The organism is Candidatus Paceibacterota bacterium, assembly GCA_026195275.1.
GTDB lineage: Bacteria > Patescibacteriota > Minisyncoccia > Phycocordibacterales > JABMNX01 > JABMNX01.
In genome coordinates this window covers 1-56,175 of record JAPHQU010000003.1, presented here as the reverse complement: position 1 = coordinate 56,175, position 56,175 = coordinate 1, and the positions used below count along the sequence as shown (strand labels likewise).

57 protein-coding genes and 8 tRNA genes (1 of these 65 only partly in view) are annotated in these 56,175 nt (G+C 49.0%); 24 read left to right on the top strand and 41 right to left on the bottom strand.

Features of this window, described 5'->3' with window-relative positions; genetic code table 11:
• Positions 1–186 carry the 5' end (the start) of a rhodanese-like domain-containing protein gene (locus OQJ98_01870; protein MCW9054706.1) on the bottom strand. It extends 417 nt beyond the left edge of the window, so the window shows 186 of its 603 coding nt (coding positions 1–186); the start codon lies at positions 184–186; its stop codon lies off the left edge, out of view.
• Between the two features lie 184 nt (positions 187–370).
• Here OQJ98_01870 and OQJ98_01865 point away from each other — a divergent pair, with 184 nt between their 5' ends.
• The gene (locus OQJ98_01865) at positions 371–976 is read left to right on the top strand and encodes a hypothetical protein (protein MCW9054705.1); all 606 of its coding nucleotides are present in this window, start codon (positions 371–373) and stop codon (positions 974–976) included.
• A 69-nt stretch (positions 977–1,045) separates the two neighbouring features.
• On the opposite strand, the gene OQJ98_01860 is transcribed toward OQJ98_01865, so the two are convergent.
• The 11 genes from OQJ98_01860 to OQJ98_01810 all read right to left on the bottom strand — a co-directional run bounded on the left by OQJ98_01860 (position 1,046) and on the right by OQJ98_01810 (position 11,467).
• Positions 1,046–1,888 carry an ROK family protein gene (locus tag OQJ98_01860; protein ID MCW9054704.1) on the bottom strand — a complete coding sequence of 281 codons (843 nt, stop codon included), beginning with the start codon at positions 1,886–1,888 and terminating at the stop codon, positions 1,046–1,048.
• Positions 1,889–1,890: 2 nt separating this feature from the next.
• Complete coding sequence (locus OQJ98_01855) at positions 1,891–2,820, bottom strand: hypothetical protein (GenBank protein ID MCW9054703.1); 930 nt, start codon at positions 2,818–2,820, stop codon at positions 1,891–1,893.
• A gap of 108 nt (positions 2,821–2,928) precedes the next feature.
• Positions 2,929–3,933: a beta-galactosidase gene (locus tag OQJ98_01850; protein ID MCW9054702.1), complete on the bottom strand. Its 1,005-nt coding sequence runs from the start codon at positions 3,931–3,933 to the stop codon at positions 2,929–2,931.
• Positions 3,934–3,945: 12 nt separating this feature from the next.
• A complete protein-coding gene (locus OQJ98_01845; protein ID MCW9054701.1) occupies positions 3,946–4,890 on the bottom strand; it encodes a hypothetical protein in 945 nt (314 codons plus the stop codon).
• A gap of 14 nt (positions 4,891–4,904) precedes the next feature.
• The gene (locus tag OQJ98_01840) at positions 4,905–6,164 is read right to left on the bottom strand and encodes a glycoside hydrolase family 1 protein (GenBank protein MCW9054700.1); all 1,260 of its coding nucleotides are present in this window, start codon (positions 6,162–6,164) and stop codon (positions 4,905–4,907) included.
• A 97-nt stretch (positions 6,165–6,261) separates the two neighbouring features.
• A complete protein-coding gene (locus OQJ98_01835) occupies positions 6,262–6,798 on the bottom strand; it encodes a disulfide bond formation protein B (protein ID MCW9054699.1) in 537 nt (178 codons plus the stop codon).
• A gap of 13 nt (positions 6,799–6,811) precedes the next feature.
• Complete coding sequence (locus tag OQJ98_01830) at positions 6,812–7,186, bottom strand: hypothetical protein (GenBank protein MCW9054698.1); 375 nt, start codon at positions 7,184–7,186, stop codon at positions 6,812–6,814.
• A gap of 27 nt (positions 7,187–7,213) precedes the next feature.
• Positions 7,214–7,669 (bottom strand): prepilin-type N-terminal cleavage/methylation domain-containing protein, encoded by a 456-nt coding sequence (locus tag OQJ98_01825; GenBank protein MCW9054697.1) that lies wholly within the window; start codon positions 7,667–7,669, stop codon positions 7,214–7,216.
• A 66-nt stretch (positions 7,670–7,735) separates the two neighbouring features.
• Entirely contained in the window at positions 7,736–9,376 is a 1,641-nt protein-coding gene (locus tag OQJ98_01820) for a cohesin domain-containing protein (protein MCW9054696.1), read from the bottom strand.
• A gap of 17 nt (positions 9,377–9,393) precedes the next feature.
• A complete protein-coding gene (locus OQJ98_01815) occupies positions 9,394–10,857 on the bottom strand; it encodes a hypothetical protein (protein MCW9054695.1) in 1,464 nt (487 codons plus the stop codon).
• A gap of 220 nt (positions 10,858–11,077) precedes the next feature.
• The gene (locus tag OQJ98_01810; protein MCW9054694.1) at positions 11,078–11,467 is read right to left on the bottom strand and encodes a cupin domain-containing protein; all 390 of its coding nucleotides are present in this window, start codon (positions 11,465–11,467) and stop codon (positions 11,078–11,080) included.
• A gap of 84 nt (positions 11,468–11,551) precedes the next feature.
• Between OQJ98_01810 and OQJ98_01805 the strand changes: the two genes are divergently transcribed.
• Together OQJ98_01805 and OQJ98_01800 are read left to right on the top strand one after the other, a co-directional pair.
• Positions 11,552–12,814: an NAD(P)/FAD-dependent oxidoreductase gene (locus tag OQJ98_01805; GenBank protein MCW9054693.1), complete on the top strand. Its 1,263-nt coding sequence runs from the start codon at positions 11,552–11,554 to the stop codon at positions 12,812–12,814.
• Between the two features lie 203 nt (positions 12,815–13,017).
• Positions 13,018–13,728 carry an alpha/beta hydrolase gene (locus tag OQJ98_01800; GenBank protein MCW9054692.1) on the top strand — a complete coding sequence of 237 codons (711 nt, stop codon included), beginning with the start codon at positions 13,018–13,020 and terminating at the stop codon, positions 13,726–13,728.
• Between the two features lie 71 nt (positions 13,729–13,799).
• Here OQJ98_01800 and OQJ98_01795 read toward each other — a convergent pair whose 3' ends face one another.
• From OQJ98_01795 to serS, 9 genes are all read right to left on the bottom strand, one after another.
• The gene (locus OQJ98_01795) at positions 13,800–14,318 is read right to left on the bottom strand and encodes a hypothetical protein (protein ID MCW9054691.1); all 519 of its coding nucleotides are present in this window, start codon (positions 14,316–14,318) and stop codon (positions 13,800–13,802) included.
• A gap of 67 nt (positions 14,319–14,385) precedes the next feature.
• Positions 14,386–14,727: a DUF3135 domain-containing protein gene (locus OQJ98_01790; protein ID MCW9054690.1), complete on the bottom strand. Its 342-nt coding sequence runs from the start codon at positions 14,725–14,727 to the stop codon at positions 14,386–14,388.
• Between the two features lie 298 nt (positions 14,728–15,025).
• Positions 15,026–15,096: transfer RNA gene (locus OQJ98_01785), tRNA-Gln, on the bottom strand.
• Between the two features lie 77 nt (positions 15,097–15,173).
• Positions 15,174–15,608, bottom strand: a complete 435-nt coding sequence (locus tag OQJ98_01780) for a hypothetical protein (GenBank protein MCW9054689.1) — start codon at positions 15,606–15,608, stop codon at positions 15,174–15,176.
• Positions 15,609–15,697: 89 nt separating this feature from the next.
• Positions 15,698–16,750 (bottom strand): DNA polymerase III subunit gamma/tau, encoded by a 1,053-nt coding sequence (gene dnaX, locus OQJ98_01775; GenBank protein MCW9054688.1) that lies wholly within the window; start codon positions 16,748–16,750, stop codon positions 15,698–15,700.
• A 101-nt stretch (positions 16,751–16,851) separates the two neighbouring features.
• Positions 16,852–17,073: a hypothetical protein gene (locus OQJ98_01770; GenBank protein MCW9054687.1), complete on the bottom strand. Its 222-nt coding sequence runs from the start codon at positions 17,071–17,073 to the stop codon at positions 16,852–16,854.
• Positions 17,074–17,133: 60 nt separating this feature from the next.
• Positions 17,134–18,105 carry a tRNA-dihydrouridine synthase gene (locus tag OQJ98_01765; protein ID MCW9054686.1) on the bottom strand — a complete coding sequence of 324 codons (972 nt, stop codon included), beginning with the start codon at positions 18,103–18,105 and terminating at the stop codon, positions 17,134–17,136.
• Positions 18,106–18,321: 216 nt separating this feature from the next.
• Entirely contained in the window at positions 18,322–19,143 is an 822-nt protein-coding gene (locus OQJ98_01760) for an FtsQ-type POTRA domain-containing protein (GenBank protein ID MCW9054685.1), read from the bottom strand.
• A gap of 4 nt (positions 19,144–19,147) precedes the next feature.
• Positions 19,148–20,410, bottom strand: coding sequence for a serine--tRNA ligase (serS, locus tag OQJ98_01755; protein ID MCW9054684.1), 1,263 nt, complete (start codon positions 20,408–20,410; stop codon positions 19,148–19,150).
• 38 nt (positions 20,411–20,448) lie between these two features.
• On the opposite strand from serS, the gene dprA reads away from it, so the two are divergent.
• On the top strand, positions 20,449–21,309 hold the full coding sequence (dprA, locus tag OQJ98_01750; GenBank protein ID MCW9054683.1) for a DNA-processing protein DprA: 861 nt from the start codon (positions 20,449–20,451) through the stop codon (positions 21,307–21,309).
• Between the two features lie 47 nt (positions 21,310–21,356).
• On the top strand, positions 21,357–23,750 hold the full coding sequence (gene topA / locus OQJ98_01745; protein ID MCW9054682.1) for a type I DNA topoisomerase: 2,394 nt from the start codon (positions 21,357–21,359) through the stop codon (positions 23,748–23,750).
• 68 nt (positions 23,751–23,818) lie between these two features.
• On the opposite strand, the gene OQJ98_01740 is transcribed toward topA, so the two are convergent.
• A complete protein-coding gene (locus tag OQJ98_01740; GenBank protein MCW9054681.1) occupies positions 23,819–24,049 on the bottom strand; it encodes a hypothetical protein in 231 nt (76 codons plus the stop codon).
• A gap of 63 nt (positions 24,050–24,112) precedes the next feature.
• On the opposite strand from OQJ98_01740, the gene OQJ98_01735 reads away from it, so the two are divergent.
• The gene (locus OQJ98_01735) at positions 24,113–25,633 is read left to right on the top strand and encodes an HD domain-containing protein (protein MCW9054680.1); all 1,521 of its coding nucleotides are present in this window, start codon (positions 24,113–24,115) and stop codon (positions 25,631–25,633) included.
• Positions 25,634–25,673: 40 nt separating this feature from the next.
• Here OQJ98_01735 and OQJ98_01730 read toward each other — a convergent pair whose 3' ends face one another.
• Entirely contained in the window at positions 25,674–26,735 is a 1,062-nt protein-coding gene (locus OQJ98_01730) for a ParB/RepB/Spo0J family partition protein (GenBank protein ID MCW9054679.1), read from the bottom strand.
• A gap of 142 nt (positions 26,736–26,877) precedes the next feature.
• Here OQJ98_01730 and OQJ98_01725 point away from each other — a divergent pair.
• Positions 26,878–26,962: transfer RNA gene (locus OQJ98_01725), tRNA-Leu, on the top strand.
• Positions 26,963–27,129: 167 nt separating this feature from the next.
• On the opposite strand, the gene OQJ98_01720 is transcribed toward OQJ98_01725, so the two are convergent.
• Entirely contained in the window at positions 27,130–27,666 is a 537-nt protein-coding gene (locus OQJ98_01720; GenBank protein ID MCW9054678.1) for a peroxiredoxin, read from the bottom strand.
• 55 nt (positions 27,667–27,721) lie between these two features.
• Between OQJ98_01720 and miaA the strand changes: the two genes are divergently transcribed.
• Positions 27,722–28,639 carry a tRNA (adenosine(37)-N6)-dimethylallyltransferase MiaA gene (gene miaA, locus OQJ98_01715; GenBank protein ID MCW9054677.1) on the top strand — a complete coding sequence of 306 codons (918 nt, stop codon included), beginning with the start codon at positions 27,722–27,724 and terminating at the stop codon, positions 28,637–28,639.
• Positions 28,640–28,859: 220 nt separating this feature from the next.
• Here the strand turns inward: miaA and OQJ98_01710 are convergent.
• From OQJ98_01710 to OQJ98_01700, 3 genes are all read right to left on the bottom strand, one after another.
• Positions 28,860–28,930, bottom strand: a tRNA-Trp gene (locus tag OQJ98_01710).
• Positions 28,931–29,025: 95 nt separating this feature from the next.
• Positions 29,026–29,184 (bottom strand): 50S ribosomal protein L33, encoded by a 159-nt coding sequence (gene rpmG / locus OQJ98_01705; GenBank protein MCW9054676.1) that lies wholly within the window; start codon positions 29,182–29,184, stop codon positions 29,026–29,028.
• A gap of 58 nt (positions 29,185–29,242) precedes the next feature.
• Complete coding sequence (locus OQJ98_01700; protein ID MCW9054675.1) at positions 29,243–30,079, bottom strand: pilin; 837 nt, start codon at positions 30,077–30,079, stop codon at positions 29,243–29,245.
• 102 nt (positions 30,080–30,181) lie between these two features.
• On the opposite strand from OQJ98_01700, the gene OQJ98_01695 reads away from it, so the two are divergent.
• Positions 30,182–30,265: transfer RNA gene (locus tag OQJ98_01695), tRNA-Tyr, on the top strand.
• A gap of 53 nt (positions 30,266–30,318) precedes the next feature.
• Here the strand turns inward: OQJ98_01695 and OQJ98_01690 are convergent.
• From OQJ98_01690 to OQJ98_01680, 3 genes are all read right to left on the bottom strand, one after another.
• Positions 30,319–33,009 (bottom strand): AAA family ATPase, encoded by a 2,691-nt coding sequence (locus tag OQJ98_01690; protein MCW9054674.1) that lies wholly within the window; start codon positions 33,007–33,009, stop codon positions 30,319–30,321.
• 49 nt (positions 33,010–33,058) lie between these two features.
• A complete protein-coding gene (locus OQJ98_01685) occupies positions 33,059–33,967 on the bottom strand; it encodes a serine protease (protein MCW9054673.1) in 909 nt (302 codons plus the stop codon).
• A gap of 93 nt (positions 33,968–34,060) precedes the next feature.
• Positions 34,061–35,260: a cysteine desulfurase gene (locus OQJ98_01680; GenBank protein MCW9054672.1), complete on the bottom strand. Its 1,200-nt coding sequence runs from the start codon at positions 35,258–35,260 to the stop codon at positions 34,061–34,063.
• Between the two features lie 94 nt (positions 35,261–35,354).
• Here OQJ98_01680 and OQJ98_01675 point away from each other — a divergent pair, with 94 nt between their 5' ends.
• The 7 genes from OQJ98_01675 to OQJ98_01645 all read left to right on the top strand — a co-directional run bounded on the left by OQJ98_01675 (position 35,355) and on the right by OQJ98_01645 (position 38,716).
• Positions 35,355–35,849, top strand: coding sequence for a DUF4446 family protein (locus OQJ98_01675; GenBank protein ID MCW9054671.1), 495 nt, complete (start codon positions 35,355–35,357; stop codon positions 35,847–35,849).
• A 25-nt stretch (positions 35,850–35,874) separates the two neighbouring features.
• Positions 35,875–37,386 (top strand): translation initiation factor IF-2, encoded by a 1,512-nt coding sequence (gene infB, locus OQJ98_01670; GenBank protein ID MCW9054670.1) that lies wholly within the window; start codon positions 35,875–35,877, stop codon positions 37,384–37,386.
• 6 nt (positions 37,387–37,392) lie between these two features.
• The gene (locus OQJ98_01665) at positions 37,393–37,716 is read left to right on the top strand and encodes a ribosome-binding factor A (GenBank protein ID MCW9054669.1); all 324 of its coding nucleotides are present in this window, start codon (positions 37,393–37,395) and stop codon (positions 37,714–37,716) included.
• Between the two features lie 219 nt (positions 37,717–37,935).
• Positions 37,936–38,007, top strand: a tRNA-Cys gene (locus OQJ98_01660).
• Between the two features lie 31 nt (positions 38,008–38,038).
• Positions 38,039–38,123: transfer RNA gene (locus OQJ98_01655), tRNA-Leu, on the top strand.
• A 258-nt stretch (positions 38,124–38,381) separates the two neighbouring features.
• Positions 38,382–38,454, top strand: a tRNA-Lys gene (locus tag OQJ98_01650).
• 180 nt (positions 38,455–38,634) lie between these two features.
• A tRNA-Leu gene (locus OQJ98_01645) sits at positions 38,635–38,716 on the top strand.
• Between the two features lie 222 nt (positions 38,717–38,938).
• Here OQJ98_01645 and OQJ98_01640 read toward each other — a convergent pair.
• The 9 genes from OQJ98_01640 to OQJ98_01600 form a co-directional block, all read right to left on the bottom strand.
• Positions 38,939–39,181, bottom strand: a complete 243-nt coding sequence (locus tag OQJ98_01640; protein MCW9054668.1) for a hypothetical protein — start codon at positions 39,179–39,181, stop codon at positions 38,939–38,941.
• A 21-nt stretch (positions 39,182–39,202) separates the two neighbouring features.
• Entirely contained in the window at positions 39,203–39,529 is a 327-nt protein-coding gene (locus OQJ98_01635) for a hypothetical protein (protein ID MCW9054667.1), read from the bottom strand.
• Between the two features lie 100 nt (positions 39,530–39,629).
• Positions 39,630–39,902, bottom strand: a complete 273-nt coding sequence (locus OQJ98_01630) for a hypothetical protein (protein MCW9054666.1) — start codon at positions 39,900–39,902, stop codon at positions 39,630–39,632.
• A gap of 14 nt (positions 39,903–39,916) precedes the next feature.
• Positions 39,917–40,252, bottom strand: a complete 336-nt coding sequence (locus tag OQJ98_01625; GenBank protein ID MCW9054665.1) for a hypothetical protein — start codon at positions 40,250–40,252, stop codon at positions 39,917–39,919.
• A 27-nt stretch (positions 40,253–40,279) separates the two neighbouring features.
• Complete coding sequence (locus tag OQJ98_01620; protein MCW9054664.1) at positions 40,280–41,584, bottom strand: extracellular solute-binding protein; 1,305 nt, start codon at positions 41,582–41,584, stop codon at positions 40,280–40,282.
• Entirely contained in the window at positions 41,581–42,114 is a 534-nt protein-coding gene (locus OQJ98_01615) for a methyltransferase domain-containing protein (GenBank protein ID MCW9054663.1), read from the bottom strand. The genes OQJ98_01620 and OQJ98_01615 overlap by 4 nt, the downstream gene beginning before the upstream one ends.
• Positions 42,115–42,252: 138 nt before the next feature.
• Complete coding sequence (gene gyrA, locus OQJ98_01610) at positions 42,253–44,712, bottom strand: DNA gyrase subunit A (GenBank protein MCW9054662.1); 2,460 nt, start codon at positions 44,710–44,712, stop codon at positions 42,253–42,255.
• 80 nt (positions 44,713–44,792) lie between these two features.
• Positions 44,793–45,191, bottom strand: a complete 399-nt coding sequence (locus OQJ98_01605) for a hypothetical protein (protein ID MCW9054661.1) — start codon at positions 45,189–45,191, stop codon at positions 44,793–44,795.
• A gap of 23 nt (positions 45,192–45,214) precedes the next feature.
• Positions 45,215–45,847 (bottom strand): MBL fold metallo-hydrolase, encoded by a 633-nt coding sequence (locus OQJ98_01600; GenBank protein MCW9054660.1) that lies wholly within the window; start codon positions 45,845–45,847, stop codon positions 45,215–45,217.
• A 378-nt stretch (positions 45,848–46,225) separates the two neighbouring features.
• Here OQJ98_01600 and OQJ98_01595 point away from each other — a divergent pair, with 378 nt between their 5' ends.
• Complete coding sequence (locus OQJ98_01595) at positions 46,226–47,350, top strand: S1 RNA-binding domain-containing protein (protein MCW9054659.1); 1,125 nt, start codon at positions 46,226–46,228, stop codon at positions 47,348–47,350.
• 100 nt (positions 47,351–47,450) lie between these two features.
• On the opposite strand, the gene pth is transcribed toward OQJ98_01595, so the two are convergent.
• Complete coding sequence (gene pth, locus OQJ98_01590) at positions 47,451–48,041, bottom strand: aminoacyl-tRNA hydrolase (protein MCW9054658.1); 591 nt, start codon at positions 48,039–48,041, stop codon at positions 47,451–47,453.
• A gap of 83 nt (positions 48,042–48,124) precedes the next feature.
• On the opposite strand from pth, the gene lepB reads away from it, so the two are divergent.
• The 7 genes from lepB (at position 48,125) to OQJ98_01555 (ending at position 54,611) form a co-directional block, all read left to right on the top strand.
• Positions 48,125–48,769, top strand: coding sequence for a signal peptidase I (gene lepB, locus OQJ98_01585; protein ID MCW9054657.1), 645 nt, complete (start codon positions 48,125–48,127; stop codon positions 48,767–48,769).
• Between the two features lie 11 nt (positions 48,770–48,780).
• Positions 48,781–49,959 carry an ATP phosphoribosyltransferase regulatory subunit gene (locus OQJ98_01580; GenBank protein ID MCW9054656.1) on the top strand — a complete coding sequence of 393 codons (1,179 nt, stop codon included), beginning with the start codon at positions 48,781–48,783 and terminating at the stop codon, positions 49,957–49,959.
• A 106-nt stretch (positions 49,960–50,065) separates the two neighbouring features.
• Entirely contained in the window at positions 50,066–50,311 is a 246-nt protein-coding gene (gene rpsU / locus OQJ98_01575; protein ID MCW9054655.1) for a 30S ribosomal protein S21, read from the top strand.
• A gap of 12 nt (positions 50,312–50,323) precedes the next feature.
• Positions 50,324–50,710, top strand: coding sequence for an rRNA maturation RNase YbeY (ybeY, locus tag OQJ98_01570; protein MCW9054654.1), 387 nt, complete (start codon positions 50,324–50,326; stop codon positions 50,708–50,710).
• Between the two features lie 84 nt (positions 50,711–50,794).
• Positions 50,795–51,967 (top strand): cell division protein FtsA, encoded by a 1,173-nt coding sequence (ftsA, locus tag OQJ98_01565; GenBank protein ID MCW9054653.1) that lies wholly within the window; start codon positions 50,795–50,797, stop codon positions 51,965–51,967.
• Between the two features lie 161 nt (positions 51,968–52,128).
• Positions 52,129–53,352 carry a cell division protein FtsZ gene (ftsZ, locus tag OQJ98_01560; GenBank protein ID MCW9054652.1) on the top strand — a complete coding sequence of 408 codons (1,224 nt, stop codon included), beginning with the start codon at positions 52,129–52,131 and terminating at the stop codon, positions 53,350–53,352.
• A 338-nt stretch (positions 53,353–53,690) separates the two neighbouring features.
• On the top strand, positions 53,691–54,611 hold the full coding sequence (locus OQJ98_01555) for an FAD-dependent oxidoreductase (protein MCW9054651.1): 921 nt from the start codon (positions 53,691–53,693) through the stop codon (positions 54,609–54,611).
• A gap of 164 nt (positions 54,612–54,775) precedes the next feature.
• Here OQJ98_01555 and OQJ98_01550 read toward each other — a convergent pair whose 3' ends face one another.
• Positions 54,776–55,960 (bottom strand): hypothetical protein, encoded by a 1,185-nt coding sequence (locus OQJ98_01550; GenBank protein ID MCW9054650.1) that lies wholly within the window; start codon positions 55,958–55,960, stop codon positions 54,776–54,778.
• Positions 55,961–56,175: the final 215 nt, after the last annotated feature.

Sequence of the window (56,175 nt, the reverse complement as noted above, 5' to 3'; positions counted from 1 at the left end):
GTCTCCTTTATCCATGTGTTTACGGAGACCATGTGGGCTCACATGCACTGCAACTTCGGCTGCATAAAAAGCCTTGATATGCGCGTCATCACTACTAATAAAACCGTTGCGAGAGACAATGGTCGCCGTAACCGCACTGACGACAACTGCCACAAGAACACTGATGGTAATAAGTTTGGTATCCATAGATCAAAGACTTACTGGTAAATTGTTACTATTAATAATTACTTACTATACCGCATGCACGTACGCTCAGCCATGTGTACACCACGCTTGACAATAGGCATATTTATGTGATACTGTAGACATAGAAAAACATTCCCATCCGAGCGATGGTAACCACAAAATTCGGCCAAGGAGGGCCCTGACTATGAAAAAATTGACCGCGGCTTTTGCCGTTCTCTTTCTCACTGGACTTTTCGTTATTGACGCAACACCGGCGTCTGCCGGTGTTGACATGGCAGTCGAAAAGCAAGATGGTGGGGTACTTCGAGTCGAAGTGACCCGGAGCGCGTGGGGTCCTTTCTGGGACCGCATCGACAGCGTTGTGTTCGAATGCACCCCTGGGTGCGCACCGGACGCGCAAACGTTCACACTGCCCGAAGACTTCTACGAACGTTCGTATATCGTCGGTGGTCGTGAAGTGCACGTCCTCCCCGATGGGAGTATGGTGCAGTTCTACGAAGTCGCCGGAGAAGAGGTTGATTCAGTTATCGACCATCTCTCCCGCATCGTTGCGATTCACTGCAACGATAACGGGTGTATTGGCATTGACCTTGGAGACGACGACCCAATTTACGCCAACAAGACGCGGATTGCGGCAGTCGCGATTGTTGTCGGTGTCCGTGTTGTGAAGCCCAAGTGGCTTCCCAAATGGATGACTGGACGCAGCTCCAATGGCTCCGGGTCTCAACCCCCGGTATCCAGCGTCATTCCCACGCCCGCACCGACGGGAATTCCTGGCGGGCTGAACTGACACAACATCCCCCGAGCGCACACGCGCTCGGGGTTTTTCTTTTTCCTTTCTTCAACTTTTAAACTCTCTCTAAGAACCCGACTGTTTAATGAGTATCATCCCGCCATAAAGTCCACCAAGGTCACTGAGTTCAGCCTTTTTTATCTCCGGTATCTCTGGGAATATCTTGAGAATCCCCTTGAGACACTCCTTAGTGTGATCAAGCGGTATTGCTGGGTCACCTACAATCATGGAGCCGCCGAGCACAATTGTCTTTGGAGACCAGAATACCGCAACATTATTAAGTCCATACGCAAGCCACTTTGCATATTCATCCCAAAATCCAAGATCGTCTATGTCATACGGTCTCTTTTTCATTCGCCGTTGTGTCGCCGCTCCGCCGATATAACTCTCGAGCGTACCGCTTTCACACTGCGAACAGAGTCCCTTCCCCGCATCAATAATCTGGTGTCCGGGCTCAAAACCAACTGAGGCCATGTCTATCTCTCCGTCAACAAAACGACAACCTCCGACACCGGTGCTTACTGTTAGGTATGCACTTATCCCTTCCATACCCCCCGCACCGAAGTGTATCTCCCCAAGCCCAACGAGCGCAGTGTCATTCGCTATTTTTACCGATACACCGAAATGCTCCGCGAGTCGCGTAGCGAGCGGTTTACCCACCCATCCTTTGAGATTTGGACCACCGAGAAGCATCCCGCGCCCCTGATCAACCGGTCCGGCGATTCCCCCGGCAATCCCTTCAATACTCTCTCCAGTTGCAAGAATTGAAATCTTATCAATAAGAACCCGTATCCCCTCTTCAAAATCCTCTGGAGTTTCTATGATAAGCGGGTCTCCCACAAACGCACTAAGATCGCGCGAGCCGGCAATGCGCATTTTAGTGCCACCAATGTCGAAAAGGATGTACATATTTACTCGACGATAGGACTAATATCCTGACCAAATAATTCTGATGCGTGTTTTGTATACGCAACTAGACTCTCGATGAAGTATGGGGGGTGTGCTTCCTGAATTTTTCCAATGATAAAGTACCCAAGTGCGAGCATGCCTGCATATCCAAGTGTGTCGGAAAGCGGCACAACAACCCTCTCTTTCTTCTCGGGAAACAACTCGCTCCCTTCACCAAGATGAATAAAGAGTTCTTTCTCGTACGGCACGACAGTCTTTGCGTGCTTCACCTCCTCAGTGGTGAATACGCGCCCCGTAACACGCCCACCAAAAAGCTCATCGAACTTGGTCTGAAACATATACCGCAACTCTGCATATTCACCTGGGATAGTCATAAGGAACGCTTCATACTCTCCGATATCGCTTGGTAGAACACGCGCCACTTCTGAGAAGTATTCAAGATCACAGGGGCACATCTCACTTGAGCCAGCGAGTATCATCCCGAGGTATGTTGAAGTGTTGTAGGTGTACGGTTCACGATTTTTTGGAAAGAGTATCACGCGTGCCGGGTCAATATGTCGCGCCGCAGGCGCCTGTTGGTTGTTTGTGAGGATCCAGACCGGGATATCCGAGCCAGCAAACTCTTCCGCTATCGAAACTGCATGTTTTCCACCGGAGGAAGAGATAATGACCACGCTATCGCGATCAGGGTAAATCTTGAGCTTCTTTCGATAATCACTCTCTTCAGCAAAAATTGCGGCAGTGTCTCGAAAGATAATCTTGCCGACCGCACATGCGTTCGCACTTCCAATAACCAGCGGTCGTGCGCCAACAGAAGCGGTGTTAAATTCTTGCGGTGGCGTCTCTTTAAAAAGCTCAAGCGCGCCTAACACCGCAGTATCAAGATTAGGGAGAGAGTATATATCAAAAGAATTGAGAATTTCGCGGTACATAATTTAGAGAATGAAAAATATTACCATGACACCAAACACAACGAGAAGTACGATTTCCTGGGGCACATGTTTCATTATCTTGATTATACCCCAAAGATACGCAGAGGTTTATTCCTCTTTGTACAGTTCTTGCGCACGACGCCAAAAGTCATCATCCCCTTGCTCCTTAAGCCAGTACCACCACTCAGCACCCCAGAGGTACTGCGTATCAAAACCGGTCTTTCGCGCAAACGCGATGATATTCTCAAATTTCTCCAGATTCATACGCTCACGCTGGGTCTCAATTGGTGTCTCAACGATTGGCTGCAGGAGCCACGGCTCAGCCGAAAGTTCGATGAGTAGCGCTGTCTTAGGACCATACCAAAGACGTGCAAGGTTGTACTTAAGACGGTAGTACGCGGGCGGTAAAACAGACTTAAATGGTCCAACATTTTCATTCCAGAAATAGACATACACACTGGTCCCGAATACGTCGCTGTTCTTGTACGCCCCCGCCCATGTGCCAAGGTTGCCACTGTCAGTTAAGAGAATCGGACGCCCCGGATCAAGCTCTTTGACTAATGCAATCTCTTCTTTAAGAAATACTTCATCAAACTCTCCACAATATTCTTTTCCAAAGACGGTGAGATACGGCTCATTCTCGACTTGCCAGTAGAGAATATTCTCGTTGTCCTTGTAGCGGTTCACCACCGTCTTAATCATCTCTCGTATCTCCACTTTCTGCTCTTCCCAAGAGAGGTCGGATGCCCAACGCGGAGTATGGCACTCTGGCCAACGCGGAAGTCGCCGCCCGACACCAACCACCATATCAACCCCGCGCGCTGACGCCTCATTGACCTGGTAGTCAATCTCACTAAAGTCGTAGAAATCTTTTCCCGGCTCGATCAAATCCCAGTGAGCAGCAAGTCGAAGGTGTCGAACACCAAGATCTTCGATGATGGCGTCGTATGTTTCTCTCCAGTCAAGCCCCAACTCCTCCGCATAGAGTGTATTGAACGACATCCCATATGTGATCCGCTCTGGCACAGGGCGATACGACAACAAGGAGAGCAGCAGCACGACAGTTAGAGCGATTACTCCGAGAATGATAATTATTTTGTGCCATTTCTTCATAATAACCGGTGCCTAGAGGAAGAGAACAAAGAATCCGGCGGTAATAATACTGACCGATATGATCTTCTGCCAGACGTCATACCTCGAGCATCTCTCTCCACACGCCTGCGGCAAACTCTTACCGCTGATAACCGCAAACATAAGAAGAAAGACAAACTGCAGCCCACCAAGCGCCTGCACAATACTCACCTCTCCAAGTTCAATACTCTTAAGTATCATAATACTCGCAATCCCAGCAAGGAGTTTATTTCCCAATATAATCGCAATAGCATTCTTGCGCGGCACCTCAGCGGACATTGCTTTCTTCTTTGGGTGGATCTGTATCCACGGAAGGACAAACACCAGGAGCGCCGGGATGACAATACCAACACGCGACCAAAAGAACGCATTATCAAAGTGTGTATAACCAAAGAGCACCTTGAGACACACGAAATGTGTCGCAAAAAGCAATCCAGAGACAATCGCGACGAGAAGAGTCTGCGCTTTTAAAAAACGAAAGAGTGAGATGAGTAGCGTACCGATGACCAGAAGCGCGAACCCCCAAAGAAAATTATGAGTGAGAGAGAACTCTAAAAAATAAAAACTCAAGACAAATGACCCAATCGCGGAGAACGCACCAACAACCGGGATAACGTCTGAAGTGTCTGCATCACGGAGCGCGGTAAAGAGCGCAACCAGAGAACCAAAGAATGCAAACCCGGCAATGACCGAGAGAAGCAGTATTTCAATGTTGGGAAAACCAACGTTCTCAATCGAAGGAATGGAAACGCCATCAAGCGGTATCTCAACCCAACTAAAGAAAAAGACAAATATCGCGAACACCGAGAGAATGCTCACGTAAAACGCATATGTAATCGGTTTGTGTACCACACGCGCGGTCACAATATATTTATCAATAACCGCAACAATTGCGTTCAGAAATTGAGCAACGACGACGAGAAGGATCCAGACAGACATGGTGTAATAGGTTTTTATAATTCTAACACGTTCGACTCGCAGACCTTCTTATACACCTGTGCAGAAGGGCGGACTTTTCGCTCCTGAGTTTTAAAATCAACCGCCACAAGTCCAAAGCGCGGCCAGAAGCCCTTGTCCCACTCGAAATTATCAAGGAGCGACCAGTGCAGGTACCCGCGCACATCAACCCCTTCTTCAATCGCATGGTGTAGATGTTTGAGTGATTCGGTAATGAACCACTCGCGGTGAGAGTCATCCGCATCCGCAAGCCCATGCTCGGTCACGTAGATCGGGAGTTTATATTTCTCGTGCATCTCACGTGCCATCTGCGCAAGCGACTCCGGGTGGAGCTCCCAGCCCATATCGGAGATACGCTCATTGTGATCTTCATTAAACCCGTAATTGATGCGGTTACGGTGGTAATGATTGAGCGTGATGACATCTTGATACCCTTTGGTCTCATTGAGGAACCAATCATTCCACCACCGATCTGCGACCCACTTGAGTGCCTTGTTGATGAACCCTCCAGCACTCTCGAAGTAGATGTTGTGCTTCGCGACGCACACCTTTGCTTCAGGGTGGGATTCCTTGATAACTGTGTACGCTGCCTTGTGCGCTCGGATCAGGTTTCTAATGACCCGGCGGTATGCACTATAGCTTTTCTTCTGTGGAGGCCAGCATCCCTTAAGGTATGCATGACCAGCAACCACCTCGGGTTCATTGAGTGTGATCCAGAACACAACATCTGCACCAAGTGCCGCAACAACCTTTTCTGTATAACGAGTGAAATGTGACACAAACTCCCGTGACTCAAGACCTCCTTTCTTCTCAAGCCACAGCGGGATCGGCCAGTGCCAAAGAGTTACAAACGGCTCCATACCCCGCGCACGAAGTGCTGCGATGACAGTGCGGTAATGTTCTATTTCTTTTTCGTCAAACTTCCCTTCTTCCGGCTCTATACGCGACCACTCGATCGAGAAGCGGTGCGCATTGTGCCCGAGCGATTTCGCGATATCAAAATCTTTCTCAAAGCGGTTGTAATGGTCAGCTGCTCTACCCGAAATATAGTTTGCTTCTTCAAGCATTTCTGGGAAGCGTCCTCGATCACGCGATTCCCAACTCTTCCACACATCGGTGCCCACGCCAGCACTCTCGGCTAGCCGTTTTGCGTTTTCCTTCTCCCACTCACTCCAGTCGTTGTGAGTACCTCCTTCAACCTGGTGTGCAGAGGTTGACGCACCCCAGAAAAAACCTTTTGGAAATTCTCGTCTCATTGGTACTTAGTATAGCAGAAACGCCAACCCAAGGTTGGCGTTTATTGTGGCTTACAGAAGACTCCGTTTAGCCAATACCACATGGATGTGGCTTGCCTTATGACGTCCGAACACGACGTGCCGCAAGCATAAATACAGTGATTGCAGCAAAAAGCGTGAACGCCATAAGCGGGAAGGTAATGTAACCAAACTCAAAGAGGATGCGCTGTGAGCAGTCCCCGCCTGATACTGGGCAACCAACAAGATCGCGCTCACCTACCTGCAAGAGGTGCTGATAAAGCGCAACAACCGCACCGAAAACCGAGAGTCCTATGAGATAATCCGCCACCATAGCGACTTGTTCTCGTTTTACCAAAGCAATCCCTACAACAACTACCTGTGAATACAAGAAGACTCGTTGAAGCCAACACAAACTACACGGGACAAAACCAAAAACCTCAGAGTACACAAGTGTCATGACTGCCCCCAACAGAGAGAGGGCAAACACGATTAAAAGTCCGTACTTGCGTATAAGCCTCAGAACAGGGTGTTTCTTCTTAAAGAGAAAAAGGAGGAAGACGAAACATGCAGACATTTGAAGCGCGATAATACCTAAAGAGAGGATGAGATTAAGTTGTTCAACAAATGATGTCATATCAATGATTTCATTACTGCTGTGGCAACGTGCAGCCAGTCTCCTCAGCAAGTGTTGAGAATTCCACTTCCCCGGTCAGACGACTTCCATCAGGGAACTCCCACGTGGGATATCCCATGACTCCCGCATCTTTACAGATCTGAAGCTGTGCTTGTCCATTCGGGGTTGAGCACTCGATGTACGGTAAGAATTTTTCTGATGAACCAAAAACCTTCTTTTGGTTTTGACAATGCGGACACCAGAATGTTCCGTAGAATTTTGTACCGCTATCAGTAATACATTGAGCAAACTCGTCATACTGACCAGCAGCAGTGCCCTCATTGTAGTAATACCACCCAAAGAGCAACGCAATTACTACAAGTACCCCTATAATCATTCTATTATTCATAAGCTGAACTGGTTATCTCTTACCTCTCTATGGGGTGATACAAAGTGCCGGGTCAGCGCAATCCAACCCTCCAATAACACCATCAACGTCTGAGACAAGCGCTTCTTGTTCTGTCTGCTCAAGGACACCCTTGAGCACGTAGCTGGTGCAGGCATTGCTATTGCAAGCAGTACCAGAGAAGTCAGTCGCTTGATACATATATGTGTACACTCCGGTATTAAGCGGGTCTACTGGGAGCTTCTTTAGATAACCGCCGTTCACTACGGAGTCGAGACTACTACCAGCCGGGTAGAGTGCGTTGTTGTCAGAACTGTAGAGCTCGAGCGCATTCTTGATCTGTGCGAGATCATCGAAACGACGACTATCACGCCCCTTCTCCCGCGCATCAGTGAGCATGAAAAGTGCAATCGAGGTCATGATACCAATGATTGCAACAACGACTAAGAGTTCGAGAATAGTAAACCCAGAAATACGTTTGTTCATATGGATTATATTACCACAAATCTGTTAGATATGAAGTTGACGTGCTACGTTGTAAGCCATCCACCATCACCGTCCCGTTGAAGCACGCTTCTCCTTTGTCGGCTTCTTTTCCTTGCTCTTTTCCTTCTGGGCAAAGAATCTTCGTAAGATTGCCTCTTTTCGTGATTCAGGTACAAACCCAGACACAAAGATGAGCAGTAGGGCGCCGGCAAGTACAATCTCGAGCAGACTAAAGTCGTGAGCGCCAATTGTGAATATCCATATCTCTTCTTTAACCACCAATGCTGTTGTAGTTGGGTAGCTTCGTGCACCGCGCTCATCTTCAGCGCTCACCTCGAGTGTGTACACACCATTAGGAAGTGCTGTGTCGAGATTCACCATCCAATGTCCCTCGCCGGTACTCTCTACGGTCTTTGAGAAGACTTCAAACCCTTCTTCGGAGACCAGCCGAAGCGTGACGAGCGTGTGCGCCATTCCGTACCCCCATACAAATTCACCACCAGCAAGGTGCGCAACCTCAGGCTTAAAAACAATCCTCGGAGTTTGGATTGGTAAGACATCAATCTCCATTCGCTCTTCAATACTATTTCCGGCAACATCAAACATCTCAACACCAATCACATGACGGCCCGGATTAACCGATGGGAGAACAAGGCGAGATGTTTCGAGATGTCCTTCTCTTGATGAGACAGTTTCTATCTTCTCTCCATCAATATAAATATCTGCATGGGAGATTCCCGAGAGCGCGTCGTGTCCGTGAAGTGTTATCTCTGCAGTCGGATCCTCCTCAGAGTCTCTCTCAATTTCCACTTCGAGTACAGTCGGTGGCGTCGTGTCTATCGCGATGCGATGGTGTGCGACCGCACCCCAGCCCACATTGTTCTTAAATTGAACATGGACGTACCAGACACCTTCATCAAGTGCGCCGAAATCCTTTCCGGTTGAGAGCTGGCTGGTAGAGGTCTGCGGCACTCCATTCGGATTATGGTTTAAGGCGGTTGCGATCTTTGTTACGTCATTTGGTAGTTTCCACAACACAATTGTGTCTCCGGTGTAGTTATGCCACAGAGTCTGATCAGAATAGAGGTTCACCCGAAGCTCCGGTGCTTCGGGCGTTGCTTCTCCAGGCACTGGCGTATGAACAACCTCAACTGGTTGCTCTTGTCCTGCTACGGGCTGCCGCGCGGTCGTCACGGTCTGGGCACCAATCCCACAACTCTCGATACAGAGATTCTCGATATTAAAGAGCACGTTAGTCCCTTTTCCGTCGTTCGCGCTTACTACCCCGTCCTCTATTTGCACATCGGCATCCCCAACGCCCTTCACGAGGAAATGAAGTCTGAGTATCTGTAGCGAATTACCGGAGACACCACGCGGCGTACCCCCGGCAAACGTCATAACGCCTTCCTTATTTGAGTACTCCGGCTCTTTGAGCCAGAAGTTGAAGATTGAACCAGTGCGCTCCACACTCACCAGTTCAAGAATATCATTTGAGAAGGAAACTTTTGCCTCAGCGGCATTAATATAGATACTCCCGGTATCAACCACAAGATTCACCGATATCTTCCCTCCGGGACCGGTATCAAACTCGCCATTCTGCAACAAGCGTAACGTTGCGGCATGCGCCATTGACGTAATGGTAAAGAATAAGAAAACACTCAGGAGTCCTCCATAGATTATCTGTTTGTATCGATACTGTGTGGTCATAACTATATAAATGAACATTAGAGGATGTCGGGTATTGTGATGGATTGCAGGAAGAGACTAAAGTCAGTGATATCAGTCTTTCCATCGCCATTAAGGTCTACTGAAGCGTGGAGTGACTTATCTTGGGACTGGAAGCGGTATAGGAAGATACTCCAATCAGTTATATTTACCTCATTATCAGCGTTAAAATCAGTCCGAATACAACACGTGCTCACGCGGAATGATCTGGGTGTGGAGTAATTACTCTCCTGGGTGTCTGATATCTGCCTCGCGACAACAGAGTAACTCCCCGCTGCAAGATTGTCTGTCGATAGCGACACTTCATAGAATCCGGTTGACGTTGCTGCAGTTGTCTCAAGCACACCAACCCCAGCTACATCTAATAGTACCGTATTCCCACCTGCGGCATAACCGACGATATACACATCTTCGCCTTTGAGGGCCGCCGACTTCCTGAAGCCGACTGTCGGCGGGAAGAAGATGTCTTCAACTCTTAGCGTGTCAGTGAAGAGAAGGTCGGCAACAAAGGAGAGTGCTCCTGAGGTTCGTCCGTCAACGTCATATGCACGCAGCGTAAAGACATAGTCACTGCTCAAAAGTCCGACGTATGTATTTGAAAACGATCCATCGGGATTCATGACGATAGTCGTTTCTGGAGTATTCCGGTAAACATCTTCAATGAAACTCCTCCTGAGAACCTCAACGGTGCTTGATGGGTAGGCCTGACCGGAGAAATAGACCTGCGTAGCAGGACCACCACCAACGTCCGATGGGTCACCCGTGCCAGAAGGAACAACCACCTCGGTCTCATCGATATTGACTAAGTCTTGCTTCTCGGTGGTCCCATATAGACCGAACTTGGTTTCAACTTGCGTACTCGTAAGATCATCGGGGGTAATAGATAATTTTATACCGAATGTACTTCCTGCAGGGATGGTACCAAACAAGCCCGATAGGTCAGTAACCAAATATTTTATATTCATTGTCATTGGAAATGAGTACGTGTCAACCGTCGAGATAACCGCACCATTAGCAGGATTAACTTCAACGAGCTTAATGTATCCCGTCCCATTAGTATCTTTGATTTTCAGATAGATATCATTTCCTGAGGCCTGTCCAGTGACCACTGTATCAGCAGCATATCCACCATTATCAAGATACGACATGATCAGGTCTTGCTCTGCGGTACTAGATATTGTGTAGTTTACCCTGTCTCTTTTCGGTTTGTCGCCAGAACAACTTGCACTCGCACTCGGTATCAACTGAGTCACGACATAGCCGGTAAATGTTACTTGAGCAGCACCATCCGCGCACGCAGTATCAAGCGATCCGTCAGCTAAGACGTTTGGAAATTGGTAGGCAGTTGTTGTCGCTTGCGCATCGTACACATTAGGGTGCAGGAATAGAAGAACAACCAGACCGGCACACATGATTGCAGCTGGCAATATCTTTAGATTAAAATCAAATGAAGTATTGCTCATTTACCATAAAGTATATCAGAGGCGTGGTATCCATAACACGGAGTTATCCTGATGTTGCGCAAAGGTGTCTACGCACCAAAGTGAGTACACACGAATATACCAAAAAGAAGTCTGTCGGCAGGGACGCTACCACCAGAAACAAGAAGATGTAATCCGTTCTTAACAACGACTGCTTAGTGAATTTCATCAGGATGATACCAGGGGCGTATGCGCTCTTGCTTTACTCAGTGGTTACTCCGTCAAAGTGCTCTTCTTTCTCGTCTTCCTTTGTTCTCTGCACGACACCATCCTTGTGCTCGGGCGGTGAGTAGACTGTGTAGAGTTTAAGCTCCGTATCGCCCGTGTTGATGACGTTGTGCCAGGTGCCCGCAGGGATCACAACCGCAAAATCGGCACTCACCTCGTGTTCGTCCTCGTTGTTGAGTATCACTTTTGCACTCCCCTGCTCAAAGCGGATAAACTGATCGAGTTCATGAAGCTCGTTGCCGATCTCTTCTCCCGGCTGAAGATTCATCAACACAAGCTGACTGTTCTTGCCCGTGTAAAGCACTCGACGATAGTCGGTGTTCTCAAGTGTATCCTTTTCAATATTGGTGATATATCCTTTCATGTCTTTTTTGTATTACGCTAATACCTTTTTCTACAGTATACGATATTGCTCCACTCCGCACACCACATGCTATACTTTCGCCATATGATGAAAGGAGGCAGCGGCAAGACAGAAGCATACGACGTCATGGTCATTGGTGGTGGACCTTCGGGAATGATGTCCGCCGGACGCGCCGCGGAGCGCGGTAAACGCGTACTCCTTATCGAGAAGAACAGAAGACTCGGAGAAAAGCTCAACATCACCGGAGGCGGGCGCTGCAACATCACCAACGCCGAGTTTGATACGCGCACACTTCTTTCGCACTACGGCGATGCGGAGCAGCCACTCTACTCCCCCTTCTCACAATACGGCGTAGAGGACACGTTTGCTTTCTTCGAGTCGCGCGGGTTACCGCTCGTTGTCGAAGCACGCAAGCGCGCGTTCCCAAAGACACAAAACGCAAAAGATGTCACTGCGGTCATGGAGCGCTATGTCAGAGAAAGCAACGTCGATGTGCAAACCGAATCCACCGTGACAAAGATTACAATTGAAAACGCTCACACTGTTCGTGTAGACACGAGAGATAGATCCTTTATCGGCAAAAATATCATCATCGCGCTCGGCGGTGTCTCCCACCCCGAGACAGGTACGACAGGTGACGGATTCCGATTCTTGAAACAGCTTGGTCATACAGTGAGAGAACCGAGTCCCGACATTGTCCCCCTTCGTGTTGAAGAGACTTGGGTCACTAACCTCTCGGGGACGTCGCTTTCGTTTATGAAGATAACCTTCTACCTCGACAATGTCCAAAAATTCTCTTTGGAAGGGAAGATCCTCTTTACACACTTCGGCATCTCTGGACCACTCATCTTGAACGCCGCACGAAAGGTAAAAGAGCTCTTACGCGCAGGCGTGGTTACCGCAACTATTGATTGCTACCCAGACACCGACTTCGCACAACTTGAGCGACGCATTATTGCGCTCTTCGATCAGCACAAGAACAAAGACTTTAAGAATATCCTCGATGAGATTGTCCCGCATGGTACTGCAAAGTCGCTTGCAGATATCGCACCCTTTAAAGATATTATTGAGAAAAAAGTGCACAGCGTCACCAAAGAGGAACGCAGAGCACTTGTGCATGCACTCAAAGGGTTACCACTTACTATCTTGGGGCTTATGGGGTTTGAACGTGCGGTTGTTTCAGACGGCGGTGTACCACTCACCGAGATTGACACCAAGACAATGCAATCAAAACTCTACCCCAACCTCTACATAACCGGCGACATGCTCCACATCAACCGCCCGTCGGGTGGCTATTCGCTCCAGCTCTGCTGGACTACCGGATATGTCGCCGGCAATCGTGTATAGACCTGGCTCTTAAGATATGTTGGGCATTGGGTACCCAACAGTAACTTCTGGAGTGAGTGGACGACACCTGACGTCGTCCATATTTTCTTGCAGTGTGAACCTGTATACACTTGACATTTTGGCGATATTAGATATAATTATAATAGTAATTTCTTGTTCCCTTTCATCCTCAAGAGGAGGTTCCGATGGCAACAGTCATCTGTATGGATGGCCTCGCCGGCCATCCGGAAACAACGTTCAAGGGATTAAAAGACACCCTTGAGTCAGACGGGCACCATGTTGTCCTTGTTGATACGGCAACTGTTCGCACGCACGAAGATCGAGTGCAACTCGTTCTCGATGCATATCACGCGAACAAACCTCAAACCATCTTCCTTGTCGGCTTCTCTGCCGGAGGGAGTGCGGTCCGAATCGCCGCGGAGCGACTAGAGCGTGCCGGCGAAGATGTTGCCGGAGTTGTCCTCTTAGCACCGGCTATGCCAGCTTTTATCCCTTTCGCGACCAAAGAACTCGTGAAGGTTATGAAGGACCGGGTGGCCGACATCATCCTCGGAAGAACTTTTCTGCTCTCTGAGCGCGAGTATCAAACACTTGCTTCTCCAATTCATCAAGATAAGATGAATGAGATCGTGAAGTCCGGCAGAGAAGTCTCCGGCGTGGAAGCACGCCGATTGGCATTCTGCCCCCCTCGATTTGTCGGGTATTCGTATCCAACACTTCACATGTGGGGTTCTAAAGATCGATGGATCGCACCGCATGCGCAACACCGATTCGGAGCAAAGCTGAGGAAGAGATCTTCGGCTACCGTTACCTCATACGAGGTCTCTGAATCAGGACACTATGTCCTCGCTTCAGAGAAGCGAGGAGAAGTTGTGGAGGGTATCCAACGCTGGATATCGAGAATACCACAGTGATTCGAAGGATGACAGACAGCCGAGTATTGCTTATCTAGCAACACTCGGCTGTTTTTTATGATCTAATTCTTTTATATCTTTCGACTGTCATACGCCCAGTGAAGCAGCGCCTGGCGCTGCTTGGGGCGACACGAGAAGTCTCCCTTGCGGCAGTTCTTCGCCACTTGCGCCGCATGCCTTCGAAATGCCTTCCACCTCTTGATTTGCCGCGCATCGTCTTCGTGCCTTCGCCCCCTGTAGTAGCGGCAGTACCACTCTAGCCATCCACGAGGGTCATCCTTGTGTATCCACCCTTTCTTTCTCCAGACAGAGAGCGGCTGACTCGCATTCACACCAAAGAAGTTTATCTCCGGATCATGCACGTAACTTCCCTCCTTTTGGAACTTAGCTTTCGTAAACCAGTCCTTTGGAAACTCCTTGATGCAGTCACGCATATACACTCCACCAAAGACACCGAGTGCGAGCATCTGCTTCGGGGTGAGCTCCGGCTTGAAGTCTTTATCAAAATCCTTCCCCTCACGCGCCGTGAGCTCGTAGCGATATCCACGCTGCATCTTGTTATTCACGACAATCTTCTTGTACGACTTCATACAGAAAGTATACCAGGTAAAAGAAAAAGAGCTGCGATATATTCGCAGCTCTTTCAAGTAAACCTTCTCATTCCTTATCTCCAGGAAAAAGTTGGACAATATCCGCGCCGTCTCCGCGTAGAACAGCAGGTGGGTTGTTAAGTGCGTCATTAAGCGCTTGTAGACGATTTCCAAGAAGATCCGCTACAACTGCATTGAATCGAGCAATCGGATTATCCACCTTACCCATCCTCGTTTCAAATTCCCACAAGACTGCACGTAATCGCTCGCGTACGTTCTCGTCTGGATGCTTTTCAATCTCCGCATTAAGTAGAGCAAGCCTCTTTCGCTCAAACTCATCAGAATTATCCTTGAAAAGTTCCACCCACTCCTCGAACGACATGCCGTCAATAAGGACTTGCTCGCCCATGTCACTCTCCTATGCAACTTAATTTATGCCTACCCCCAACCTACGCCTCTCAGCAAAGAAAAGCAAGCGGAGTGCTTATTTGCTTCGAGATTGGACTTATGTAGCAGAAAGCCCAAGAGAAATCTAATAGCCATCCACATATTCACCTAGTACCATGTATAATTTTACAAAAAGATAGCCCTGCGCTACCCGGAGGTGCACAGGGCTAAGGACTACGTGTCACAGTGCAAGAGCACAGTGACTTGAGCGCTAAAGGCTCGCTTGCGAAACGACGAACGCGAACCCGCGCTCTAGTTAGCTGCCGGACAGGGATTCGAACCCCGATAGACGGTACCAAAAACCGCAGTCCTACCATTAGACGATCCGGCAATGTGTATATCTTGCCTGAAGCATTGAGTAATATCAAGTGAGTAACGCCCGAAGCTTTTGCTTCGGGCGTTGACGTGTCAGTGTACCGAGACCGATATCTCGCACTCAAGAAGATATCTCTCTGTGCGCATAATGTTACTGATAGTGACACAAAGTCCGGTGATCCTGGTCTGGATTTCTTGCGAAGGAAGATCCGAGAATGTAGAGACCCTGTCCACAACATGCAGACTCCTTGTGAGGTTGTTCAAGATGGCTTGGTAAATACCTCTTTTCTTCGCCATGAAGTCCGCTGAAGGGTCCTTAACGCTCTCGCAAAACTCAACGGTGAGCATCGTTAAATTGAGGATCCTCTCGATCTCGGGATATCCGGGGACAGTAAGTGCTACTGGTTCCTTCAGCTTGGCCAAGGAATCGTTAAATTCCTTGGTTATCTCACCCCACGCACATCTTTTCCAGCGGCCCCTCCGGTCGAGCAAAACTTCCTCCTTCCATTCATGAAGATTGCTAATCATTTTGCCAACCTCCTTCTTTCCAATCTCTAACAGATACTTCTGAAACCACTATACGCCTGCTACAAAAAGGAGCAAGTCCTCTTAAAGTATCATTCGTCTTTCCCAAGAAGCTTCACAAGAGCGAGCTCAAGCGGGAGTTGTGGGATGTATGTATGTTGTGTGTGAGTGTAAGCACCAAGAAGAGCATCGATTACTTTGGAGTTAATATGCACTTCCACTTCCCCGCTGAGCTTCTTGAGGAGGTCGAGGTCTTCTTTGGTAAACTGCTCTTTAAAACTGTCCTCCATGTCTTTCGCATAGCGAAGCAGGAGCACTGCGCGCATCTTCTGAAGAAGAATCTTCATAAAGACGCGCATGTCGACATTCTGCTCGACAACCTTCGCGACCACGGAAAGTGCCTGATTAAGATCTCTCGCCTGAAGTGCTTCAAGTAGTCCATTTACCAGCTCGCCCTTCGGAGCGCCGGTGACCTGCTCAACCTCATCGACGCTTACTTTCTTGTCAATGCTTGATGAGACGATCTTCTGGAGTGCCCCGTGCGCATCACGAAAGGATCCTTCAGCAAGAGTCGCAAGAAGATCAGCGGCGGCCGTCTCGACGGAGAAGCCTTCCTTTTTTGCGACACGGATAATCATATCCTTGAGCATCTGCTGTGTCGGTTTTTTAAAAGCGAAGCTCTGGCAACGCGAGACGATTGTCTCGGGGAGTTTTTCAAGCTCGGTCGTGGCAAGCACGAAGACCACATACTGTGGTGGTTCTTCGAGTGTTTTCAAGAGTGCATTGAACGCTTCCTTGGTGAGCATGTGTACCTCATCGATGATATACACCTTATACGGAGATTCAAATGGAAGTGTGTGCACCGAGTCGCGGAGTTCGCGTATGTCGTCAATGCCGCGGTTGCTCGCAGCATCTATCTCGTAGAGATCCTTGTCGGAGCACCCGATCTCGCGCGCAAGGATGCGCGCGACCGATGTCTTACCCGTGCCACGCGTGCCTGAGAAGAGATACGCGTGGGCGATATTACCTTGTGCAATAGCACCCTCAAGTACGGAGACAATGTGTTCCTGACCAAGTACATCCTTGAATGACTGCGGACGGTATTTGCGGTAGAGCGCGCTGCTTGTATGAGAACCTGCTGACATGGGCTTAGTATAGCAGATACTTTTTAGGGAGAAAGTGAAAAACCGCCATACTATCGAGATGACGGCTTTTTTAGTGGGGTTAGAACGAGATGACGAAAGATCTATACGCTGTCCTTTTGGAGACGAACCACACCATCGGTGTAAATTGTTGCCTTAGTCCCGGTCGGAAACCTCAGGTGAAGCAGTGGGTGCATACCTCTGCGTCGCTCAACCTTGAGAATGGTCGCCCAGCTTCTCTTATCTCTTTCGTTTAAGAAAATTGCGGCGAGCTCTTCCTTCACCACAACCGTCTCACCAACCCTGAAGTCATGAAGTCTATTCACTATAGCCCCCTGAAAATATTGAACTTACTAAAAATAATAGTAACACGCTTACAGGATCAGTCAACCTATGTATCTAGAAATAATCTGCTCCACCTCAGCAGCATCAGCCGCATCCATGAGCTTCATCCGTAGTTCTTTTGCGCCATCCCATCCGTGCACATATGCTTTATAGTGTTTCTTCATGACGGCAAAGCTTTTCACACCACCAAGCAGCTCTTCAAAAAGTTTGGTGTGTTCAACAAGGACACGGAGTCTCTCTTCAATCGAGATGTCCTTCTTCTCCGAGAATAGCCATGGGTTACCAAAGATAGCGCGACCAAGCATCACCCCGTCGCAACCACTTTCAAGTGCTTTCTTGCGTGCATCCTCTATATCAAGCGCATCACCATTGCCGATGATGAGCGTTTTCTTCCCGAGCGCATCACGGATCTCAACTGCACGCTCAACCTGCGACCAGTCTGCCGGCACCTTCGACATCTCTTTGCGTGTACGCGCATGGACCGTGATTGCCGCCGGCTCAACCTCAAGAAGCATTGGGAGCCATGTCTCAAGTTCATTCTTGTTGTAACCGATACGGGTCTTAACTGAAACCGGGATATCGCGACCAGATCTTTCAATGCCGCGTTTTGCCGCACGAATGAGTTCCTGCGATCGCTTAGGGTCTTTCATGAGCGCCGCGCCTGAGCCCTGTTTCTCGACACTTCGATCGGGACACCCCATGTTGATATCAAACCCGTCAAAACCGAGTTCTGCCGCATGTCTCGCAGCACGCTCCATCATCTCGGGATGCGCGGTGAAGAACTGGACGACGATCGGGCGCTCATTCTCGGTGTAGAGTAAATCATGTTCAATCTTTTCTCTGCCTTCGTCAGTTGCGAGGAAGAGCCCGTCAGCTGAGACAAATTCTGTCCAGGTGACATCCGGTTTTCCATATTTTGCAATAACACGCCGAAATGCCACATCGGTGACATCCGCCATCGGTGCAAGTACAAAAAAAGGTTTTTTGATTTCTGCCCAGAATCCTTGTATCATATTGAATAGCAGTGTATCAGATGAAGGGAGTTGAACAATGACTTTGATCAAGAAGGTCTCTGATCTTTTGGGTGAGCTCATTAAGTGTCTCACCTCGCCGCAGTATTTCGAGGAACACTATTCATCGGAATAACTCGCTTTCCTCGCCGCAACCAAAAGTTGCGGCGGTCTTTTATCTTATCTCCGTTGTGTCTTGGTCAATATCTATTATTGGTATTAACGTAACTTAAAGTACACCTTGTTACCAAAACGCAGATCGATGTAGTCGATATCCTCGCCCAAAACTCCTTCGAACGTTTCTGAACCGAGCACCGCGTTGAGGTTGTCGATTACCTCAGATGGACGCTGTTTTCTGCCAAAGAGGATCGCGCTGCCATCTTCCATCTCAAGTCGTACGTCACTCCTATCAAGTGGCCGGAGTGCAACCGGTACCATATTAAGGTCGCCAAGAGAACCAATCAAGAGCATCACCCGATCAAAATCTGATCCCCACACGTGCTCTCCGACCGGATTATCAGCGACGATATCCCCATAAAATCGAAAAAATACATTGCCGGTAAAGTTCGGCGCCGGCGCGTACACAAACCCGTCTTCATTCACGAAGTAACACTCATCAAGCGCCCCCTCGGCACTCTCGCGACACCAAAGAACTGATGGCTGTTGTTCTCGCACCTCAATTGAGAGAGTGTGTGGGTCTACACGCACGAGCTCTACCGACTTGATGCGCGGAAGATCCTCCAACAAACGCTGACTGAGTTCACGCTCGGGATAGACCAAACTGCTACGACGCGGGAAGATTAGAAGGTATGACCCTGCGAGCGTCTTATCGACCACGCGGAGTATTTCCTCGTCGCTTACCACGTGGTTGCCCTGGATAACCACATCAGTCAGCGTGATCGCCGGGTTATGTAGAAGCCACGAAGCACCACCAACAAGGATTAGCACCATGAGAATGGTGACCCCGAGTCGTGCGAGGATTACTTGGCGTCTGCGTCGCACCAACTTCTCCGATCGAACTCTTCGTCGGCGAAAAAGCATATCATTATTTCGTTATGAGGTCTTTGCCCAGATACGGACGAAGCACTTCTGGAACCATCACTGAGCCATCACTTTGCTGGAAGTTCTCAACTAACGACACGAGGATACGTGGCGTGGGGATCGCGGTGGCGTTCAGTGAATGTGCGTAGCGGCTCTTCCCCTCTTTGTCGCGGTATCTGATATTGAAACGTCGGGTCTGAAAATCGTGGAAGTATGAGGTCGAGCCGATTTCACGATACTTCTCCTCAAGCGGCACCCAAAGCTCGACGTCGTACTTCTTCACCTGACCTTGCCCAAGGTCGCCACCACAATTCACGACAGTGTGATACGGAATACCGAGCGACTCAATGAATTCTTCCGTGTTGCGATTGAGCCACTCATGCCACTTAACAGACTCTTCATGACTCGCTTCACAAAGAATGACCTGCTCAAATTTGTAGAACTCGTGAACTCGAATGAGCCCCTTGGTATCTTTACCGTGGCTTCCCGCCTCTCTACGGAAACATGGAGAGAAGGAAAGATTCTTGATTGGAAGGTCTTCTGCTTTAAGTGTCTCGTCTGAGTAGTAACCCATTGTCGCTACCTCCGCGGTGCCCGAAAGGTAGTCGCCATCCTGTGTCTCGTAGAGATCTTCCGCCTCATTTGGGAGGTGCCCGGTGCCGTAGAGATTGCTCTTTCGGACAATCGCAGGGACGATCATCGGGTCAAACCCCTTCTTCAGGAAGAAGTCACGTGCGTAGTCCCAGATTGCGTATGAAAGAAGTGCTCCGTCATTCTTGAGAAAGTATCCGCGAAAACCGTGCACCTTCGCACCTCGCTCAAAGTCGACCATATCAAGCGTGGTCATAATATCAATGTGACTCTTTGGGGTGAAGTCAAACTGTGGCTTCTCCCCCCACACTTTCACCTCTTGATTATCTTCATCGCTTGCGCCTTCAGGGACCGACACGTCCGGAATGTTCGGCACGCGAAGCATAAGCGTCTGCCACTCTTCCATTATCTTCTTAAGCTCTTCTTCTTCTTTCTGCAGACCCTCTTTGATATCTTTCATCTCAGCTATGAGCTTTGAGCGGGACTCGTCGTCGGCCTGCGCAATCCCTTCATTTGCCGCGTTTTGCTTCGCGCGCTTCTCTTCAACTACCCCGAGGAGTTCTCGACGCTTCTCGTCAAGCTCAAGAAGTCGGTCGATGTCGACTTCCATGTGCTTTTTCTGCGCTCCTTCTTTTAGAAGTTCTTTATTTTCGCGTATAAAATTAATATCCAACATAGAGTGTCCACCGCCTGGGTGTTAGAATACATAGTACTATGGAGCACGAGGTGAGACAACTGAAACGCATCGAGTTTCCGCCACTTCTCTCGGAGATACCTGACCCGCCGAAGCGACTCTTTGTGCGTGGGGTACTTCCTTCACCTGAGACTAAACTGCTCGCTGTGGTCGGCTCGCGCCGACACTCGCCGTATGGAAAAGATGCCTGCGAGACACTCATTAGGGGGCTATTTGGTCACGACATCGCAATCGTCTCAGGGCTCGCGCTTGGCATGGACGCAATTGCACACAAAGCGGCGCTTAGCGCAGGACTTAAGACAATAGCAGTGCCTGGCTCGGGACTCAATGACAATGTACTCTATCCGCGCACCAACCATATACTTGCTCGAGAGATACTCAAGGCGAGCGGCGCCCTCCTCTCGGAGTTTGAGCCGACCTTCCACGCGACACCGTACAGCTTCCCACAACGCAACCGTATTATGGCGGGGATGTCACACGCGACACTGGTCATAGAAGCGGGCGATCGTTCAGGGACACTTATTACCGCACGACTCGCTATGGAGTATAACCGAGACGTACTCACTGTTCCCGGCTCAGTGTTCTCGAAGCTATCATATGGCCCTCACATGCTTATTCGTAATGGGGCGACTCCGGTCACCACGAGCGATGACATTCTTGAGGCACTCGGGCTGGAGACAACTTCTGATAAAAAGAAACAGCATGAAAACCTTTCAGCAAATGAACAAAAAGTGTTAAAGTTGCTGGAACACCCAATGCCACGTGATGAGCTACTTGAGCAACTCGGGCTTCCGATTACTGAAGCAAATGTACTGCTCTCTTCAATGGAACTGAAAGGGTTTATTGTTGAGCGACTCGGAGAATTACGACACGCTGAATAATCACCGTATTTGACAACAACGTTAATTTCGCGTACATCTGTATCCTTATGAAACTATTAATAGTAGAGTCCCCCGCAAAAGCGAAGACCATATCAAAATATCTTGATAGCTTGCCTGCCGGACAGGCGGGCGAATACACCGTCCGAGCCTCAGTCGGACATGTTCGTGATCTTCCTAAGAGCAATAAGAACGCGATTGATATCGATGCGGGTTTTGTGCCGCAGTACGAGATAAGCATTGGTAAAGAAAAAGTTATCAAAGAGCTCACCGAGCTTGCTAAGGAAGCCGAAGAGGTGATTCTCGCGACCGACCCCGATCGCGAAGGCGAAGCGATTGCGTGGCACCTCAAGGAAGCGCTTGATCTTAAAAAACCAAAGCGTGTGGTATTCTACGAGATCACTAAAGACGCGGTACAGGAAGCGATGAAGCATCCGCGCACCATTGACGAGCACCTGAAGCAGGCGCAAGAAGCGCGTAGAGTGCTTGACCGTCTTGTCGGCTACGACCTCTCAGGACTCATCTGGAAGAAAGTACGCTACGGACTCTCTGCCGGACGTGTGCAGTCCCCCGCACTTCGCATCATCATGGAGCGCGAACGCGAGATCCGTGCATTTGAGCCTGAGGAATTCTTCGTACTCACTGCACACGCCGAAGCACAAAACAAGACAGCAATACCCTTCCTTTGCACCGAAAAGCCCAATGCAAAGAAGGAAGTAGACCGTATCAAGAAAATTGGCGAAGCACACAACTGGGCGGTCACCGACATAAAAGAGACTGAGGCAAAACGATCGGCGCGCGCGCCATTCACCACCTCGACGCTCCAGCAGTCGGCCTCAACCCGACTCGGCTTTGCGCCGAGTCGCACCATGGGTGCCGCGCAAAAGCTCTACGAAGCTGGGCACATCACCTACATGCGTACTGACTCGACCAATATGAGTGCGGTTGCGCAAAAGCAAATCCTCGCCCTCCTTCATGAAGAATACGGAGCGGAGTACGTAGCACCACGTACCTACAAGACCAAGAGCGCGTCAGCGCAAGAAGCCCACGAGGCCATCCGTCCGTCAAATTTCGCAAAACGCTCAGTCGGCACAACCGAGGACCAAAAACGACTCTATGAGCTCATCTGGGAACGTGCTGTCTCATCACAGATGACTGACGCGAAAATCAAACGAACCAAAGTGCTCGCTAATGTCTCGGGCACAAGCGAGTCTATCCCCGACTTTGCCGTGAATGGTTCTCGAGTCGTCTTTGACGGATGGCTCAAGGTAGACACTCGCGCACGTGGCGAAGATATTGAAGTACCGAAACTCGCGAAAGGCGACTCCCTTTCTGTTAGTGAGGTTGAGGTCGAAGCGAAGCAAACCGAACCACCGAACCGTTACATTGAGGCGGGGCTCATCAAAGAGCTTGAAAAACGCGGCATCGGTCGCCCATCGACATATGCCTCGACCATGAAGACACTCAATGACCGTGGGTACGTCGAGAAAGAAGGACGTACACTTATTCCAACTGACACCGGAGACGTAGTCTCAACCTTTCTTGAGGAACATTTTGCAAATTACATTTCAGACACCTTTACCAGCGAAATGGAGCACGAGCTCGATGAGATTGCTGAAGGGTCACGCGAGTACACAAAAACACTTAAAGACTTTTACACACCATTCTCAAAAGCGGTCGCATCAAAGGAAGATATCGAGAAGCTCACCAACCTTGGTGAAGGGCCGAAAGAATTCCCCTGCCCCGAGTGTAATGCTTCAATGGTCATCAAACTCGGCCGCGGTGGCAAATTCCTCTCGTGTAGCAAGTTCCCTGAGTGCACCGGTGCGCGCATGATTGACGGTTCCGAGATTAAAGGAGACGAACCAATTGGTGTACATCCGGAGACTGGTGAGAATATCTACGTACTCACCGGCCGCTTCGGACCATACGTCCAGCTTGGCGAGATGCCCGCAACAAAAAACGACGACGGTAAGACGATCCCGGTCGCGAAACGCGACCCGAAACCACGCCGCGCGGGTATACCTAAAGACAAGAAACCCGATGAGGTAACCCTCGAGGATGCGCTGAAGTATCTTTCACTTCCTCGTGAACTTGGAACACACCCGGAGACCGACGAGCCGGTTGTCGCAAATGTTGGGCGCTTTGGGCCATACATTGTTCACGTCGGCGACTTCCGCTCACTGAAAGGCGAGGACGACCCATATACTATCACTTTCGAGCGTGCACTTGAGATACTCAAGGAACCAAAGAAGACCCGTGCCGGAGAGAAACTTATTAAGGAGGTTGGACTTAACCCCAAGACCAAGAACATGATTAAGGTCTTTGAGTCGAAATCGGGCAGATACCTAAAGAAGGGATTTAAGCGCATTATGCTCCCTGAGAATACTGATGTTGATGCACTCACTGTTGAAGACGCGCTTGAGTTGTATAAACAAAATTAGCTTAACTATATAAAATAAATATCAGGCCGCTACTTTCGTAGCGGCCTGTGTTGTTTTGTGTGGCGTCCTCAAAACAATGGATTTGAGACCAAGAAGTGAGCGGCTTCATCTGGGGATTCTTCTTGCTGTTCACCCTCGAGAATCGCGCAACGAAGGTTGGAGTTGAATTCTTCCGTCGCCTCGATTGTGCCGTCGTCGTGACATACGACCCTGAGCGTCCTCCCAAGACCAAGGTTCATGGTCGCAGTCTCGCCTGGCGCAAGGGGGGTCTGAAAGACTTTTGTGTTGTTTCCCGCCATACTAGGATACCTTTCCTTATTCCCTTATTTGCCAAAATCTAATATAACAGTATCATGTAGATTATGACTGATGTCAAGGAAATCATCAAACTACTCAACTCGCCTAGCGAGAAAGACGTCGCGCTCATAACCAAGGCGTATGAATTCTCGAAAGAAGCACATAAAGAACACACCCGCTACTCAGGTGAGCCATACTTCAACCATCTCTCTGAGACCGCAAAAGGCCTTGCTGATATTGGTGTCGGTGCCCAGTCGATAGCTGCGGGACTCCTCCACGACACCATCGAGGATGCAGAAGTCTCCCCTGAGACAATAGAGAAGGAGTTTGGCAAAGAGGTCCTCTTCCTTGTCGACGGGGTGACCAAACTTGGAAAGGTTCGTTACCGCGGCGTAGAGCGTCACACAGAAAGCCTGCGCAAGCTTTTTGTCGCTACCTCGCAAGATGTGCGAGTAGTCATCATTAAACTCATGGATCGTCGGCACAACATGATGACACTCGAACATGTACCAACAGAGAAACAGCGCCGTATCGCACTTGAGACCCTCGAGATCTACGCGCCGATCGCCGATCGACTCGGTATGGGTAAGATCAGGCGCGAACTTGAGGATCTTGCTTTCCCGTACATCTACCCCAAGGAGAGTGAAGAAGTGAAGAAGCTCCTCAAGGCGCGTCGCGCTGAAAGCGAGAAGAATCTCCAGAAAGTACTTCGTTCCATAAAGAAGGGGTTGGTCGAAGAAGGCATTACCGACTTTAGATCAGAGGAGCGGGTAAAGAGTGTGTATAGCCTCTTCAAGAAACTTGAGAGAAAGGATTTTGATATATCAAAGATACACGACATAACCGCAATCCGAATCATCGTACCGACCGTCGGTGATTGTTATCGCGTACTTGGTGTCGTGCATGGTATGTGGCGTCCGCTTCCGGGAAAAATTAAAGACTATATTGCTTTCCCCAAGCCAAACGGTTATCAGAGTATACATACCACAGTATTTACCGGAATAACCGGAGCTGTTGAGGTGCAGATACGGACCGAGCAGATGCATCACGAGGCAGAATTCGGTATTGCGTCACATATCTCATACAAGGCAGATCAACGCGGCGAAAAACATCTTGGACTTGATTGGGTACGGCAGTTCCTACCGCTTCTCGGTGTTGAGAGAACCGCAAAACAAAACAAAAAGGAAAACACGACCGTGCAGGAAAATATTCCGGGGTGGATTAAACAGGTCGCTGAGGCACACACCACAACAAAGCGAGGACGAGAAGAATATCTGAGCGATATCAAAGCTGATTTCTTTAGCCATCGTGTCTTTGCCTTCACTCCTGACGGAGATGTGATCGATCTCCCGATTGACTCCAGCCCAATCGACTTTGCCTACGCAATCCACTCAGACATTGGTGATCATATATCGGGTGTGAAAGTGAATGGAAAAATGGCGTCACTCGACACCAAACTCAAGAACGGCGATATTGTAGAAGTCCTCACTAAAGAAAAAAGCAAACCAAGCCGCAAATGGCTCCAGTTTGCAAAGACAACGCTCGCTAAGCGTCATATCAGGAGCGCGCTTGAGCCTACAAAGTAGACACACAACAAGGGCTGCGTCTTTAGGATTACTCTAGAGTCTAGATTGAAAAATTCTTCACTGAATACAGATCCTCGTCTTCATCTCTTCTTTGCTCTTCTGCTGTGCGGTCATCAATAGGTAGCTCTTCCGCTTCGCTAGCTTCTGTGTGTGTGAGTTGCTCCTCTATTGCTACCTCTTCTCGAGATTCAGTGGTCTCTCCTTTTTGTGGCTCCTGTGCAGCGAAAGCCGCAAGTCGACTGAGAAATCCTTTTTCTTCACCATTAGCAGTCCGCTCGCCCTCTATCTTCTCGAGGATGGCGCGAAGATCTTCAAGTGTGAAATAGTCGATGTGTACGCGCCCTCCCGCTTCACGCTTCTCGATCTGTACGCGCGTACCGAGACGCTCAGTCAGCTGGTTCTCTAACTCGAGAAGTTCAGGAGTCATGGTGTACTCTCGCTTCCGTACACGATTTTGCGCTGCGCGCCGCGCGATAGATTCTGCCTCACGCACAGTGAGCTTCTTGTAGAGAATCTCTTTGAAGAGAGTGTGTTGTTCGTCTTCCTTGTCGGAGAGCATAAGAATCGGTCGTGTGTGCCCCTCGGTGATCTTGCCTTCAGCAAGGGCAACCTGCATTTCCTCCGGCATGGTAAGGAGGCGCAGTGTGTTAGAGACATATTCGCGACTCTTACCGACCTTCTTACCGATTTCAGTGTGTTTAAGTTTGAATTCGTCTGCAAGTCGTCTGAACGCGCGTGCGCGATCAACCGGATTAAGATCCTCTCGCTGCAAGTTTTCAATGATTGCAAGCTCGAGTTTTGCCTTGCTTGAATCTTCTTGCGCGCGGATCAACACCGGCACTTGCGCGAGTCCGGCTAAGCGTGATGCGCGAAGACGTCGCTCACCTGCGATAAGCTCGTACTCGGTCGCGAGTCCACCGTCTTCTTTCTCGATTTCATAACGTGTGACAACAAGCGGCTGAAGAACCCCATACTGACGAATCGAATCTGCAAGGTCGCTGAGGCGAGCTTCATCAAACTCTTTTCGTGGCTGATATGGGTTCGGATGCACCTTCTCAACCTCAACCCAGAAGATCGAATTGTTATAGAAACTGTCTGTCATGGTTGCACAATATTATACCACTAATTGCGAAGCGTTCTAAATTTAGATACACTTTGCGTACACAACGTACATGCCGAGATGGCGGAATTGGTAATGAATAGCGATGACTGAAAGCTATTCATCATTCTTCAGAACAAATGGGGGGCGTGTGGCGGAATTGGTATACGCGCACGACTCAAAATCGTGTGCCGCAAGGCTTGAGGGTTCGACCCCCTCCACGCCCACCATTTGTTCTGAAGAAAAACAGAAAGTCTCAAAACCTGCCTGTCGGCACAAAAAATAAATGGCGCACATGTGGGTCATTTATTTTCTCAACATACTCAGGCTACGTTGGCGAGTAATACAAACACCCCACTCGTGTGGGGTGTTTGTGTTTGGTGTATATGCTGTTTGGTTACTCTTCCCCCTTAAGGTGTCGAATCATGGTCTGTGCATCTGACACCTCAAATGGATCAGAAGAACAGTTGTCCTCAAACCCCGGCTCGATGAACATCTTCTTAATGATTCCGTCTTCTGCGTGGAGGCTGTAGCGCCATGAACGATCGCCAAATCCGAGGTTTTCCTTCTTGACCATCATACCAATAGCGCGTGTGAACTCCCCGCTTCCGTCAGGAATAAGCTTTACTTTACTGACCCCCTGGTCCTTTGCCCATGCGTTCATCACGAATGCATCGTTCACCGAAAGGCAGTACACCTCATCAACACCGAGTCCTTTGAGTTCGTCATATGACGCCTCATACCCCGGCAAGTGGGTTGATGAACAAGTTGGGGTGAACGCTCCCGGAAGTGCGAAGAGCACTACCTTCTTTCCACTGAAGATCTCGTCACTTGAGACGTCCTTCCAGTCGAAGTCTCCAGATTCGTTCTTTACGCGCATCTTAAAGACTACGCTCGGGATAGGCTTCCCTTCTGCTGTGTGATTTTCTGACATATGCTATGTTTGTTTTAAGTGTGTAACACTGAAAAGTATATCAATACCAGAATACATGTCAAAAAAGACGACAACAAAAGAAATGCGTCCAAAGATCATTGCAGTCGTTGGTCCAACAGCTTCCGGTAAGAGCGACCTTGCGGTCGAGATTGCGCTCCAATTTGATGGCGAAGTCGTCTCGGTTGATTCACGGCAAGTCTACCGAGGGCTCGATATTGGCTCAGGCAAGATCACCGAAGATGAAATGCGTGGTGTCCCGCACCACCTCCTCGATGTCGCCGACCCGAAAGGTGTCTTCACTGCGGCAGATTTTACTCAAATGGCGCAAAGCGCAGTAGTGGACATACTCGAGCGAAGCAAGCTTCCCATCATCGCGGGTGGTACCGGCTTTTATCTCTCCGCGTTCCTTGGTGAGACATCACTCCCTGAAGTTGAACCGAACATGAAGCTTCGTGAAGTACTTGAGAAGCTCTCCAAAGAGGAACTTCTCGAGCGACTCTTAGAGCTTGACCAGGCGCGAGCAGAGACGATCGACCAGAGTAACAAGTCGCGCCTCGTACGCGCTATTGAGATAGCAGAAGCACTTGGGAGTGTGCCCCGACCAAAGCAGGACTGCCCATATGGCGCCCTCAAGATTGGTATCGATCTACCCGATGATGTGCTTAAAGACAAGATTCACCGTCGGCTTCTCTCTCGCATGGAAGAGGGGATGCTTGAAGAAGCGGAACGACTTCACGAAGAAGGTGTCTCGTGGGAGCGCATGGAGCAGCTCGGACTTGAGTACCGCTACATGGCTCGTCACCTTCAAGGATTGATATCAAGAGAAGAGATGCTCGCAGAGCTTGAGCAAAAGATCTGGCAGTACGCAAAACGTCAACGGACGTGGTTCAAGCGAGACAAAGATATCAAATGGTTCTCGCCACAAGATATAAAAGAAGTGCTCAGGACAGTCGACGAATTCATGGAAGAGTAAGCTACAATTTCAATGTGCCCGAGATGGAGCATTGAAATGGAAATGTTGCGGGCAATGAGAGGATCGAAGGACGGAGTGAAGCGAGTCCGGGTAGGAGCCACCCCCCCATTTTCATACGATATATCGTATGAAAATGGGTTAGTGAGCTGACACCGATTCCCTCATCACATCCAATTCTGACAAACAAAAACAACCCTCATCGGGTTGTTCTTGTTTGTTGCGGGCGATGAGGGAATCGAACCCCCGACTAAGGTTTTGGAGACCTTTGTTATGCCACTTAACTAATCGCCCAAATATACCCGTGTAGTATAACAGAAAAGTGCTCATTTGAGCACTTTTCTGTTTCCCCCTATTACCTAACACCTAATCCCTAAAACCTGGATAAATTATTTCTTCATCTCCTTGTGAGGAGTCTGCTTTTTGCACCATTTACACCACTTCTTGAGCTCAATCTTCCGCTCAACAAGCTTCTTGTTTTTGCTTGACCAGTAGTTGATGCGCTTACAGTCCTGGCACGCGAGTTTTATCAATCTATCTTGTGACATATTGTATATTTTAAAAGTTCACACACTATAACAAAAGGGTGAGAAAGGTCAAACGCCCCTACTTAATACAGCTGTATTCCGCACGCTCGCACACCTCAACGTCGGTCTCCGCGTCATACCCCCAAGAAAGGCATGAATATCGTACATATCCACCCTGATCAGCACATTGGCTGGCAAAGTTCTCAACACCTTGAGTGTTTGCCGCATCAAAGACGCTCGAACCTATTGTCTCCATGTCAGCTGACGAAGGAAAGAGGCCACAACAACTCGTCTCTGATCCGGGATTGGACCCGCCACAAAAACGCGAATCAACATTCACCCATCCTTCGCCTTTTACATCACTACAGTATTGGTTAAAAGGAACTGTTGTCCATTGGTACTCCTTTGCACCACTCCCCGGACCGGTAAGCTGGCTCCCGCTCGCTTGTATACCGCCTCCTTGTTGTGAGGGTTGGGTCGCCTGTGTCCTTGGAGCCTCCGTCTGCCCACAGAGAATATCCGTGAACGGTGTGAGTCCTTGACCAGCAAGCGTCTTGAGGAGTATGTCGACAACCAACCATGAGGTAAGCACAATCACAATACCAATGAAAGTATTGGTGAACACCTTTTTTGCTTTGCTGATCTGCCCTGGGTCTGAGCCGCCGGTAAAGAAGAGAAAGCCTGCGTACGCAAAGAGGAGTGCGGCGAGGATGAAAGTGATGCGCACCGCAAACTCGATAACATTCTGAATTAGCTGCATCGCATAGCAGAGGTTACACTCCGGCTCGCCTGGGCCACCACACGGCACAAGCCCTGCTGCTTGCACCTCTAGTGGCACGAGGAGGAACACAGAAAACACTGCAACAAGGACCATTAAAAAGACGAGGATTGGGGTGAAATGTCTTGAGAGGTTCATTATGTATTCAATAATATATGGGAATCCGGCTCAGGACAAGGTATCTTTGTGTAAATGAAATGCTTGAGAAAAAGGTGTAAACAGTATAAAATGGCCTGTATTGCGTCGGTGGCAGAGTGGTCAATTGCATCAGACTGTAAATCTGACGGGCATCGCCCTACGTTGGTTCAAATCCAACCCGGCGCACAATCAAAAACACCAACCCGGGGTTGGTGTTTTTCTTTTAAACAAGTGTCAGTCTACACGCCCACTTTTGCTTTCTTTTTTGGCGCTATCTTCCGTGTCCGTACTGGGCGCTTCTTCACATCAAAAGTGAATTCGTCCTCTTTTATGTCAACCGATATTGCTCCACCTTCCATAACACCACGCGAGACCATAAGACTCGCAATTGGTGTGAGAATCTTTGACTGGATTAGGCGTTTGAGCGGACGCGCACCATACTGTGGGTTGTACCCCTTCTTCGCTAAGTATGCGAGCACTTCGGGCGATACCTTGAGTCTAATCTCCTTTTCGCTGAGGCGATCAATAACAATCCCTACTTGGATCTTCACAATCTCTTCTATCGCCTTTTGAGAAAGGATGTCAAAAATAATAATCTCATCAAGACGATTGATAAACTCCGGACGGAAATGGTCTTTAAGTGCGCGCATGACCTTGTCTTTCGCGTCATCATACTGCGTGACATCAGAATCGGCACTATTCACAAATCCAAACTTTGTCATACTATCAATGTACGTCGCACCGATATTCGAGGTCAAAATGATGACCGTGTTTTTAAAATTCACCTTGCGCCCTTTCGCATCAGTGAGGTGACCGTTGTCGAGTACTTGAAGTAAGATATTGAATACTTCAGGATGTGCCTTCTCGATCTCGTCAAAGAGGAGCACTGAGTACGGGCGGTGACGGACCGTCTCGGTCAGACTTCCTCCCTCTTCGTGTCCGACATACCCGGGAGGTGAGCCAATGATCTTTGAGACCGAATGTTTCTCCATGTACTCGGACATATCAACACGCACAAGCGCTTGATCGTTATCAAAGAGAAACTCAGTGAGTGCTTTGGTAAGCTCAGTCTTACCCACGCCGGTCGGACCAAGGAAGAGGAACGAACCAATCGGCCGATTAGGGTCTGAAATCCCGGCACGCGACCGCTTCACCGCATCAGACACCAACTTCACCGCATTATCTTGACCGATAATGTGTGTCTTCAACTCTTCCTCCATGCGAGAGAGTTTTTCTGCTTCTTCTTCGAGCATCCGTGCAACCGGGATTCCCGTCCAGCGGGACACCACGTCAGCAATATCTGATTCGGTGATCTCTTCTTTAAGAATACGGCGCGAACTCTGCAACTTCTTAAGTCTCTTTGTCTTGCTTGTGAGATCTTTCTCAAGCTGCGGGATCGTACCGTAGCGGATCTCAGCGGCACGCGCAAGGTCGGTAGTTGCCTCTGCCGCCTCGGCCTCAAGACGCAACTCTTCAAGCTCCTTCTTAAGCGATTTAATCTCTCCAAGAACCTCTTTCTCGTTTGTCCATTTGAGCTCAAGCTCTGAGGTTTTTTCTTTAAGGTCAGAGATCTCTTTTTCGATCTTCTTGGTCCGTTCCTTTGCCTTTTTGTCGCCACTCTCCGCATCTTTCTTCAGTGCCTCCTTCTCGATCTCAAGACGCACAACCTTACGATGTGTCTCTTCAAGGATTGGCGGCTTATTCTCAAGAGAGATACGAAGTGATGAAGATGCTTCATCAATAAGATCAACCGCCTTATCGGGCAAAAATCGGTCGGAAATATAACGTGATGAGAGCGTCACTGCTGAGACGATTGCATCGTCAGTAATATGCACGCCGTGGAAGAGTTCGTACTTTTCCTTAAGGCCGCGCAAAATAGCAACCGCATCCTCGATACCCGGCTCACTTACATAAACCGGCTGAAAACGACGGGTGAGTGCGGCATCTCGTTCGATATGCTTTTGGTACTCCTTGAGTGTGGTAGCACCGATTACCCGAAGCTCACCTCGCGCAAGAGCGGGCTTGAGCATGTTTGATGCGTCCATTGATCCTTCAGCGGCACCGGCCCCCACGAGTGTGTGAATCTCGTCAATAAAGAGAATGATTCTCCCTTCTGCACGCTCAACTTCTTTCATAATACTCTTGAGACGCTCTTCAAATTCTCCACGGTACTTGGTCCCCGCAATAAGAAGACCAAGGTCGAGTATCACGAGTTCTTTATTCTTGAGTGATTCAGGGACGTCGCCCGAGGCCATACGTTGTGCAAGACCCTCAGCAATTGCGGTCTTTCCCACTCCAGGCTCTCCAATAAGGATCGGGTTGTTCTTGGTGCGGCGCGAGAGAATCTGGATCACTCGTGTAATCTCCTTATCACGACCAATGACTGGGTCGAGTTTATTCTCGGTAGCGAGCGTCGTAAGCGAGCGTGTGTAGCGACCGAGTGCCCGGTTCTGCCGACTTCCAGAAGACTCTGCTCCCTCACCGCTCTCACGAAGCTCGTTAAACACATTGAGGACTGCGTTCCGATCAATCTGAAACTGCATCAATACCTCGCGTGCCGGTCCCGGATTATCGATAATCGCGATGAGCAGATGCTCTGTTGAGACAAACGAGTCACTGAAACTCTCCGCTACCTTACCTGCTTCCTCAAGCACCTGCGCGAGCTCAGGGGTGAGATAGAGTTGGTGAGATGTTGAGAGAACCGAGCCTCCCTCAAACCCCTCCATTGCCTCAATAAGGACATCAGTGAGTCCAATAGTGTCTATATCCATACGCTCAAGTATTGAAAGCACCATACTCTCTTCTTGCAGCACAAGTGCGGTGAGAAGATGAAGAGGGTTGATGTGATTTTGACCACGCTCAATCCCCAGCTCGTGCGCCTTGCGCACCGCTTCTTTTGCTTTATTCGTGAAATTGTTGAATGGTGTCATGTCCCAGAGAATTAGGTTTTAGATGATTAGAGGTATACAACTTACCCTACTATTGTGATCCTTCCGCACCTTCAGCGGCCGCCGCCTCTGCCGCGGCAAGTTCGATTATTTGTGATTGCACCACCTGAATCGGGGTGAAGCGTGCGCCGCCGCCCAGGCGACTCCTGGCTGTGCTGATACCAACCACTTCACCATAGAGATTGAGGAGAACACCGCCTCTCTCTATGTGTGCACCGCTCATGCTTGTTTCGATAGCGGTAAGAACCGACACTATTGTGGGCTCCGCGTCCTGCGCGCCCTCTTCTTCTTCTGTCTTTGCTATCTCGGTTTCCTCTTCATCGAGACCCGCGATGATACCGGTCTCAACACTGAGTCGTCCTTTACCATAGAGGGTAAGCACACGTTGTCCAAGCTTGAGTGAGTTGATGTCACCATACTTGATACTTCCGGGAATCACGCCGTTCTCTTCAGTAAATGTGAGCCGAATGAGCGCTGTTGGCTTCTCCTGAGCGGGCGGCACCAATTCACCTTTGGCGGTCTTACCGTTTCCGAAGACAACTGTAAAGAATGTTCCTCCACCAAGCATTGATCGATCGATTGCAGCTGCGACCACACCGTCCTTTGACACGATTGCACCAGCACCGAGGTACACCGAGCCAAGCTCTGTCTCTCGGTACACCTTAACGATCTTGTCGGTGTTCTCCTCGATAGACTGCGTGATCAGGTCGTCTTCGTTGACCACAACTGTCTTCTCTTTCGTTATCACGGTCGCGGTCTGCTCACCGGGAACAACGCGCTCTACTGTATGTTCAACGACGCGGTTAATGGTCTGTGTGACCACCGGAGGAGCTTGGTCAAGGAGTGTCACCGTAACAATACCGGTTGCAATAGATGTCACAAAGCTGACGAGGAGCGTTAGCAAGACGATCTGTGCTTTGGTGAGTCTCTCAATATCCATATGCTCCTATAATACCGAACCACAATCACCATCGCAAGGAGATGCCACCATCGAAGATACTCCGAGAGAGAATCTACCGATTGCAAAGTAACACTACAACTTAAGCCTGTCAATCTTTGCCACCTCTGCTTTAAGAATAGCAACAACGCGATCAATATCTCGCTTGCGAACCCCTCGACCAAGAGAGAATCTGACCGCGCTTTCAGCCCGCTCGACATCGCCTGAGAGCGACGCAACCACATACGAGTGCTTCCCTGTCCCGTGTCCAATGCATGCGCTTTTTGTTGCAACCGCAACTCCATGCTCATCGAGTGCGACCGCAAGGTACTCGTTATCAATACCCGGTATGGAGATGTTTACGTTGCTTGGTGAGCGGTGCGCACGGGTACCGTTGACGATCGATCGCGGGATCTCTTTCTCGAGAAGCGCAAAAAAGTATTCTTGAAGCTCCCCGATCTCTTTGCTTTCGTGGATGTAATCTGCTGCGGCCCGAATAAGCGCTTCCTTCATACCAACAATAAGTGGGACGTTCTCTGTTCCTGGTCGTAAACCGTACTCTTGACTGCCACCGCGCATAATCGGCGAGAGTGTCACCTTATTACTCTTATAGAGACAACCGACACCCTTTGGTCCATATATCTTCTGACCATCAAATGTCTCGAGGTCAACACCGAGGTACTCGGGTGTACAATTAAAATAAAGTGGCGCTTGACTCGCATCAGTATGGAAAACAATAGAAACATCTTCCTTCTTCTCGAATGCGCGTATCTCACGTGCGATTTCTTTAATCGGCTGTACCGTCCCGATCTCATTATTCACGTATCCGACCGAGACAAGGCGGGTCTCTTTTCGTAAAAATTTGCGAACTTGCTCGGGACGGATGATGCCCTGCTCATCACCATCAATAAAATCAACCTCTACCCCCATCTCCTCGAAGAACGAGAAGCAGTCTCGCACCGACGGGTGCTCGAGCGCACTCACGATCATATGTGCACCCTTAAGTTCACTGCGCTCTTTGAGCGCATACATATACCCGATAAGCGCAAGGCTGTTTCCTTCGGTTCCACTGCCGGTAAAGACCACTTCTTCCGGCCGAACATGGAGGGTGTGTGCAATAGCGGTGCGTGCCTCAACCACCGCCTCTTTCGCAATCCGTCCTTCCTGATGCAGTCCACCGGGGTTTCCAAAGCGCTCGCTCCAGTAAGGGCGCATTGCACGCTCAACCCGCCGATCAAGCGGTGTAGCCGCGGCATAATCCATATAGATACGTTTTTTCCGAAAGAAGTTCTTCATATGTGCGCAATCATTATCTGCTATTGTAGCCTTTCTTTGTCTTTTGCAAAACTGAAGTGTCCGTGTATAATGCCTATCTATAACGTAGACTCCTATGATTCTCCCCTTCTTTGAAACACACGCAGACGTTCTTATCTATGCACTTGGCACTCTGTTGGTATTCCTTTTGGTCTGGAACATTCGGTTGGAGATAAAGGTGCGTCGCTTACTCATGGGTAAAGACGCACGCAGTCTTGAGGATACAATAAAAAACATTAGAGACGGGCACAGCAGACTTTCTCTGTTTCAAAATGAGGTTGAGCAATACCTACAAAGCGTAGAAGTGCGTCTCCGAAGAAGTGTACAAGGGGTAGGCACCATCAGGTTCAACCCCTTTAAGGGAGTCGGTACGGGCGGCAACCAGAGTTTTTCAACTGCCTTCCTCAATGAAGATGGCGATGGTGTGGTTATCTCGACACTCTACGCCCGAGATCGTATGAGTTTCTTCTCAAAACCAATCGAGAAGTTTGCCTCTCCTCACGAACTCAGCGATGAAGAGAAAGAAGCGATTCAGAGAGCAAAGCTTGCAATGAAGAACAGAGAGGCGTAGCGTATGGATACACAACACATCGGTTATGAAAAAAGAAGCAAAAAACGTAAGAAAACGGGCCCCGGTGATCGTGGTTATGGGTCATGTCGATCATGGTAAATCGGCGCTTCTTGACTACATCCGCAAAACAAACGTAGTCGCCGGAGAGGCAGGTGGTATTACACAACATATCTCCGCTTATGAGGTCGCACACACCGATCAAGAGGGCGAGCTGCGCATGATCACTTTCCTCGATACCCCGGGGCATGAATCCTTCTCAAAGATGCGCTCGCGAGGGAGTAAAGTTGCTGATATCGCGATTCTAGTCGTCTCCGCTGAAGAAGGTGCAAAGACTCAGACCATGGAGGCGTTTGAGGCGATCAAGAAAAGCGGGGTCCCCTGCATTGTCGCTATCAACAAGATCGATAAGCCTGAAGCAAACGTTGAGCGCACAAAAGCGAATCTGCTTGAAGCGGGCATCTACCTTGAAGGCATGGGAGGCGATATCCCTTTTGTTCCGATTTCAGCGAAAAGCGGTGAGGGAGTGGACGATCTTCTCGATATGATGCTTCTGGTTGCCGACCTTGCTGATCTTTCAGGTAACCCCGACACACTCGCAACCGGAGTGGTGATTGAGGCGTATCGCGATACCCAAAAAGGCATCCTTGCCACTCTCCTTATAAAAGACGGCGCGCTCCAGAAAGGTATGTTCGTGCGAGCTGGTGGAAGTGTCGCGCCAGTACGCATCCTTGAAGACTTCACCGGCAAAAGTATTACTGCGGCACAATTTTCAAGTCCGGTACGTATCATCGGCTTCGACTCGGTGCCGTCGGCAGGAGAACTGTTTGCAACATATACAAATAAGAAGGATGCCGAGCGTGACGCGCTCGCACATCGAGAGGAGGTCTCGCAAGCAGATGTTATGGCGCCAATAACTGCCGAGGGCGACGAGACGTTGACTATCCCCGTGATTCTACGCGCTGACGTTCTTGGTTCTATTGAGGCGATTGAGCACGAAATCGCGAAGATACAGCATGACCGAGTGCATATCCGCGTCATCCAAAAGAATGTCGGATCAATTTCTGAGGGAGATATTAAGACAGCACAAGGCGACCCAAATACCCTCGTAATCGGGTTTAACGTAAGTGCCGACCCGGCGGCACGCGACCTTGCGACACGTAGCGCAATTGAAGTGTATACCTTTGATATTATCTACAAACTCGCCGAATGGCTTGAAGAAGAAGTGAAGCAACGCGCGCCCAAAATAGATGTCGAAGAGCTTACCGGTCGCGCAACACTTCTTAAGGTGTTTAGTAAAACAAAAGACAAACAAGTCGTTGGTGGGCGCGCTGAAGAGGGTGTTCTCAAGGTTGGCAACACAGTCCAGATAATCCGACGCGACAATCGAGTCGGTACCGGCAAGATCACCAACCTTCAACAACAAAAAGCGGAAACAAAGGAGGTTGCCGCTGGTACCGAATTTGGTGCACAGATTGAATCACGGGTCGAACTCGCACCACACGACAGGATTGAAAGCTTTGTTATCGTTAAGAAATAAGCTATTATGTCGCAAAGAAGTGAGCAAGTCGCGCTTCAAGTCAAAGATGCTGCTGCTGACTTCTTTAATCTTGAATCAAATCGACTGTCGCTTATCACAGTGACGTCAGCGGACATTTCGAAGGACTTTCGTAATGCAACGGTGTACTTTACCGTCTACCCAAGCGACCAAGAAGAGCAAGCGCTCCATTTTGCTCGAAGACGACGGAGCGACTTTAAATCATACTTGAAGTCGCACCTCTCCCTTAAGAGGATTCCTTTTGTTGAATTCAAGATTGATGAAGGAGAAAAACATCGACAACACATAGAAGAACTCTCTCAGGACTTCTAATAATTGGCACGGTGGTGAAGTGGTAACACTAGAGACCGTAAACCCTCCATGCGCGGGTGAGATGCAGCGTCTGGGAACCCGCGAAGCGGGAGCTGCATCGCAAAACCTTTCGAGGTATTTTTTGAGTATAGCGAACAAAAACATCCGAAAGGTGTACTGATCCTGCAAGGATCGTTACACGCCCGATCCGGGCGGGAATCGTGTTAAGATGATCATCATGGCTCGGTGGCGAAGTGGTAACGCTGGGGACTGCAAATCCTCCATGCGCGGGTTCGATTCCCGCCCGGGCCTCACGGAGGTGCATACTGACAGCACATAAAATGCCGAGGTGGTGGAACTGGTATACACGCTCGACTTAAAATCGGGTCCCTTACGGGATGTGGGTTCGATCCCCGCCCTCGGCACCAGAAACAAAGAGCGGGATACAGCGTATCTCGCGATTTTGTTTCTTGCTGAGGCGAGGATCGAAAGGCGGAGGTTGCGAAGCCGACGCAGCCGTGCTGCGGCGATAACCGAGCCCGGGCAGGAGGTTCTTAATGAGCGGAGCGAGTTTAGAAACCTGACGCCTCCCCCGCTCTTGGTATAAAAGCATTGAAAATAACACACAAACCGTGTATTATTTCTCTTTGTACTGACATGCATGTACACTGAAACGTCCGCAGAGTCCGCCTATAGCTCAGTTGGTAGAGCAACCGCCTCTTAAGCGGTGGGTCGTAGGTTCAAGTCCTACTGGGCGGACCCTGCAGATGTTCTGGGAATACGCGAGTGGTGGAATTGGCAGACAGTGATTTTGTTTAAAGTGCCGGGATGGTGAAACAGGTCAGACTAAACCTGCCGTGTGAATGAAAAGTAAACTGCTTTACTTTTCATCCGATTCTTCGCGAGGCGAAGAAATGTTCGTTGTAAAGTGAATAGTGTGCGCGAGTGGTGGAATTGGTAGACACGCCAGTCTTAGGAACTGGTATCGCAAGATGTGGAGGTTCGAGTCCTCTCTCGCGCACAGTGTTTGCTTTACAGAACATAGGGGCGCCGCAAGGCATGGAAGTTTACCATAAGAGTACTTCCGACCAATTTTTCTTAGAGCGAAGCTTTTAGAAATAATGGAAGTGCCAGAGTAGGCTTGCTCTCTAACCTGTACACAAAAGTTCGGTAGAGGTGCAAAAAATAAACAACTCATACATTACGTATGAGTTGTTTATTTTAATAGGTTGTCTTATCTTCCTTAGATACCAAAAGTATTTCCGATAAGGTTGATGATTGCGTAGGCAGCAACCATGATGAACATACCAATGATTCCCCAAAGCATGTGTTGCGCCCCTTTCCTTCGTGCATCCTCGCTGTCTGACTTCCATATGTAGACGGTGATGCCCCACAGAAAATATAAGAGCGCAACGGAGAAGAGGAGAAGAAGAATCGGATTGAGGATAAACGTCTCAAGGCGTAGGAGAAATTGCTCAATCGACATAATAATATCGAACGTCTTTGACTATCGAATCTGGCCAGGGATAATTGGCGTCTGATCACCTACGTTAAACGTATCCTGGAGCAATCGAACGAGACCCCAAATTGATACCATAACGAAGAGGGCAATGATCCCCCAGATCATAAGATCGCGACCCTGCTCCTTCTCCTCACCAGCCTTCATGATGTACGTAGCGAGACCCCAGAAAAATAGAAGTACCGCAAGTGCAATCACGAGCGGAATGGCAAGATTGATGAGGTCTGAGAAAACCCCAAGAACCCCTTGCAACCCTTGCGCATGCACAAGAACCGGAGTTAAGAGAAGTGCTGACGCTGTTACTAATGCTTTCATGTAATTTATTATCCTTAAATCCTAGTAATAAACAGTATACGTATAGTATTGGGCCATTGCGGCAAAAACGCAACGCTATTCGTGTGGATACTTAGAGCGGCTATGCCCCAAGAAATGTCTCTGCGAGGACGCGCAGAATACCCCAGATTGAGACCATTACGAAGATCGCAATCACGCCAAAGGTCATAATCTTCTTTCCTTCTTCTATCTTTCCTTCAGTAAACCCGTACTGGAATACCCCCCAAAAGAAACCGAGGACCGCCAAAGAGATCAGAATCGGGATAAGGAGGTTAATGATCGAGATAAAGAGGCATACCAAGTCCCCAAAGGTCTGGACCGGAGTGCAGAAACTATAGGTTATCGGGAAATTCATAGATATATAAAGGACTAACCGGTTAATAGTTTAATGGTACTTTGGATAACCTTGGCCAGAGTCCACGAGCCAAGAAATACCGCAACCCCGACAATGGTGTAGAAGAATACGTCTTTCGCCTTCTTTATCTTGTCCTCACTCCCCTGTGCGGTTACAAAGAGAAGTCCTGAGTAGACAATAAAGAGTGCAGCGATCGGAAGTCCGATCCGAATCACCGCCTCGAGAAGAAGTTCAACAAAATCTTCAAAATTATTGATGTTTCGAAGCGGATTCTTTAAACCAGTCGCCGCAGCTACTGAGTACGGCAGAAACACAGCGGCGGCGATGATACTTTGAAATATTTTTTTCATACAATCGGCGTCTTTGAAGAGACTTCTTTATTGTAACAGATTCTCAAGCTCGCGATGTGCAGTATCCACCGCTTCACTGATCCGGAGACGACCGGAGACGACCGACTCGATCATACGCTGAAATACCCCTTCGGTTGCTTCGGCACTTGGGTCAAGCCACGCACCTGACTGAAGTGCTGCGTCCCACAATACCGCTTTGAAGGGGTCTGTTGGGCGTGTTGCAAGGAGCGCTCGAGATACCGGTGCGAACCCAGTCATATCGACAACCTTCTGAAGCGACACGTCTTCGGAGAGCGCGAGCGCAATAGCGATACCACCGCCTAGGTTTTGCGCACCCTTCGGAACCGCAAGAGCAGTCATCTTTCCAAAGGTAGTGGTCCGACCACTCTCACGCACCTGTGGTATGAGCGCAACATCGAAGTTGAGATTGGGGTTTTGTTTCCGTATTGATGAGAGTTCACCCGCGAATCCAGCATAATTTGAGAGAATGCCGGAGACAAATGCCTTTTGCGCTTCAGGAAGCGCACTATTCCAAGTGTAGATAGACTTTGATGGGTTTGCGAAATCCGTGTAGAAACGCAGGGCGTTCTCGGCGGGCGTGACTCCCTCAACAGAATACGAGCGCAACTGCGCCGTCGGTTCAACTGCTTGATCATCGACTATTGGTGTCCCCGCCTGAAGCATAAGAAGAGAAAGCAATTCCTTCGCGTGAGTGATATTACGGTACCCACCAATAGCAAAAGCACTCTGAAGGATCGCGCCACTCTCCCCACGCAGAGTCAGCACGCCGTCACCAGCGTACCCGAGAAGCTCATCCCAATAGCGCGGCGGTCGGGCGATGCCTGCGCGTGCGTAGTGGTCGCGATTCCAGTAGAGCACCATAGGATCAACCATGAATGGCATTGCGTAGATTCCTTGTTGACCAAGAAACAATTCGCCTTCCTCTATAAAAGAATCCCTAAACGCTCGTTCAGACACCACTGAGTATGGAATTGGGTATATCTTATCCTTGTGGCGTACTATTGTATCCTGCTGCAAGAAGAAGAGGTCGGGACCGCTCCCCGCTGCAAGCGCTTCAACCAATTGGGTATCAAATGTACGCGCATCTTTCTCGACGTAGGACACTTCATCAAAACGATTGTCGTCATATGAAAGCTCGCGGAGAACGTCTTTCATAATCTTCTCATCGTATGTCCCCCAAACAACTACCGGACCAACCTTGTCCTCTCTTCCACCAAAACCACCAACTCCCGCGAAAAGCAGCACGCCAAGAATAGTAAATATAATAAATCCCGCGGTAACGACTATCTGAAACGTGCTTAGTTTTTTCATCTTTTTTGTCTAAAAATAATGCCGTAATGATGTGCGCCCGCCTGAATCTCCCGCTCTACCGTAAGACCATGTCGGGCAAAGAGCTCTTTTGTCTCACTTGCAGTGATGATAGAGTCTCTCTTTGGTCCGAGACCACCAAACGAATCTTTCCAATCAACAACGAGCACCTTCCCGTTCTTCTTTAAGATGCGCACCGCTTCTCTCGCGACACCGTCTTTGTCTTCTGTAAGGAAAAGCACGTTTGATACTATAATAGCATCTATCGACTCGTCGAGGAGTTTGCTACCCCCAACTGCTTCGATATCCCCCCAGACCACTTCGACATTCTCAAGACCCTCTCGATCAGCGGTGTGTGCGATGCGCGCAAGAAGATCTTGTTGTATATCAACTGCATAGACTACACCCCGACGACCGACGACGCGTGCGGCAGCGATAGAATAGGCACCAATACCCGCACCGAGTTCTGCGACAGACATTCCCGGGTCAAGTCGAAATTGTTCAATGTTGGCCGTTGGATCAGCAAAACGCATATATGGTAAGTGTAAAGTAAACCACGCGAGAGTGTCCAGCGGCTAACACCCAGAAACGATACCTTGCGACTATAGCTTCTCACCCTTTAACAAGATAAAGGGTTGAAATTCTAACGCACTCCATATATCCCCGCTTGTTTATACAAACGCCATCGAAGCAACTTGGTCACCTGCGCGAAGTTTCATGACGCGCACACCTTGTGTCTGACGTGAAAGTGACGGAATCTCATCTACACCGGTGCGGATTACTTGTCCTTTTTGAGATACTGCGACCACCTCACCTTCTGCACCGTCTACTACTGCCATCGCAATAATATTTCCTGTTTTATTGGTTACTTTAGCAGTCTTGATACCTGATCCGCCGCGTTTTTGTACCTTGTACTCGGAGAGCGAAGTCTTCTTCCCGTAACCAGTCGCTGTTAAGACCAGCAATTCCGGCTTCTCGTATTCCGCACAGATCACCTCAGCACCAACAACCTTATCGTCTTTAGTGAGCTTTATCCCGATGACTCCCGCTGCCGTGCGACCCATCTTGCGGATATCAGAGCTCTTAAACCGGATTGATTGTCCTTCTTGAGTCACAACAACCACCCCCTCTCCGTTTTTCACAAAAGAGGCAGATTTCAACACGTCATCGCTCTTAAGAGTGATCGCGATAAGCCCACTACGACGAACATCAAAGAAACTCTCAGCCGGAACACGCTTTGCTACACCGTTCCTTGTCACCATCAGGAGTGATAGGTCGTCTTTCTTGGTCTCTTTGGGGACAGCAAGGATAGAGGTCACATGCTCATCTTGTGAGATTGAGAGGAAATTCATGATTGACTTTCCTTTTGTTGCACGTCGTCCTTCAGGAATATCGTACATCTTGATCTGATAGACCTTCCCTTTGTCAGTAAAGAAGAGCAGGTCACTGTGTGTGCTTGTCGTAAGGAAGCGTGTCACCACATCTTCTTCCTTGGTACTGAGGTCGACGACACCGACACCCCCGCGTTTCTGTCGTTTATATTCATTCGGATTGGTTCGCTTCACATAGCCGCCTTTCGTGAAAACTAAGACACTCTCTTCCTCGGGGATAAGATCTTCAACAGACAGCGATTTTGCGCCACGCGTCATTATTTGTGTACGTCGCTCATCACCGTATACCTTCGCAAGCTCCTTAAGTTCCTCCTTAACCACACCGAATATCTTTTTCTCACTCTTGAGTAATTCTTTGAGCTCCTCGATAAGTAGCTGGACCTCTTTGAGTTCGTCTTCGATCTTTTTGCGTTCGAGTCCTGCCAACTTTTGAAGGCGCATCTCGAGAATCGCGGTTGCTTGAAGTTCTGAAAGTTTGAACTCCTTCATGAGTGCGGTGTGCGCCGCAGATGCGTCTTTCGACTTTTTAATCGTCTTAATGATTGCATCAATATGATCAAGTGCCTTCTTAAGGCCGAGCAAGATGTGCTCGCGCGCCTCTGCTTTCTTGAGTTCAAACTCTGTACGGCGAGTCACTACCTGCTTACGGTGTGTGATAAACGACTCGAGGATACTCTTAAGCGAAAGTGTTTGCGGCACCCCATCAACGAGCGCAACCATATTGTAGTGAAATGTTTCTTCAAGCTGCGTATGTTTGTAAAGTGTGTTGAGTACGGTTTGTGGGTGTGAACTTCCTTTGAGGTCGATCACCACGCGTGTATCTTTAGTTGACTCATCGCGAAGCCCCTTGATGCCCTCAACTTTTTTATCGCGCACCAAATCGGCGATCTTGGTAATAAGATCCGCCTTGTTCACACGATACGGTATTGATGAAATAACGATTTGCGGACTCCCCTTCTTGTCTTCAACGATTTCAGCAACACCACGCACCACAACACCACCCTTTCCGCTTGCGTATGCCTGGTGAATATCTTTCGTATTAAACGCGACACAACCACTTGGGAAGTCTGGCCCCTTCACAAACTCCATGAGGTCCTCGGTGGTCGCTTTTGGGTTATCAATAAGATGCACTGTCGCGTTAGTAACCTCAGTGAGATTGTGTGGCGGAATATTTGTTGCCATACCAACCGCGATACCAAGTGTGCCATTAAGGAGCAACCCCGGTGCGGCAGCAGGAAAGACTACTGGCTCCTTGCGCGTGTTGTCATAGTTGCCACGCCACTCTACCGTCTCTTTTTCAATGTCCCGAAGGTATTCACCTGAGAGCTTTGCCATCTTCGCCTCGGTGTAACGCATCGCCGCCGGAGCATCACCATCGACTGAACCGAAGTTGCCTTGACCGATAATGAGCGGATAGCGGGTAGTGAAATCCTGCGCGAGTTTTGCAAGCGCATCGTAGACCGCAGTATCACCATGTGGGTGGAATTTACCGAGCACATCTCCAACTACCGCAGCCGACTTACGGAAACGCGCACTTGAAGTGAGCCCCATTTGATGCATGGTAAAGAGAATACGTCGGTGGACCGGCTTCAGTCCGTCGCGTACATCAGGGAGCGCGCGCGAAGTAATGACCGTCATCGCATAGTCAAGGTATGCTTGCTGCATTTCCTCGCCAATCCCTTGCGGAATGATCTGATCGTACGCCGGCGCTTTGTTTTTATTGGGCTTCTTTTCTGCCATAAAACCTTACAATGATGTACCTAGTATACTATAAATAAGCCCCTAATTAAAGCGATTCCAGGCCAGAGAACCGTGCTGGCTTAACGCTCAACTTGTATGATCTCAAGCCCCGAATCAGTCATCTCGCCTTGCGGTCGCGCATCCTCTTCAGAAGCGGCGACAGGCGCTTCTGTGACATCTGGCTGCGGCAACTGATCCGCCGACTGTTCTCCTTCAGTGACTGCCTGGATCCCTTCACGGAGGGCGCGCGCCTGCTCTTGAAGTATCACTGAAGCATCTTGGAGAGACCCCACGAATGAGGAGAAATGAGTGGGCTCGTCTACTGTCGATGGGGTGATTGACTCTTGTTCGAGTGATGCAAGAAATGACACCGCCCACAAGAGAAAGACAACCCCGGTTATACCACCAGCAATACTAAAAGCGATGGTCTGACGCTCCGCACGGGATTTATTGCGGATATGCTCGAGTGAGTGGAACATATAATATATTGTGGCTTTCGAGTTTACTCGGCAAGAACAACAACCTCACCGTTCTTCCCTTCAACATCTTTCTTCTTGAGCGTTAACTTCTCTATCGGCTTCACTTCTTCGGCCCCCTCCTCTTTCAGGAATATCTTAAGCGCGCCCTTCTCACCAACCGCGCCATAGTGAATCGGAACAATGACCCTTGGTTCGATCTTCACCGCGACGCGGTGGGCGTCAGAAGAGCTCAAGACTCCTTCCCCACCGATGGGTACAAAGAGTATGTCGATCGAGTCGATGTCCTCAAAGACCTTCGTATTAATTTCTTTTTCAGAAAGTGCACCAAGAAAGCAAAGATTCATCCCGTCCATAGTGACGATGTAGATCGTATTGGGGCGCTCCTTACCTCCATAGTGTGATGTTGAAGGGAATCCTTTGATAAAGACTTTCTCAACCTCGTACTCACCGGGTCCCTGGATAACAAATGGAGCTCGATCGCCGTAGGTCACTTGTTCGACGCCGTTCATATCTTTGTCGTCTGTCGAAATAAGTACAATGTCCGCACCAAACTTTGCTCCCGAGAGCTTTGAGTCTTTTGAGATCGGGTTAAACGCAAGCGTTGTGTCACCCTGCGTGATTTTAACGAATTCCCCACCGTGATAGCTGATTACCATTGCCAAGTAGTATACCAGACCCACTAAAAACAGTCGATTCTCGTAATGTTTGTCGACACCACAAAAACGAGCAGAGATGTTGACAATTAATCTTCATGTGTTAGTATTCCAACTGGGCAAAGTACTTGTCGGTGATCCCCCCTCTGGCAAGCAGTGACCACTCCCTCCCCCCCTAAATGTGGTCACCCCACCCCGGTTTCTTCGGAAACCGGGGTTTCTCTTTTAAAGTGGCGCCTATTGACTGTTAGTTAGTCACCGCCTATAGTGTACCCACCCCGTGTATCACGGGTCTTTTGTTAGCCGTGGTGCAGAGCTAATCCTACCTACAGAGAATCTCCTGAGACGGCAGGTAGTACTGTGCACCACACAATTTAAAATATGATAGAAACAAAAGATGCGACGCCTGAGAAGACTCAGGACGACGCACCAAAAGGAGGAGCAAAGTCGGTAATGTCCGACCTTCTCGCGAAAGTGCCCAACCCACCAGTGGCGGGCGACCTGATTGAAGGACCGGTTATCGCTATCGAGCGATCGCACATCTATATCAACCTCGCACCATTTGGTACGGGGATTATCTATGGTCGCGAGTTCATGAATGCGCGTGATATCTTGCGGAAAGTGAATGTTGGCGACAGTATCGCTGCAAAGGTAGTCGATACTGAGGGGCTTCACGGTTACATTGAGCTCTCACTCAAGGAAGCGCGCCAAGCGCTCATCTGGGAAGAGGCTGAGGAAGCAATCACACATAAGACAATACTTGAGCTTCCGGTGAAAGACGCCAACAAAGGCGGACTCATTATTGAATGGCAGGGAATCCCCGGATTTCTCCCCGCATCACAACTGAAAGCAGAGCACTATCCGCGTGTTGAGCACGGTGATAAGGAGCGGATTCTCGAAGAACTCCGCCGACTCATCGGCACAAAACTTGCCGTATCAATCATTACCGCTGATCCGAAAGAGAATAAATTGATCTTCTCGGAGAAAGACCAACTTGAAGAAAGCAAGGTGGCACTAACGAAAGAATACGAACTTGGTGATGTTGTTGAAGGTGAGGTGACTGGTGTTGTTGAGTTTGGTATCTTTGTGAAGCTTCGCGAAGGACTCGAGGGTCTTGTTCACATCTCTGAGATTGACTGGGCACTTGTTGAGGACCCACACACACTCTTCACTGTCGGGGACAAAGTCAACGTCAAAGTGATTGACATCCAAGACGGGAAAGTCTCGCTCTCGATCAAGGCACTCAAGGAAAACCCATGGAAGGAGGCCGGATCAAAATATAAGAAGGGCGACATTGTAGATGGAGTGATCATCAAATACAACAAACATGGCGCACTTGCTTCTATCGAGGAGGGAGTCGCAGGGTTGGTTCATGTCTCAGAATTTGAGACTGAGACAAACCTCCATCAGACTCTTGAGCTCGGTAAGACATATAAGCTCGCAATCACACTCTTCGAGCCAGAAGAGCAGCGCATGACGCTCTCGTACAAACAAGCAAACGAGTAGAAACAGACGAGCTCTTGGCTCTTAAAAAACACCCAATACCTAATTGGGTGTTTTTTAATATGTTTTTTAGACTAACTTAATCTGACTAAGTCTTATGTGATTAATTAAACCGGTTCATCGCCTGCGTGTGTCCGTGTGAGATGATGGTTCCAACAATGTCTGAAGCTCTCCGTGCAAGAATCGGGAGCATATCTCTTTCTTTTTTATTAAAGGACCCCATCAGAAAATCAAGCACCTTCTCCTCTCCTTTTGGTTTTTTAACTGTCCCCTTTGGTGTTGTCGGAGACACGCCAATGCGTAATCGAATGAAATCCTTTGTACCGAGGCTCTTGATAACCGATGCAACGCCGCGATGCCCACCGGGGCCGCGCGAGAATGAGACCCGCTCTACACCGAAAGGAAGGTCAATGTCGTCATACACAACCACTAGTCGTTCCGCCTTTTTCTTATTGGTGGCGAAATTCTTGATGACGCTCCCCGATCGGTTCATGAGGAGTTCTGGCAAGACCAGTGTGACGGTATGTTTACCCATCTTTCCACTTGAAACAAGTGCGCCTTTCTTTTTTTCTTCCTCCCATTCCGGAAGATTAAATTTCTCACGAAGACTTTCAACTATAATGCGCCCCATGTTGTGTCGTGAGTCTTCATACTGTTCTCCCGTGTTGCCGAGACCGACTATTATGTATTCCATTCGCTCAATTTTAACACGAAAAGACACAGAACACAGAATCGCTCTTTGTGTCAAACACTTCTTTATACTACAATACTTGCAACATGTTTGGTGAACACATACACAATGATCAATCCCATAATCTTGATGCACCACCAACATCTACTCCCGCCGCTCCGCAACCTCCACAAGCTGAGCACACAACAAAAAAAGAGGATACCCTCTTTGAAATACTCAAGATTGTTTTTCTTGCTGTACTCATTGTCGTGCCGATCAGGGTCTTTATCGCACAACCGTTTGTAGTATCTGGCGCGTCGATGGACCCGACTTTTGAGAACGGCGAATATATTATCGTTGACCAACTCAGCTATAATTTTAATCAACCAAAACGTGGTGACGTCATTGTATTCCGCTTCCCGCTTGAACCGTCAAAATTCTTTATAAAGCGTATTGTAGGCCTTCCGGGAGAGCAACTCATTCTCCAAAAAAAGGCAACAATCATTATTAACAGTGAACACCCTGAAGGTATTATCTTTAACGAACCATATGTGGCACCCGAGAATATGAAGACCGGCTCGTTCTCTGTCGTACTCGGAGAGGGAGAATATTTCGTAATGGGCGACAATCGTGCGGAAAGTTCCGATTCACGCAGTTGGGGACCAATAAACAAAGAGCATATCGCGGGTAAAGCTTTTATTCGTCTCTTCCCGATTACGCACATCGATTTCCTGCCTGGGTCTATTAAGTAACGAACACTATTATGATATCGATTGCACACACATCACAGAAAACAACCGACCAGGCGCTTGTGTGTGCCGCAACGGTGGCTGAGCAATACGGCTTCCTTCCGATTGAATCAGTTATGCCGGAGTATGGCTCACAAAGCCGATCGAAGACAATACCGCAGACCACTTATGTAAACCCTTTTGAGAACGAGCTCGCGAAGATTATGCAATCATATGTCGACCACGGACATGCCGATCTTAAAGAGCCCACTTTGATTTATCAACACGGCGCATTCTCTGGAGGAAAAAAGAAGAATGCAGGGAATGTACTCTTTGGGCTTCACGCGATTGGGCTCTCGCACAGTATCGCCGAAGCACTCCTCGTGAAGACCGCACTCGCGACTCTTGAGGAGTTGGGAATCACCGAGTACCGAGTGCACGTGAATAGTATCGGCGACCGAGATTCAGCGGCACGTTTTACCAAAGAACTCACCAACTTCCTGCGCAAACACATAAATGATATACCAGCAAACATTCGGCAGACAATGAAGCAAGATGTGTCTTACGCGTACGATCAGCTCCTCAAGAAACAACATGAGCTCTGCTCACGTGCACCAACCACTGTCGAGTTTCTGACCGAGCCGAGCCGGCAACATCTCCGGGAGGTTCTTGAATACCTTGAGGTTGCGCAAGTTGAGTATGAACTCAATCCGTCCCTGATTGGACATCATGACTGTTATTCAAAAACACTTTTTGAGATACGTGCGCCGGGAAACTCCGCAGATGAAGAGATAGTGGTCTACGCCCGCGGTGGTCGTTATGATGAGCTTTCACAGAGAGCATTCCATGAAAAGGTTCCCGCTGCCGGCATCATCTTTGAATATGAGAAAAGAGGACGACTCACAAAAACACTCCAGAAAAAGAAAGAGCAAAAACCAAAATTCTATTTCATTCAGCTTGGATTTGAGTCTCGCCTGAGAAGTCTCGCCATAATTGAAACACTCCGCAAAGCACGAGTTCCGGTCTACCAGACGCTTGGCAAAGACCAGCTCTCCGCGCAACTTGAACTCGCACGAGTCCTCGGTATTCCGTATTGCGTGATCATGGGGCAAAAAGAAGCACTTGAAAGATCAGTGATTGTTCGTAATATGGACACCTGTTCACAGCAGATCGTCGCGGTTGATGAGCTGCCGAGATACCTGAAGAGTCTTTAGTTCCCAATCGACAACCTTAGCCTCTGTGAGCGCCAAGACGACCGCTGACCAGCGACTCGTGCTGTTGCGTGCCACAACAGTGTATGTTACAGTTCCCCCTATCAATATGATTAATGTTGAAGTAACAAAAAAGAATAACGAGAATATAACAAATCTGATTCGTCGCTTCACCAAGCGCATGCAAGGATCTGGCGTTCTTCGTCGTGTTCGGAAGATCCGTTACTGGGATCGTCCCGCCTCAGACTTCAAAAAAAAGCAGACCGCACTGCGTAAGATGGGTCGTCGTGAGGAGTTTGAAAAACTCTATAAGCAGGGCAAGATCTCAATGGAGCGCGGTCGACGACGATTTTAACCCCACTAAGAAATGGAGGATCAGAATCTCTCGATCACCACAACACTGAAAGGCAAGACCCCGCGCTTGCCTTTTGTTCGTATGAAGGAAGAGGTACTCGGAAAGCGGTACTCGCTCAGCTTAGTATTCATTGGTGATCAGCGCGCGCGAACACTCAACAAGAGATTCCGCAACAAAGACTACGTCCCCGATGTGCTCTCGTTCCCACTCGAGAAGACAGTTGGCGAGATATTCATCAATCCTTATCAAGCAAGACGACGTGCGAGAGATTTTGATATGAATACCGATCAATTCATCGCGCTACTCTTTATCCACGGGATGCTTCATTTGAAAGGACTCAGGCATGGTAGTACAATGGAAAGAAAGGAGCGTGCGTACTTAGACCGTCTGTACAGCTAGAACCTTCCCATTTTCACAACAGCACCGCTCCAAGAGAAACTCTTTCCGGGTCAGAGAGGATCTTTTGTCTTATTTTACACAATCATGGCAAGAAACATCATCACCGGCATCGACATTGGCACCTACCAGGTGAAGATTGTTATTGCAGAGTACACAAAAGGAAAAGACCGATCTTTCCCCCGGATCATCGGAACCGGTTTTGCCGAATCAAAAGGACTCAGGCATGGGTACATAATCAACGCAAGTGATATTATCCGCAGTATCAAGATTGCGTTGAAACAAGCCGAAGAAGCGGCACAGGTCCGAGTCAAAAACGCCTATCTCTCAATAGGTGGTGTCGGGCTCGAGGAAGTATATTCAAAAGGTGAAGTGATAATCACTCGCGCAGACGGCGAGATCACCGACCTTGATACCAAAAAAGCATTTGAAGACAGCGAAGAGAAGGCGCGTCCAAAGATCGCCAACCGAAAGATCATCCACACTATCCCGGTTACTTTCCGTGTCGACGGTCTACCTGTGCTTGGTCGCGCTATTGGTATGCGCGGTTCACGCCTCGAAGTTGAAACACTCTTGGTCACCTGTCTTGAGCAACATCTCGGTGACCTGATCCAAGCTGTGGAAGAAGCGGGAGTTGAGGTTGATGATGTTATGGCCTCCCCGATTGCTGCAAGTCTAATCACACTCACAAAAGCACAAAAAATGGCCGGGTGTGTTCTCGCAAATATTGGTTCGGAGACTGTGTCTATTGTTGTGTTTGAGGACAATGTACCAATCTCACTTAAGGTATTTCCCATTGGATCCACTGACATCACAAACGATATTGCACTTGGACTCAAAGTCTCGCTTGAAGAGGCTGAGCAGATCAAACGCGGTGCGATAACCGGCGCAACCTACCCAAAAAAGAAACTTGATGAAATCATTATTGCTCGTCTCTCGGATATTTTTGAGCTTATCGACAACCACCTCAAGAAAATCGGTAAAAACGGACTCCTCCCTGCCGGAATCATTATCACCGGTGGCGGCTCGGGTATCGCAACCATTGAAGACCTCGCTAAGGCCGCACTGAAACTTCCGTCTAAACTCGCAACGGTCCGTTTTGGTGACCGCACAAAAGTGAAGGACTCATCGTGGGCAGTTGCATACGGTCTGTGTGTATGGGGTCTCACTGCAAACGAGGATGACGGACCAGTTGGTATCCAACTTGCACACAAAACACGAGTGAATCTTGTGCAGTGGATCAAGCAATTCCTTCCTTAGAGTACGCCCACTGATTCAGTATCAAGTATCTATAATTCATGGCCCACAACCTGCCTTCTCACGACAAAATACCGAAACGAAACCCGGAAATGTCAACGGGTTTCTTTTTTCGCCGCGCCTGTTATGATGGTGCTACATAAATCACAATAGGGATTGGGCATATGAAAAAGGTACAACCAGACGTAGAAGCATTTGCACGAATACGTGTTATTGGAGTCGGTGGCTCAGGAAACAACGCGGTAAACCACATGGTGAACTCAAAGGTCCGCGGTGTGGACTTTATCGCTATAAACACAGACGCACAGGATCTCCACAACTCACTCGCGAAGAAGAAGATCCATATCGGAAAAAATCTCACGCGTGGGCTTGGGACTGGCATGAATCCTGAGAAAGGAAAGCGAGCAGCCGAGGAAACCACCGAAGAGACTCAGGAAGTCCTCAAAGGTTCCGACATGGTGTTTGTCACCTGTGGTATGGGTGGTGGTACCGGAACCGGTGCCGCGCCAGTTGTCGCTCATCTTGCTCGCGAATCGGGCGCGCTCACTGTCGCGGTTGTCACGAAGCCATTCTCATTTGAAGGGCAGCAGCGTATGCGCCTCGCGGAACTTGGTCTTGAGGAACTCAAGAAAGAAGTTGACGCACTTGTCGTCATCCCGAACGACCGCCTGCTCGCGGTCGTACAGCGTGAGACTTCGGTCAAGAACGCCTTTGCTATGTGTGACGATATCCTCAAGCAAGCCGTCGAGGGTATCTCAGACCTCATCACGATGCCAGGTATCATCAATGTCGACTTTGCCGACATTCGGGCGGTTATGGATAACGCAGGTTCAGCACTTATGGGGATTGGTACTGCCTCAGGAGAGAAACGCACCGAAGACGCTGCGAAAGCCGCGATTAGCTCACCACTCCTTGAGGTGTCAATTGCAGGCGCGAAAGGTGTTCTCTTTGCGGTCGCAGGTGGTGATGATCTCTCAATGCTTGAGATCCAGGACGCAGCAAAAGTCATCACCGAATCAATCGACCCAAATGCCCGCGTCATATTTGGAACAGTTGTTGATGATTCACTTAAGAAAAACGAGGTGAAGGTCACTGTTATTGCAACCGGATTCCCTGAGAACGTTATTCATGGAAGCAAAAACTCCTCTCTCTTTGGACTCCCCAAGAAAGAAGATGAGAGCGAAGGAGGAGAAAAAAAAGAGAGCAAAATATATAATTCAGTATCAATACTCGGTGGGTCAACAAATATCGAGAAGAAGATCGAGAAGAAGGAAGAGGTAAAGGAAGAAAAAGAACCCACCCACAAAAAGGAAGGTGTTGACAACGATGACGACAACGACGATTGGGGTGCAGTTCCCGCATTCTTGCGACGATCAAAGCTTAAATAAGCTTTGTGTCACGCAGAATGCGAACTTGCACCCCAATGGGGCACAAAAGCGTTAAGAAAACGAGACCTGCGTCTCGTTTTTAGCTTTTGTGAGGCGGAGCCATGTCGCTTTGCGACGGCGAGCCCGGGCAGGAGCCACCCGGTAGAATTCGAGTGAAGCGAAAGATTATACCGAGGTGGGCTGACGCCAGTTCCCGCATTCTTGCGACGATCAAAGCTGAAGTAAAATAAGAAATCAAGAAAAACCTCCAAACTAATTGCATTGGTTTGGGGTTTTTCTTTCCAAGAATGTGCTATCATTGTCCATATCATTGCGCTTGATTCTTAATTTATTTCACCATGTATGACCTCGCGATAATAGGAGGCGGGCCGGGCGGTATCGCTGCCGGAGTCTACGCTTCACGCAAAAAACTGAAAACTATCTTCATCACTGAAGAATGGGGTGGACAGAGTATCGTCTCAGAAGAAATACAAAACTGGATAGGTGATATCACCGTCTCCGGAGAAGAGCTCGCAAAGAAACTCGAAGGTCACCTGAAGGCGTATGCTGACAATATTGTCGATATCGTATCAGAAGTGCGCGCAACAAGTGTCGAGAAAAGAGATGATAGTTTTACAATCATCACTAGTGATGGAAAGACATACAACGCGAAGACTGTCCTCATCACAACCGGAGCACATCGGAGAAAACTCGCTGCACCCGGCGCAGAAGAATTTGATAACAAGGGAGTTACCTACTGTGCCTCTTGTGACGGGCCTCTTTTTTCGGGACAAGACGTCGCGGTGATTGGTGGTGGTAACGCAGGATTCGAGACCGCCGCACAGCTCCTCGCGTACGCAAAGAGTGTCACCCTTCTCCATCACCGAGATGAATTCAAAGCTGACCCGGTCACTGTTGAAAGGGTGCTAAAACGCCCAAACATGAAAGCAATCACCAACGCAGAGACTACCGAAGTTCTCGGCGACACGTTTGTAAAAGGTTTGAAATACAAAGACACAAAGACAGGTGAAGAGCACGAACTCGCGGTTACCGGCGTCTTTGTTGAGATCGGCTTCGTACCAAACACTGAATTCTTAAAGGGAGTGGTTGACCTCGACCCAGTCGGTAGGATTAAAGTCGACGGTAAGAGCCAGCGTTCTTCTCTAGAAGGCATTTGGGCCGCCGGAGACTGCTCAGACGCGCTCTACCACCAGAACAACATCGCCGCAGGAGACGCGATCAAAGCGCTTGAGGATATCTACAACTATCTCAACTTATAGAGACCGACGCCATCAACAACGTCGGTAACGCCGCAGGAACCATTTAGACAATACTCCAACGTGGTTAGACTACGGTTTGGAAGTGTGCATAACAAAATACCTGTTTAAGCGGCGACCTGGACCAGTCTCCTCTTCTAAGATTCTGTTTATCTGACGCAGATGTGCTATTTTGCCGCGCGCACCGGATTATTCAAAAGCGTTACAAAAAGCGATGCGCCTGCGGCGGCAATAAATGCAACCTTAAGTGGGAAGAACAACACGAGAACACCAACAAGGCCGAGCATTGCAGTGCGACCAAGATTAAGTGACACTTCTTTGAGTACTGTGAACTCATCAATATAGTGTCCGTTGTCAGCCGCAATATCATATGTGGTCACATCAATTGAAAGCCGGTTCACTACCCTGCCGAGTCCGTGGTATGTATCGAGGAGGAAAACCTGAAACCCAGTCTCGATAAATACCTTCACGATCCAACCGGTCATATTAAGAAAAGACCCGACCGTAAGTACTCGCTTCCTGCTCCACCGATCAACAAGATCACCTACCACAAAGCGTAACGCACCGAGTATAAAAATAGTAACTGACGAGACAATACCAACCACGAGATACTCACCTTGAAGAAGAAGGAAAACAAAAATAGGCCAGATGACAGCCGAGACAACCGTCTGTGCGCCATCGCCGAAGTAACCGATCGTGAGAGAGCGGTTCTTTTTATTTATAAGCTCGGAGAATGTCCCAAGATACGAGTATGAATACTTCTCTTTCTTATCTTCAATAAAGAAAAGCGGCGTGACGCTGCTTAAGAGGATACACACCGAAGCAATGAAGAGTGTTGTGAATCCAAACCCGACAATCATAAACCCACCGACGAACGGCGTGAGTACCGCAAGAACCTGCGAAGCAGTGATTAATATCGACATCTGACGTCCGCGCGCCCTCTTGCTAGTAAACGACGTGAAGTCGACATGGTACGGCACCCAGTAGAGTATTTTATAGATTGAACTCGCGAGAAGATAGAGCATAATACCCGCAAAGAGGTAGTACTGCGCCAGGAGGAAACCGATGCTTGAGAGAGCCGCAAACGGCACTGCGTACATCATAAGCCGCTTCATGCCCACCCTGCCGATGAGCATCGCGCCAATCGGCGTAAGGAGCGCCGTTAGAAAGAAAGCAACCATAAAGAGAATAATTGTTTTCTCGATCGAGTGGTTAAGTTCTTCAAAGAAGAAGATGACGCCGAAAACGCCGACTACCCCAAAGCCAAATTGGAGCAACAGCCGATTAAGGTAGAGCGCGAGGATGTTAAAGGAGAAATGAATATTCCGGTAACTCTTGAGAGAAAATTTCATAATACCTTTGAGTATAGCACCGCTGCGCACCCACTTTGTTGTTTAGTTGTGGAGATATCTCTTGGTGACCCTACGGGGAAGGCGTCAGGTTTCTAAGCTCTCGCCACACCCCACAGGGTGTGGCGATCACTAAGAACCTCCTGCCCGGACTCGGCGACAAGCCTCCGCCTGCGGCGGATCTTGTATACCGCCTCCGTCTTTCGATTCCCCGTAGG

What these genes read in the sequence shown, in the direction of transcription:
- OQJ98_01810 (MCW9054694.1), bottom strand. Translation starts at nt 11,467, where the DNA reads ATGAAAGGATATATCACCAATATTGAAAAGGATACACTTGAGAACACC.
- OQJ98_01550 (MCW9054650.1), bottom strand. Translation starts at nt 55,960, where the DNA reads ATGAAATTTTCTCTCAAGAGTTACCGGAATATTCATTTCTCCTTTAAC.
- ftsZ (MCW9054652.1), top strand. Translation starts at nt 52,129, where the DNA reads ATGAAAAAGGTACAACCAGACGTAGAAGCATTTGCACGAATACGTGTT.
- lepB (MCW9054657.1), top strand. Translation starts at nt 48,125, where the DNA reads ATGTTTGGTGAACACATACACAATGATCAATCCCATAATCTTGATGCA.
- OQJ98_01795 (MCW9054691.1), bottom strand. Translation starts at nt 14,318, where the DNA reads ATGAAGTCGTACAAGAAGATTGTCGTGAATAACAAGATGCAGCGTGGA.
- miaA (MCW9054677.1), top strand. Translation starts at nt 27,722, where the DNA reads ATGTCAAAAAAGACGACAACAAAAGAAATGCGTCCAAAGATCATTGCA.
- OQJ98_01845 (MCW9054701.1), bottom strand. Translation starts at nt 4,890, where the DNA reads ATGTCTGTCTGGATCCTTCTCGTCGTCGTTGCTCAATTTCTGAACGCA.
- OQJ98_01605 (MCW9054661.1), bottom strand. Translation starts at nt 45,191, where the DNA reads ATGTTCCACTCACTCGAGCATATCCGCAATAAATCCCGTGCGGAGCGT.
- OQJ98_01625 (MCW9054665.1), bottom strand. Translation starts at nt 40,252, where the DNA reads ATGAAAAAAATATTTCAAAGTATCATCGCCGCCGCTGTGTTTCTGCCG.
- OQJ98_01735 (MCW9054680.1), top strand. Translation starts at nt 24,113, where the DNA reads ATGACTGATGTCAAGGAAATCATCAAACTACTCAACTCGCCTAGCGAG.
- dprA (MCW9054683.1), top strand. Translation starts at nt 20,449, where the DNA reads ATGGAGCACGAGGTGAGACAACTGAAACGCATCGAGTTTCCGCCACTT.
- OQJ98_01555 (MCW9054651.1), top strand. Translation starts at nt 53,691, where the DNA reads ATGTATGACCTCGCGATAATAGGAGGCGGGCCGGGCGGTATCGCTGCC.
- OQJ98_01860 (MCW9054704.1), bottom strand. Translation starts at nt 1,888, where the DNA reads ATGTACATCCTTTTCGACATTGGTGGCACTAAAATGCGCATTGCCGGC.
- OQJ98_01600 (MCW9054660.1), bottom strand. Translation starts at nt 45,847, where the DNA reads ATGGTAATCAGCTATCACGGTGGGGAATTCGTTAAAATCACGCAGGGT.
- OQJ98_01855 (MCW9054703.1), bottom strand. Translation starts at nt 2,820, where the DNA reads ATGTACCGCGAAATTCTCAATTCTTTTGATATATACTCTCTCCCTAAT.
- OQJ98_01865 (MCW9054705.1), top strand. Translation starts at nt 371, where the DNA reads ATGAAAAAATTGACCGCGGCTTTTGCCGTTCTCTTTCTCACTGGACTT.
- OQJ98_01840 (MCW9054700.1), bottom strand. Translation starts at nt 6,164, where the DNA reads ATGAGACGAGAATTTCCAAAAGGTTTTTTCTGGGGTGCGTCAACCTCT.
- OQJ98_01800 (MCW9054692.1), top strand. Translation starts at nt 13,018, where the DNA reads ATGGATGGCCTCGCCGGCCATCCGGAAACAACGTTCAAGGGATTAAAA.
- OQJ98_01675 (MCW9054671.1), top strand. Translation starts at nt 35,355, where the DNA reads ATGATTCTCCCCTTCTTTGAAACACACGCAGACGTTCTTATCTATGCA.
- rpmG (MCW9054676.1), bottom strand. Translation starts at nt 29,184, where the DNA reads ATGTCACAAGATAGATTGATAAAACTCGCGTGCCAGGACTGTAAGCGC.
- OQJ98_01685 (MCW9054673.1), bottom strand. Translation starts at nt 33,967, where the DNA reads ATGGATATTGAGAGACTCACCAAAGCACAGATCGTCTTGCTAACGCTC.
- OQJ98_01740 (MCW9054681.1), bottom strand. Translation starts at nt 24,049, where the DNA reads ATGGCGGGAAACAACACAAAAGTCTTTCAGACCCCCCTTGCGCCAGGC.
- OQJ98_01700 (MCW9054675.1), bottom strand. Translation starts at nt 30,079, where the DNA reads ATGAACCTCTCAAGACATTTCACCCCAATCCTCGTCTTTTTAATGGTC.
- OQJ98_01720 (MCW9054678.1), bottom strand. Translation starts at nt 27,666, where the DNA reads ATGTCAGAAAATCACACAGCAGAAGGGAAGCCTATCCCGAGCGTAGTC.
- OQJ98_01615 (MCW9054663.1), bottom strand. Translation starts at nt 42,114, where the DNA reads ATGCGTTTTGCTGATCCAACGGCCAACATTGAACAATTTCGACTTGAC.
- OQJ98_01760 (MCW9054685.1), bottom strand. Translation starts at nt 19,143, where the DNA reads ATGCTTTTTCGCCGACGAAGAGTTCGATCGGAGAAGTTGGTGCGACGC.
- OQJ98_01820 (MCW9054696.1), bottom strand. Translation starts at nt 9,376, where the DNA reads ATGACCACACAGTATCGATACAAACAGATAATCTATGGAGGACTCCTG.
- OQJ98_01595 (MCW9054659.1), top strand. Translation starts at nt 46,226, where the DNA reads ATGATAGAAACAAAAGATGCGACGCCTGAGAAGACTCAGGACGACGCA.
- OQJ98_01815 (MCW9054695.1), bottom strand. Translation starts at nt 10,857, where the DNA reads ATGAGCAATACTTCATTTGATTTTAATCTAAAGATATTGCCAGCTGCA.
- gyrA (MCW9054662.1), bottom strand. Translation starts at nt 44,712, where the DNA reads ATGGCAGAAAAGAAGCCCAATAAAAACAAAGCGCCGGCGTACGATCAG.
- OQJ98_01805 (MCW9054693.1), top strand. Translation starts at nt 11,552, where the DNA reads ATGATGAAAGGAGGCAGCGGCAAGACAGAAGCATACGACGTCATGGTC.
- OQJ98_01765 (MCW9054686.1), bottom strand. Translation starts at nt 18,105, where the DNA reads ATGATACAAGGATTCTGGGCAGAAATCAAAAAACCTTTTTTTGTACTT.
- OQJ98_01850 (MCW9054702.1), bottom strand. Translation starts at nt 3,933, where the DNA reads ATGAAGAAATGGCACAAAATAATTATCATTCTCGGAGTAATCGCTCTA.
- OQJ98_01790 (MCW9054690.1), bottom strand. Translation starts at nt 14,727, where the DNA reads ATGGGCGAGCAAGTCCTTATTGACGGCATGTCGTTCGAGGAGTGGGTG.
- ftsA (MCW9054653.1), top strand. Translation starts at nt 50,795, where the DNA reads ATGGCAAGAAACATCATCACCGGCATCGACATTGGCACCTACCAGGTG.
- OQJ98_01830 (MCW9054698.1), bottom strand. Translation starts at nt 7,186, where the DNA reads ATGAATAATAGAATGATTATAGGGGTACTTGTAGTAATTGCGTTGCTC.
- OQJ98_01580 (MCW9054656.1), top strand. Translation starts at nt 48,781, where the DNA reads ATGATATCGATTGCACACACATCACAGAAAACAACCGACCAGGCGCTT.
- OQJ98_01730 (MCW9054679.1), bottom strand. Translation starts at nt 26,735, where the DNA reads ATGACAGACAGTTTCTATAACAATTCGATCTTCTGGGTTGAGGTTGAG.
- ybeY (MCW9054654.1), top strand. Translation starts at nt 50,324, where the DNA reads ATGGAGGATCAGAATCTCTCGATCACCACAACACTGAAAGGCAAGACC.
- OQJ98_01635 (MCW9054667.1), bottom strand. Translation starts at nt 39,529, where the DNA reads ATGAAAGCATTAGTAACAGCGTCAGCACTTCTCTTAACTCCGGTTCTT.
- topA (MCW9054682.1), top strand. Translation starts at nt 21,357, where the DNA reads ATGAAACTATTAATAGTAGAGTCCCCCGCAAAAGCGAAGACCATATCA.
- infB (MCW9054670.1), top strand. Translation starts at nt 35,875, where the DNA reads ATGAAAAAAGAAGCAAAAAACGTAAGAAAACGGGCCCCGGTGATCGTG.
- OQJ98_01825 (MCW9054697.1), bottom strand. Translation starts at nt 7,669, where the DNA reads ATGAACAAACGTATTTCTGGGTTTACTATTCTCGAACTCTTAGTCGTT.
- serS (MCW9054684.1), bottom strand. Translation starts at nt 20,410, where the DNA reads ATGTTGGATATTAATTTTATACGCGAAAATAAAGAACTTCTAAAAGAA.
- OQJ98_01680 (MCW9054672.1), bottom strand. Translation starts at nt 35,260, where the DNA reads ATGAAGAACTTCTTTCGGAAAAAACGTATCTATATGGATTATGCCGCG.
- dnaX (MCW9054688.1), bottom strand. Translation starts at nt 16,750, where the DNA reads ATGTCAGCAGGTTCTCATACAAGCAGCGCGCTCTACCGCAAATACCGT.
- OQJ98_01690 (MCW9054674.1), bottom strand. Translation starts at nt 33,009, where the DNA reads ATGACACCATTCAACAATTTCACGAATAAAGCAAAAGAAGCGGTGCGC.
- rpsU (MCW9054655.1), top strand. Translation starts at nt 50,066, where the DNA reads ATGATTAATGTTGAAGTAACAAAAAAGAATAACGAGAATATAACAAAT.
- OQJ98_01835 (MCW9054699.1), bottom strand. Translation starts at nt 6,798, where the DNA reads ATGACATCATTTGTTGAACAACTTAATCTCATCCTCTCTTTAGGTATT.
- OQJ98_01780 (MCW9054689.1), bottom strand. Translation starts at nt 15,608, where the DNA reads ATGATTAGCAATCTTCATGAATGGAAGGAGGAAGTTTTGCTCGACCGG.
- OQJ98_01620 (MCW9054664.1), bottom strand. Translation starts at nt 41,584, where the DNA reads ATGAAAAAACTAAGCACGTTTCAGATAGTCGTTACCGCGGGATTTATT.
- OQJ98_01665 (MCW9054669.1), top strand. Translation starts at nt 37,393, where the DNA reads ATGTCGCAAAGAAGTGAGCAAGTCGCGCTTCAAGTCAAAGATGCTGCT.
- OQJ98_01630 (MCW9054666.1), bottom strand. Translation starts at nt 39,902, where the DNA reads ATGAATTTCCCGATAACCTATAGTTTCTGCACTCCGGTCCAGACCTTT.
- OQJ98_01640 (MCW9054668.1), bottom strand. Translation starts at nt 39,181, where the DNA reads ATGTCGATTGAGCAATTTCTCCTACGCCTTGAGACGTTTATCCTCAAT.
- pth (MCW9054658.1), bottom strand. Translation starts at nt 48,041, where the DNA reads ATGGAATACATAATAGTCGGTCTCGGCAACACGGGAGAACAGTATGAA.